Raw genomic sequence first — 57,671 nt, 5'->3', positions numbered from 1 at the left:
CAATATCGGAAATTTCAGTTAACGGATTGGACGGTGTTTCCAGAAAAAAAAGTTTGGTATTCGGCTGAACGGCCGAATACCATGCATCCATATCGGTTGCAGATACAAACGTAGTGTCAACATTAAATTTTTTCAGGATATTGTTAAACAGATTAACGGTAGCACCGAACAGACTCTGCGATGCAACAACATGATCGCCGGCTGATAACAAACCCATAACACATGCCAGAATTGCTGACATTCCGGTTGAAGTAGCAACACAGGTTTCCGCACCTTCCATAGCTGCAAGCCGTTCTTCCAGCGCGGTAACTGTTGGATTGGTAAAACGTGAATATATATTCCCGGGTTCTTCTCCCGAAAAACGCGCCGCAGCCTGCGCTGCACTATTAAAAACAAAACTGGACGTCAAATAAAGTGCTTCCGAATGTTCATTAAACTGGCTGCGATGTATTCCCGTTCGTAGCGCACGTGTTTCGGGTTTAAGTTGATCGTCAGACATTAAATGATTTACTCCTGGATAAACTTAACAAATGATAGGATATGTTGTCAGCTAGAGGGCGTTTACAATTAATCTGATACAGTCAGACTCAGATCAAGTTGTGTTTTCCATGAGGCCCGTCTGCCAGCTTGTTCGGAATTTCTTTTAGCTTCAAGCGCTTCCAAATACTCCAACGTAACATTACCTGCGACATAGTTACCATTAAAGCAGGACGTTTCAAAATGCGACAACTCTGGTTTTATTTTCGAAACTGCGTGCGTCAATGCATCCAGTTCCTGAAAAATCAGGTAATCTGCACCTATTTCATGACAGATTTTTTCTGTATCACGCTCAGTTGCAATCAGTTCTCGCCGTGTCGGCATATCGATTCCATACACATTTGGAAACCGCACTGGCGGTGACGCTGATGCAAAATAAATTTTCTTGGCACCCGCATCCCGCGCCATTTGTACGATTTCTCGACTTGTTGTACCACGTACGATTGAATCGTCAACGAGTAAAACATTTTTTCCTTTAAACTCGATACTCATTGCATTGAGCTTTTGACGCACGGATTTTTTGCGTAGCTGTTGTCCTGGCATTATAAATGTGCGTCCGACATAACGATTCTTGATAAAGCCTTCACGAAAATCGACACCTAACTGGTTGGACAGTTGCAACGCACTTGGACGGCTGGAATCAGGAATTGGAATGACTACATCAATATCAAGATGGTGCATGGACCGGGTAATTTTATCCGCCAACGACTCACCCATGTTCAGTCTCGTTTCATAAACTGAAACGCCATCTATGACAGAATCCGGGCGTGCCAGATACACATATTCAAAAATACATGGATTCTGGCTTGCATTGTCTGCGCACTGCTGACTATAAAAACCACCTGTTTCATCAATAAAAATCGCCTCTCCTGGCGCAATGTCACGCGCCAGCCGAAAATTTAACGTATCCATTGCTACACTTTCCGAAGCAACCAGATACTCAGTACCTTTTTCTGTTTCTGCTGTGCCATAAACAAGTGGACGGATACCGTGCGGATCACGAAATGCCAGCAGCCCATAGCCGGCAATCATCGCAACGACGGCATAAGCACCTGCGCAACGTTTATGCACGCCATTGACAGCGGCAAAAATGGTTTTCGGATCAAGATGACAATTACCTGCCCGTTCTTGCAGTTCATGCGCCAATACATTCAATAATACTTCCGAATCTGAATGCGTATTGACATGACGCAAATCAGTTCGAAACAGTTCCTGGTTCAGTTGCTCAGCATTGGTCAGGTTACCATTATGGCCTAGAACGATACCGAATGGAGAATTTACATAAAAAGGCTGTGCTTCAGCGGGTGACTTAGACGATCCAGCCGTTGGATAACGTACATGTCCAATGCCCATATTGCCTTGAAGTTCATACATGTTACGGGTGCGAAAAACACCGCTCACCAATCCCAGTCCTTTATGCATATGAAACGTATTGCCCTGTGCCGTTACGATGCCGCCAGCATCCTGTCCGCGATGTTGCAGCATCAGCAGACCGTCATAAAGCAATTGATTGACCGGTGATTTTGCAACAATACCTAATACTCCGCACATAGGCGTACTCCGTTTATACTGTACAGATAACAAAAACCGATAATGACCGCGCAATCACGGTAACAACCTTCTAATTTTTTATACCAGATCAGCTACTCTTTTTTTCATAGCTGATTCGTTTTGACAAATCATCCGGCAGCCAGGGCAAAACCTCCAGGGCGACAATCTCCAGTGCAGGACTTAACACAGCATGGCGCCACATTGGCTGCTGCGGTAATGCGGTCAAACCTGCTATCAAAACCATGACCAAAACAATAATAAAGGCCCGTGCAAATCCAAAAAAAGCACCCAAGGTTCTATCGATAAATCCTAAACCGATGTTCTTGATCAGCGCATTTAATAACATGGTGATCAAAACAGTAACAACCAATGTGACTATAAAAACAGCAATAAACGCCGCAATAACCCGCAGCGATTCTCCATCGATCTCAGAAGGAATATAGGGCTCAAAGTCGTATGCGTACGCACTTGCTGCAATAAAGGCGATAACCCAACCTGCTATAGAGAGAACCTCACGCACTAACCCACGAATGATACTCAAAATGATCGAAATAAAAAAAATCCCCAGAACGATATAATCAAAAACGGTCATTAGAAAGAAAACTGCAATCGATAAAATTACGGACCGGTTCTTTACAACCTAAATGAAATGATGCAGTGTCATTGTATTGCAATTCAGTATTATCTGGGGGTTACTACGCCATCCAATCCCTGCCGTCTCAATTTTTTCAATTCGTTTTCTGCAGTGTCACGGCTTGAAAACGGGCCGATACGCACACGCGTTACAACCTTTCCATTAACCGTGTGCGTTTCTGTAAACGCATTTAAACCATTCGTTTTAAGATTGTGCAGTTGTTGCTGTGCTTTCGACTGATCCGAAAACGCTCCCAGCTGTACAACAAACTGTCCGGAAGTTTGACCGGATTGAACAGAGCGCTCAGTTTGAACTGGAACCAATCGTGGTTTGATCCCCGGAATTGGGATGCGGCCAGTCTGCTTACGTTCATCATGAGCGTCATCCGCGCTTAATTGATCATTTGGCTCTAGTGTTTCGGAAAAGTCAGGTGTCAAATCCGATGACAGCTCCGACCGGCCATTATTTTGTTCAGTTTGTTCAAGGTTCTCTGATGAAAAATTTTCTGAAGGCAGGACTAAGGGTGGAATTTCACTGATATCATCCTGCGGAAACAGATGAATATCAATTTCATGTGTCTCCGTATCTGGCTTTGGTTCATCAAAAATCAAGGGCAGAATGACGATTGCCGCCACGACCAGTACAATCGCGCCAACCAGTCGGCGTCTTGCGCGTTTTCTGAGTAACAACTCTTCTTCAGTGATATTTTTATTCATACCAAATATCCCTGCTTGACAAACTATTTTCCATGATATTGCAAGACAGCACCAACTGTAAAAAAAGAACCGAACACACAAATTCTATCATTTTTGTCAGCCTGTTCACAGGCAAATGCATAAGCTGAAATAACGTTTTCAAATTCACGAATCGTATTATTCTCACTGGTAATGTCCGACTTGTAAAGAATTTGCAATAATTGACGGGCATGAGCGCCCCTTGCAGCATCAGTGGATGATATCAGCCAGATGTCGATATGATTTTTTAGCACCTCAACAACTCCTGCTATATCCTTATCCTGCAGCATTGCAAAAACTGCATAAGTCTTTCCTGCCGATGGGGTCATCTCCAGATTTTTTGCCAGAACAGCAGCGGCAGCGGGATTATGGGCAACATCCAGAATAATCATTGGCCGCATTGATACCAACTGGAACCTTCCTGGCAAGGTAACACACAACAGGCCTTCGCGTATCGCCTGTATGCTGATCTGAAGTTGCTCGCGCAATTGCTCCAACGCCATGAGGCAGGCACTTGCGTTATGCAACTGGTTGCTGCCGCGTAATGCCGGCAGCGGTAACATATACAGGCGGTTTTGACGGCTCCAGAACTGCCACTGGCGATTGCTTTCTTGAACAAACCCGAAATCCTGATGAATCACATTGATTTGTGCACCTGTTTTTTGCGCATGATGCAACACGCTCAACGGCAAATCCGCTTCTGCACAGACAACCGGCTTTTCTCGCCTGAAAATTCCGGCTTTTTCATATCCAATCGCTTCGCGGGAATCGCCGAGATATTCTTGATGATCAAGTTCAACATTGGTCAGAATGGCGCAATCGGCATCAAAAATGTTTACGGCATCAAGCCGCCCACCCAGCCCGACTTCAAGTATGGCGACATCAATCCGTTCAACCATAAACACATGCATGGCAGCCAGTGTTCCGAATTCGAAATAAGTCAGCGAGACATCACACTTTTTTCTGGCCTGCTCAACAGTGTTAAATGCCCTGAGCAGTTGCGCATCGGAGACTACCTGTTGCTTGACATGAATGCGTTCATTGTAACGAATCAAATGCGGCGAGGTGTAACAGCCGACACGATAATCTGCCGCAGTCAGGATGGATTCCATTATCGCGCAAACGGAACCTTTACCGTTGGTGCCGCCTACAACAATTACCGGGAAAAACGGCGTCAGCCTGAGTTCGTTGCGCACTCGATCAACGCGTTCGAGTCCCATATCAATTGATTTGGGATGAAGTTTTTCCAGATAATCAAGCCATTCGGTCAAATCGCCTGGCTTTCCGGCAATATGCATTGAGTCAGTTCTGGGTACACAGTCACGCAACAGGATATGAAAGCAAAAAACTCAGATCTGAGAACAATGAAACCCGACCCGAATTGAATTGACTCAAGCAGTTACTGGCATGGCGCCACGCATCAGCAATGTACACAAGTTCGCGATTTTTTCACGTATCTGTCGGCGATCAATTATCATATCAACGGCTCCATGCTCCAGTAAAAACTCGGCGCGTTGAAAACCTTCCGGTAATTTCTGACGCACTGTCTGCTCGATTACGCGTGGACCGGCAAAACCAATCAGCGCACCGGGCTCGGCAATAACAACATCACCAATAAACGCAAAACTGGCAGACACGCCCCCCATGGTTGGATCCGTCAGAACGGAAATAAATGGCAATTTTTCACGGCTCAGACGCGTCAATGCTGCTGTTGTTTTGGCCATTTGCATGAGTGAAAACAGACCTTCTTGCATGCGCGCACCGCCACTGGCACTAAAACATACAAACGGCAGTTGATTTGCAATGCAGGTGTTGACACCGCGTACAAAACGCTCTCCGACCACCGAGCCCATCGATCCCCCCATAAACCCAAATTCGAAAACGGCTGCGACAACGGGTACTGATAAAACGCTGCCACTCATGACTATGAGGGCATCACCCTCATCGATGCTGGATTTGGCTTGCGAAAGACGATCCACATAACGTTTACTGTCCTTGAACTTCAACGGATCTGTCGGCTGAATCTGCGCACCGATTTCCTGCCGGCTATGTTCATCCAGGAAGTAATCCAAACGTGTTCTGGCAGAAATACGATTATGAAAATCACAGCGTGGACAAACACTCATGTTCTTTACAAGATCGGTACAATAAAGGACGGCCTCACAGGAACTACATTTGCTCCACAGTCCTTCCGGAACTATTTTTTTTTCACCATTCTCTTTACGTTTGATTTTAGGTGGAATAATATTCTGAAACCAGCTCATAAATACGGCCTCTTATTCAAAACTGAATTTAACTACGTTGTGCATCAATGGCTTCGCGCATCCGTGCAACCAATTCAGCCACATTACTCAACAATTTGTTTTGTGGCGAATGTTCAATTTCTTCAATAATCCGGCTGCCAATAACCACCGCATCCGCAAGTTTGGCTACGGCGCCTGCTGTCTTACCGTCACGTATTCCAAAGCCAACCCCGATAGGTATGGAGATCACCGCGCGCAATTCTTCAAGTCTTAACGCCACGCTTTTTAAATCAAGATGCGAAGCGCCGGTAACCCCTTTTAATGAAACATAATAAATATAACCTTTCGCCAGTTTTGCAACTTGCGCTATACGGGATTGCGTTGACGTTGGCGATAACAAAAATATGGTATCCAACCCATGTTGCTCAAGACACCGGACCCATTCTTCGCATTCTTCCGGTGGATAATCCACAGTCAGCACACCATCAATACCTGCTTTTTCTGCCTGGGCAGCAAAGTATTTGTAACCCATTGCTTCTACAGGATTGGCATAGCCCATTAAAACAACAGGTGTCCGCATATTTTCTTTTCGGAATTCCGACACCATGCTCAACACGTCATGTAACCCTACACGGTGCTTTAATGCACGCTCCGAAGAGCGTTGTATTGTCGGCCCATCAGCCATAGGATCAGAAAATGGCACGCCCAGTTCAATAATATCCGACCCGGCGTTGACCAGGCTATGCATTAATTCAACGGTTAATGCGGGAGCAGGGTCTCCTGCGGTAATAAAGGGAATAAGCGCCTTCTTGTGATTTGACTGCAAAACAGAAAATGTTTGTGCTATGCGATTCATACTTATTGATAAAAATGTTTAAAATACGGGATGTCAGACCGGCAATCACGCATAATTGAAGTGATAGCAGTTTCATAATACACCGTTGACGGTGCCTGCCGATGCTAGAGCGCTATTCCGGACATTTGTGCAACGGTCGCCATATCTTTATCGCCCCGCCCGGAGAGATTGACGAGTATCAACTGGTTTTTTGCAAGTGTTGGCGCGAATTTAGCAGCATAGGCCAAGGCATGACTTGATTCGAGCGCCGGCATAATGCCTTCAAATCGGCATAGGGCATGAAATGCCGCTAGTGCCTCGTCGTCTGTAACCCCGACATACTCAGCCCGATGAATATCTTTAAGCCATGCATGCTCGGGCCCCACGCCAGGATAATCCAGCCCGGCCGATATGGAGTGTGTTTCAATAATCTGCCCGTTTTCATCTTGTATCAAATACGTGCGGTTTCCATGCAACACTCCGGGTTTTCCTTTGCTTAAGGTGGCTGCATGTTTATTTGTTTCCAATCCCTTACCGGCAGCTTCGACACCTATCATTCGCACGCTTTGGTCATCGATATAGGGATAAAACAGGCCGATTGCGTTTGACCCTCCCCCGACACACGCTATTAACACATCGGGTTGTTTGCCATAAGCTTCTTGCATTTGTATTTTAGCTTCGGTTCCAATAACTGTCTGAAAATCCCGTACCATCATTGGATATGGATGCGGCCCGGCGACTGTGCCGATAATATAAAACGTATTTTCAACTTGCGTCACCCAGTCGCGCATGGCCTCATTCAAAGCATCCTTCAAAGTTCGGGAGCCTGATTTAACCTGCACCACCTCAGCTCCCAGCAACTTCATCCGGTATACATTGGTCGCCTGTCGCCGAACATCTTCAGAACCCATATAAACAACACACTGCATCCCATAGCGCGCAGCCACTGTAGCGGTGGCCACACCATGTTGTCCCGCCCCTGTTTCCGCAATAACCCGGCTTTTACCCATACGCCGGGCCAGTAAAGCCTGACCGACCGTATTATTGACTTTATGCGCTCCGGTATGATTCAAGTCTTCGCGCTTTAACAGAATCTGTGCACCGCCAAGATGCTCCGACCAACGCCTGGCATGATAAATCGGGCTTGGCCGCCCGACATAATGTTTTAATTCGTTTGCAAACTCATTCTGGAACGCGGCATTATTTCGATAGTGATCATATTGTTCTCGCAATTCATCCAGTGCCGAAATCAGTGTTTCAGCGACGAACACGCCGCCGTAAGGGCCAAAATGACCTTGCTTGTCCGGCAGATCATATATATTCATTTTTCCCGAACTCCTCGCATAAAAGCAGAAATTTTCTGCGCATCTTTTATACCTTTATCAGCTTCAACACCACTGGAAACATCCACTGCCCAGGGGCGAACCTGTTTGATCGCCATCGATATATTTTCAACATTCAATCCACCCGACAAAATTACTGGTAACGGCAATTGCCGGGGAATTAAACTCCAATCGAATATACTTCCCGTTCCCCCCGGCATGTTTTTTGTGTAGGTATCCAACAACAATCCTTTTGCAGTGTTATAGCGACTGGCATATTGTAACAAATCCATGTCTTCCCTGACGCGAATTGCTTTGATGTAGGGTAAGAAAAACTGACCACAAAAATCCCGTTCTTCGTCACCGTGAAACTGCAGCAAACTCAATTTTGCAATTCTAGCGGTCTCATTAACCCAATCTGGATCAGGATCAACATAAACACCGACAGTATTGATAAAAGCAGGTATGTTAGCCGAAATTTCGGCAGCCTGACGCGGCGTCACATAACGCGAGCTATTTGGCCAGAATACAAAGCCGATAGCATCTGCACCCCAACTAGCCGCCGTCATTGCATCCTCAATACGGGTAATACCGCATATTTTTACGCGTACGACCATAAAACACATTTAATTTTGATTGAAATCTACCAATAGGAGGTTACGAAAACCGGTAATGATTAGTAATGTTAGTATGTCCTTCCATCCGCGGCAGATTCCACTCCGGATCGTATATAATATCCGCCAAATAAAGGCCGGACGCTGAAAATGTTGGTGCAGCCGCCGCTCTGTCACCGTTTTCCAATAACATTCGTAACCAATCTGGAGAATATCGCCCCTTGCCGACGTAAACCAGACACCCAACAATATTGCGCACCATGTGGTGCAAAAATGCATTGGCACACAGGTCAAACATAATCATGTTATCACGACGCGATATATCCAATTGTGTCAACATGCGCACTGGCGATTTCGCCTGACATTCGGCTGCACGAAAAGCAGAAAAATCATGTTTGCCGAGCAATATTCTGGCGGCCGTTTGCATTTTTTCAAGATCTAGCGGTTGATGGCACCATCCGGCCTTTTGGTAAAGAATGCCAGGACGAATCGGATGATTAAGCAATAAATACTGATAACGGCGCGCATTTGCGCTAAAACGTGCGTGAAACTGACCGGAAATTTCGCTTGCCCAAAGTACAGCAATATCTTTTGGCAAAAACGTATTAACACCACGTATCCAGGCTGTTTTCGGCCGTCTCACCGTGGTTTCGAAATGAACCACCTGATATAAAGCATGCACCCCTGCATCAGTTCTGCCGGCAGTGACCACACGAATCTTTTCGTTCGCGATACATGATAAAGCAAATTCCAGTTTATCCTGTATCGAACAGTTGCATGGTTGACTCTGCCATCCGCAATAATTGCTGCCATTGTATTCAAGTATGAGTACAATTCTCACAATCTAGTACCCTATCAATATGATATTGTCGTGTACAGTGAACTTGTCAGTGCTCATGGCAAGGCGTGTCTTGCAGGCAATAGCGTTCTATTACCAAAAGACACGAGCGCAGTCCATGGTCACTGACCAGCCCACCCACTGGGCGTTATCGTGGTGCTCTGCAGTCGCGTTACACTGCTTGAAAAGGGAATAACCCTTTCTTGCGCACTGTGCCTTACTGCAAAGCACTACGGTAACGCTGTACACGGCAATATCATATTGATAGAGTACTAGCTGCAATCAGCGAGTTGCGGTCATCGCGAATGAGATCCGCCGTACATGCTAAACCAATCCACTAAAGCTTTTCCAACAACTCTCTAGCCGTTTTTTGCTGATTTTCGTCACCTTCCTGCACGACTTCCTCGAGCATCTCTCGCGCACCTTCCATGTCTTCCATTTCCAGATAAGCTTTTGCTAGATCAATTTTGGTTTCAATTTCGTGCCATTGCTCACTTCTTGCTTCAGGTTCATCTGATGCAGACTCAACTGTCTCAATCTCTTCATCAGCTTTATTTTCAACAGATCCAGATGTGTTTTCTACATTCAGGTCGATATCTGAAAAATCAACTTCAGATATAAGCTTGTCTGAATCTGAAGAGAGCGTCTCATTGCCCTCAGATACGATTTCTGGCAATTCGGGCTCAGATGTAAAATCCAATCCAGGCGCATCAGAGGTATTATCCTCACTTTCCGGGGTAGTCACCCCATGTGCTGATTCATTTAGCAGATTACTCTCGTCAGAAAGATCAATTGTTGAAGAATCCACTGAAAAATCAAGCGCATTCTCAATATCGGATTTTGATTCCGACTCAGTCGATTCCATTGTCAGCTTGTCATCTGCAAGATCCATCTGCATCGCGTCGTTAATTTCTGAGTTTAGCTCATCATCAAAATCGATTTTCAGTTCGTAATCTGATTTGGCATCTTCTGTCGAACGCGATGTTTCGGCCGTAAAATCCATAATATGCGCTTCATCGATTTCACTGTTTTCAACAGAAGCTTCCTGATCCATCGCAACCATTGCCTCCGTTTCAGCATTAAAATCAAGTATCTGATCGGTATTTTCCTGTAGCGTATCATCTAAGCTTTTCGCTTCTGAAATACTTTCATCGAAAGCATTCATGCCTAAGGCAGCATCAGATTCATCTATCGAAGACTCAATTCCCGCATCAGCTTCTTCATTTTCCTTTGAAAAATCCAATTCAATCGGTTGATCAGCATCGTACAATTTATTTTTTGGAATTTCCGGGCTTTCATTTTCATCCGTTGACAAGTCAAATGCTGCTGAATCATCTTTTTCCTGTGATTCTTCTTGTGAGAAAAATTGATTCGTCTGTTCAAAATCATTCTGACCATCAGTTTTTTGATCGACAACATGGGCAGCAGCAACAGCAGCAGCCGTTTTATCGCGCAGCGCCGACGACAATTCTTCGTATCTGGACTCCTCTGCCTCAGCTTCAGCCGCAGCAGCTTGTCTGCGACGCCTGAGAATGAAGGCTAGCAAAGTAAGCAGCAATAAGGCAGAAACAGCGCCAATATACATCATATTACCCGTAACCCGATCAAACCAGGACGCTTCCTCTGACTCCGGAGCCAGAACTGAATTTGCTGCTAATTCAACCTGTGTAGCAGGCGACAAAGTAGCTAATGCTTCAGTTTCAGCACCATCCTGGACAGTTGCATCCTTGGCTGGCAATGAAAACGAATCATCTTCGCTAGCAACATCCAGCTCAAACGTAGATTCATTTTCGGAAAGCACGCCAAATTCATCATCGGGCGACGCAACAGATTTCTCCGGAATGATCTCCAGCGCCTCTGTTTCAGTTTGCGATGGTTGCGCCTGTGTTTCTGCATTTATCTGCGCCTGCGCCAACTCGGAATTTTGCAACGATAATAGTTTTTGCAGATTCTCAATGTTCTTTTCCAGCATCGCGACACGTTCATTCGCCTCTTTTAATGCAAGATTGCGCGCAATGGCATCTTCTTCCATCATGCGTATCCGTTCCTGCGCACTTAAGTCAGAGAATCCATCCTGAGAATCCGGAAGTTTTTCACCGCTTGACAGCCGTAATACCTCTACTGGCGATTCGCTGCGAGAAGCCGCGGCATTGTCTACCGCAGTTGTTATTTCTCCAGCAGCCGTTTGACTGAGTGCATCCATATCCTGCGGCTGCCCCGCAGACAAAGTCAGACTCTGGCGGTATTTATGCCAGTCGCTGACCTGTACTCTGACTTCAGCATTGGCTTCTTTTTCATTGATTTCAGTTACTCTTTGCAGATCAGGTATATTTAGAACCACACCGGTTCTCAGCAAATTCATGTTATCCGCAATAAACGCATCGCGATTTGCCCGGAATATCGCGACCAGCATCTGATTGAGATTGACCGACTCTGGTTTAAACTGCCTGGCAATCGATGAAAGCGTATCACCTTCCAGAATCGGTCCATATGTACCGGGTCTCGGTGATGTCGGCACTGGTTGGCGCATTTGCGTAACTGGTTCATCAGCGGCAGCTAAAGGTGTTGTTTGCGCAGCAGCCTGATCGACAGGCGCTGTCTCCGCCTCAACCACTGTTTCCGTTCTTTCCTGAAACATCGGCACGACCGGTGCTACTGGCTCCGAAGGTGTAACGTCTGCCGGATCGAGTAAAACGGTATACTCACGCAACAATCGCCCTGAGGCCCAGCTCAACTCCACCAGCATGTTGAGAAACGGTTCGTTTACGGATTGCGGAGAAATAATTTTTACGTAGGGTTCGCCATTGACACGGGATTCTATAGAAATCTTAAATGTAGAGAAGAAAGGTTCATAGCGTATACCGGCCTGTACAAATGCTTCGCGCGAGGCAATTTCAGCATTTAATGAAGAAACTTCATCTTCACTGACAGTGACAAGATCGATTTCAGCATTGAGCGGTTGCCCAAGAGAGGAGTTGATAGTCAGTTTGCCTAGTCCTGCAGCATGAGCAGTTAAGGAAAAAACAAAACCGATTAACAACAGGCATGCTCTAAAAAACGATGTATACACTGAAGACTCCTCTCTTGTTCTCAAAAGAAAATAGACCTAGCCTAGCACGAACACAACTAATGCAAGCGCTAAATATTCACGAAATTATATGTTAATTCCTTGAAAAAGAATTTGAGTCAATACATTAAGACAATACCATTTGTCTTAATAATCAGTCAATAATTGTTTAAATTTAATGCTGTACTAGAATCCGAAGCATCCTTCGCAACGGTTCTGCGGCGCCCCAAAGCAGTTGGTCACCAACTGTAAAAGCTGACAGATATTCGTCACCCATGGCCAGTTTGCGTATACGCCCGACCGGTATCGACAAAGTACCGGTAACGGCTGCCGGTGTTAGCTCTCTTGTTGTCGCTTCACGTTCGTTTGGAACAACCCGTACCCAGGCATTCGAATCAGCAATAATGCCCTCTACTTCGTCTAGCGGTATATTTTTTTTAAGCTTCATGGTCAGCGCCTGGCTGTGGCAGCGCATTGCGCCAATTCGAACGCAAGTGCCGTCAATAGGTAATGGTTGATCCTTTTTGCCAATAATTTTATTGGTTTCAGCCAAACCTTTCCATTCTTCACGGCTTTGGCCATTGGCTACAGCTTTATCAATCCAAGGAATGAGACTGCCGGCAAGTGGAACACCAAAATTGGCTACTGGAAAGTTTTTATCTCGCAAGGTACCAGCAACTTCACGATCGATATCCAGAATACTGGACGCCGGATCGTCCAGCAATTCTTTGACGACGCGATGCGCTTCACCCATCTGCTGCAACAGTTCACGCATGTTACGGGCACCGGCACCCGATGCTGCCTGATATGTCATGACATTAGCCCATTCAACCAGGCCTTTTTTAATCAACCCACTAACCGCCATTAACATCAGACTGACCGTACAATTGCCACCTATATAATTTTTTACGCCATCATGCATTGCCTGTTCGATGACAGGCATATTCACCGGGTCGAGAATAATGACAGCATCATCATCCATGCGCAATGCTGATGCGGCATCAATCCAATAACCCTGCCAGCCGGACTGTCTCAGATCCTTGACAACCTTGTTGGTATAATCGCCTCCCTGGCATGTCACAATGACATCCATTGCTGCAAGTTCAGTCAAATCGTAAGCATCCTTCAGCGATGGAACATCCTTGCCAACATCCGGGCCCTGTCTACCTTGTTGGGATGTGGAAAAAAACACAGGATCAATCAGGGAAAAGTCGTTCTCTTCACGCATACGCTGCATTAAAACAGAACCGACCATACCACGCCAACCGACAAAACCAACCTGCTTCATTGTTACCCCGCCACACTAAAAAACATCATTTGTTAAAAAAAATTCTCAATCAACCGCTTGCCATAAGGCATCATCATAACATCCCAACAGTCTCTTTTTCTTACTGCAAGCATTTGTCTGGGTGCTTAAAACGCGGATAGAACCGCATCACCCATTTCTCGCGTGCCAAGCACATGCATTCCCTGACTTGCAATATCGCTTGTTCGCAGCCCTTGTACCAATACTTTCTTTACTGCTTCTTCAATGTGTTGCGCAACATCTTCCTGGTTGAATGTATAACGCATCATCATCGCAACCGAGAGAATGGTGGCAAGCGGATTGGCAACATTTTTGCCGGCGATATCCGGAGCGGAACCATGAATCGGCTCATACAGCCCCTTATTATGACTGTCAAGTGAGGCAGATGGCAGCATACCAATCGAACCCGTTAACATCGACGCCTCGTCAGACAGTATATCGCCAAACATATTTCCGGTTACAATCACATCAAATTGTTTGGGATCGCGCACCAGCTGCATGGCCGCATTATCAACCAGCATATGCGACAATTTAACGTCCGGGTATGCTTTGCCGGTTTCTTCCACCACATCGCGCCATAATTGCGTGCATTCCAATACATTCATTTTATCTACCGAGCATAGCCTGCGATTTCTTTTCTGAGCAGTCCGGAAAGCGACATGCGCTATGCGCTGGATCTCGGCTTCGTTGTAAACCATGGTATTGACGCCGACACGCTGACCGTCACGCATTTCAATCCCACGCGGCTTACCGAAATAGATATCTCCAGTTAGTTCGCGCACAATCATAATATCCAATCCAGCCACGACATCAGGCTTCAAACTGGACGCTTTGGCCAGTTCGGGGTAGAGTATTGCAGGACGCAAATTAGCAAACAGATTTAGCGCCTTACGAATGGCGAGCAGGCCCCTCTCGGGCCGTTGTGGCCGCGGTAACACATCGTACTGCGGTCCTCCAACAGCTCCCAACAACACGGCATCAGCCCGGGAAACCAATTGGTGCGTCATTTCCGGATAAGGTTCACCGGTTGCGTCGACTGCGCTCCCACCTATTAACCCGTACTCCAGTTCGATATCGAATCCTTCTGCTTTTAAAACATCCAATAAGCGCACCGCCTGCGCGATAATTTCAGGCCCGATGCCGTCACCAGCCAAGACTGCTATATTCATAATCGTTATAAGTTATTGTTACACAAACAACCAAGGTTGTTGTTTACGCCGTTTTTGCTCAAATTCTCTGATTTTATCCGCGTGCTGTAACGTGAGGCCAATGTCATCCAGACCATTCAACAGACAATGTTTCCGAAATGTATCGACAGAAAATTCCACACGTTCTCCAGCAGGCGTGGTCAACACCTGTTCCTGCAAATCTACGGTTAACGTATAGCCCTCCGTTTCATTTACTTCACGAAACAATTGATCCAGAATGTTTCCATTCAGCACAATAGGCAACAATCCGATTTTGAAGCAGTTATTAAAAAAGATATCAGCAAAACTGGGAGCAATAATGACCTTGAATCCATAGTCCTGGAGCGCCCACGGTGCATGTTCACGACTTGATCCGCAACCGAAATTGTCTCTTGCCAATAGAATTCTGGCAGACTGGTAACGGGGTTGATTCAAGACAAAATCCGGGTTTAGCTGTCGCTGCGAAGCATCCATTCCCGGCTCGCCATGATCCAGGTACCGCCATTCATCAAATAGATTCTGTCCGAAACCCGTACGCTTGATTGATTTCAAGAACTGCTTTGGGATAATGGCGTCGGTATCGACATTAGCACGATCAAGCGGCACAACAATACCCGTAACTATTTGAAATTTATCCATAATTAAATACTTACTGTGCGGTACGCTCCAGTGCTTCACCCCCCTCCTGAATATCCTTACCAAGACCAGCCATTGTATTGCAAGCCGTTAAACCAAATAATGCAATGAAAGCGATGACTATCGCAAAAAGTCTCATCATGTTCTCCTTCAGAGGAATAAAAATTATGGTAGTCGCTGCAATAATCAAGTTTACGGCATTCGGGGCGCATCGAGCTCGTTTACATCAACGAAATGACCTGCAACAGCAGCAGCGGCCGCCATCACAGGACTAACCAGATGAGTACGGCCTCCGGGCCCCTGCCTGCCTTCAAAATTGCGGTTGGATGTTGACGCGCAGCGTTCGCCTTTTGACAGCCTATCATCATTCATGGCCAAACACATTGAACAGCCCGGTTCGCGCCATTCGAATCCGGCTGCCGTAAAAATTTTATCAAGCCCTTCCTGCTCGGCCTGCTGCTTAACCAGTCCGGAACCGGGTACTACCAGCGCTAACTTGATTGTTGAAGCGACGCGCCTGCCTTTTATCACTTTTGCTGCCGCGCGCAAATCCTCAATTCGCGAGTTTGTACATGAGCCGATAAAAATCTTGTCGAGTGCAATCGACTGAATCGGTGTATTGGGCTGCAGCCCCATATACTTTAGTGCTTGTTCGATATTCTGTCGTTTACCCTGATCAGTAACACCCGCCGGATCGGGTACACAACCGTCTATCGTTGTCACCATTTCAGGCGAAGTACCCCAGGTAACCTGTGGCCGGATACCGGCAGCTTCCAAGGAAACTGTCTTGTCAAACACAGCATCCGTATCGCTATGTAATGTACGCCAATAGGCGACTGCCTGCTCCCATAACCCACCTTGCGGCGCAAACGGTCTTCCCTTGATATATTCAATTGTGGTATCGTCAACGGCAATCATCCCGGCGCGCGCGCCGGCTTCGATGGCCATATTGCACAGCGTCATGCGGCCTTCCATGGACAGCGACCGGATCGCATCACCGGTAAATTCAATGGCATAGCCGGTACCTCCAGCCGTTCCTATTCTGCCGATTATCGCCAGTGCAATATCCTTGGCAGTCACGCCCAGTCCAAGTTTTCCTTCGACCGCGATACGCATGGTTTTGGATTTGCTAGTTAGCAGGCACTGCGTGGCCAGCACATGTTCGACTTCCGAGGTGCCGATACCAAACGCAAGACAGGCGAAGGCGCCATGCGTACTGGTGTGCGAATCCCCGCAAACCACAGTCATGCCCGGCAAGGTGGCTCCTTGTTCAGGTCCGATTACATGCACAATACCCTGACGCACGTCACGCATTTTAAACTCGGTAATACCCAGCTCGTCACAGTTTTTATCAAGCGTATCAACCTGAAGACGCGACACGGGATCATTAATTCCAAAATCACGGCCTGATGTCGGCACATTATGATCCGCCACAGCCAGTATCGAATTCACCCGCCATGGCTTGCGTCCAGCCAATTTCAGACTTTCGAACGCCTGCGGGCTGGTGACTTCATGAACCAGATGCCGATCAATATAAAGCAGCGCCATGCTGTCGGGGGCATTCGATTCAGTATGGACAAGATGTTGATCCCAGAGTTTGTCGTATAACGTTTGCATCGTGCACCCGTATTGAATTTTATAATCTCAACTGCAAATTATCACATAAAGTATAATCAAGAAACAGCCATCGGCCTTTACGGGCGCGAAAATTTTTTAATCTTCAAATTGATCAGGGTAAAATCGTGGCATTGCTCTCAAAGCTGCCGCATAAAAAGATGAAAGAAAAAGCCACTCCGCCAATTGTCCGCCTTTTCCGTTTAGTCCGTCTGCTACTACAGGTTGTATCGGGAATTCTGCAATCTATTGTTTATCCGTATTGTTCCCGTTCTATACAACAGCGTATGATGAAAAACTGGGCGAAAGGAACGCTAAAAACCCTGAATATCACAATAAATGTTATCGGTAGTTTTCCGAACCGGAACCATCAGCGCGCGCTTTTAATTGCCAATCATGTTTCCTGGCTGGACATCTGTGCAGTCATGGCGGTTTGTCCGACACAGTTTGTCGCCAAATCCGAAATCCGTAACTGGCCGGTTATCGGCTTTTTAAGTAAAAGGGTAGGCACCCATTTCATAGAACGTGCAAAACGAAGCGATACAGCGCGACTCAATCAAGAACTCGGTAATGTTTTAATTGCAGGCGAACGCGTATGCATTTTTCCCGAAGGCGGCACCAGCGACGGCACGCAGACACTGCATTTTCACGCATCGCTGCTGCAATCCGCAATTAATGCCCAGGCACTGCTGTATCCTGTTGCAATTCGCTATCTGGACACAGCCGGCAGCATATGCCACGATGCTGCCTATACCGATATCTCACTTGCAGCCTCACTGAGAAAAGTTTTATGCCAGCCTCGTATTGAAGCAGTATTAAACTGCAACGCGCCAATTTACAGCGCAGAAAAAAACCGGCGCGAACTGGCACGCATGTCGGAAGAAGCAATTAACCGCAATTTGTCACAGCCAGCCTATCACAGCGAATCTGAAAAACCCTCTTATCTTCCAAACGCATAGCGGACAGCCGTCCATTCCATACACAACCGCTGTCAAGCGCGGCCACCGAGCTTGTTACATGCAGCCCCAGGGCTGACCAGTGCCCGCAAACAATCGTATAGTCCCGATTCGCGCGCTGCGGTATCTCAAACCATGGTAAAAAACCGGCGGGGACATCCTTCGGCGCACCTTTGTGTGAAAAATTCATTCGTCCATCGACACTACAAATGCGCATACGCGTCATCGCGTTGATGATGACGCGCAAACGTTCGGCACCTGTCCAATCGTCGCGCCAATAATCAGGTGTATTACCGTATAGATGCGCAAAAACATACCGGTAATCATCACTGCGCAAAGCCGTTTCAACTTCCCGGGCCAATTGAGCTGCTTTTGGAATAGACCAGTCAGGCAGTAAACCAGCATGAACCAATGCATAATCGCTTTCAACGTAAAATAATCGTTGATGCCGCAACCAGTACAGCAATTCGTCACGGTCAGGCGCGTCTAAAATCGATTGAATGGTATCGCCGATATTGTAACGCGCAATGCCGGCGTCAACCATCAACAAATGCAGGTCATGATTACCTAACACTGTAACCACTGCATCACCTGACTGTTTGACAAAACGCAATGTTTCCAGCGACTGGGGACCACGATTGACAATATCGCCAACCAGCCACAACCGGTCGTGTCCGGCATCAAACTTAATCAAATCAAGCAGCTTTCTAAATGCCGAATAACATCCCTGAATATCGCCGATTGCGTAGGTAGCCATGTAGATTATTCAATTTGCTTAAAGCACAGTCAGTTTATTATTTTAATTTTTCCCAATTCAAATTCTGTCGTATAATTTTTGGCTATTCTCAAGAACACATAGTTACAAAAAACAACGACCAAAACAACGACCGAATTAACTGCTTCAAACCAGGTTACACTTAATTATGACGCGCTGTTATCAAATTAGGTAACGGAATGATGTTGAAAACCGGTTTACCACCAATAAATCACACACTATGGTTTCAAGTGATTGCTGATAAACGCGCTCAGGATTTCGATCCATTCATCTCGCATCGCAATAAAACCATCATTATGGCCGTCAGACAAAGTTAAAAACTGTTTAGGCTCAGCGGCGGCGCTGAACAATCGCTGTCCGTGTAAAAATGGCACGATTTCATCATCGGGACTGTGTGCCACAAACACCGGACAGCTGACAGATTTCAGGTATTCCAATGTATTGTAGTCGAAACGGCTAATCCAGCGCACCGGTAAAAAAGGATAAATCGTTTCAGCTAGTTCGGGTACGGACGTAAAAGTAGAGGCGAGCACCAATATCGCCGGGTTATTGTGCGCAGCCAAACGTGCCGCGACGGCTCCACCCAGAGATTCGCCATACAGCACAATCCTGTCTGATTCTATACTTCTAGTGCCGGTTAAATACAGCCATGCCGCATCAGCATCCGCATACGTGCCGTCTTCTGTAGGCACACCAGTACTCTGTCCATAACCCCGATAGTCGAAAATCATGGTATTCAGCCCAAGGGCGTGAAACATGGATAAATATTCGAGCCGGTGTGAAATGTTGCCTGCGTTACCGTGCAGAAACAACACGGTTCCCAGCGCATCCGGAACCGGCACAAACCAGCCGTCCAGGGTTTCACCATCGCCCGTATTAATTGCTACAGTCTCATAGTTCAATCCAATCTGACTGGGCGTAGCGACAATTTCCCGGCCCACATGCGGAAAATAAATCAGACGTGATTGCGTAAAAAAAATCAGCAGGACAATTACGCCATAGCCACATCCAAGCACGATAAGCAGGCTAAACATCGTTTTCATTAGCGATTTTCCTGAAATAAAACCGAATTATTGATTGCGGCTTTGGCTTAAATCAATCTCTCCTTGTATGCACTACAGGCAATAGCAGTCTATTGTCAAAAGGCGCAACGTCAGAAGCGCCAGACCTTGGGCGCTGACAAGCCCACCTACAGGGCGCTACCGTGGTGTTCTGCAACTGTGTTACAGTACTTGAAAAGGGAGCAACCCTTTCCAGCGTGCTGTACCTTGCTGCATAACACCATGGTAACGCAGTGCCTGGCAATATCATATTGATAAGTACTAGTAATATCATATTGATAAGTACTAGTAATATCATATGGATAGGGTCTAGAATCGGGGTTGACGCAGATCAATAGTGATGTCAGCACCCAACCCTTTCGTCTTAAACGCGGAATCGCTGAATTTTGGAAATCCCAAAACCGGTTCCGGATTGTTCGACAAACCAAAAGGCTCGCCCGGCAGCAGATTTTTTTGGCGTTTTAATTTACGGTCTGCATCCTTGTCATGATATGCCGCGACAGCATATGTGCCATGTTGATCCAGATTGATACACACAATATGCTCCTCGCCGGTTGCCGGTATCCGGACATGACGTTTACGTCCATGTTTCAGTAAAAAATGGTGGGGATTATCATACAAACCGACGGTCAGCATACCGCCAAAGCTGACGCCATTGACAGTCACCCTGATTTGAGAAATACCCGGGTTACATTCATCAGCAGTTTCATGCGGACGAATATCCAGCTGTTGCGCGGCTTTTGCCGCGGTTGCAATTGTCAATCCGAGAATCAGGATTGTCAGGAAAACGATATACGCTTGGTTTTTTAACGTTGTCATGCCGCATCTTCGAATAAGTAAAGCATAACCCGATCATATCAGATTCTTGCCAATCCGAAAAAACGACAATATAAGACCGCGACAACACAGGCCTACTTGATACAGACAAGCCTAACCTGATGGATATCGGTAATACCCTGCAGTACTTTCTCTATCCCGTCCTGTTTCAACGTCCGCATACCTTCACTCAATGCGGTAACCAGCATCTCCGCAACCCTTGCTCTTTCCTGAATATTTTTCTTCAGCGCATCCGAAGCAGTCAATAATTCGTGCAAACCTACACGCCCGCTGTAGCCCGTTCCCGCACACTGGTCGCAGCCCACTGATTTGTAAAGGATGATCTGACCTTGCTCGTCGCCATACTGTTTTTTCCAATCTGCCAGTATTTCGGTGTAGGCTTTGTCAATATCAGTCCTGAAATGATCGATATGCCTTAATTCTTCACAATATTCGGCCAGCAACGATTGTATTTCCCGCGCACTGGCTGTATAAGATTCTTTACAATTTTTGCACAAACGTTTGGCCAGACGCTGCGCCAAAACACCAAGCAGGGCATCGGCAAAATTAAACGGATCCATACCCATATCGAGCAAACGTATGACCGACTCCGGCGCACTGTTAGTATGCAGCGTTGCAAAGACCAGATGACCGGTCAATGAAGCCTCGATACCGATACTGGTGGTTTCCTTGTCGCGCATCTCACCAACCATAATAATATCGGGGTCTGCCCGTAAAAAGGATTTCATGACTACCGGGAATGTCAGGCCCGCTTTAACATTCATCTGCACCTGACGCAAGCCTTTCTGCGTAATTTCTACGGGATCCTCAGCCGTCCAGATTTTGGTTTCCGCCCGGTTAAGGTGTTTCAGGATGGAATGCAATGTAGTGGTTTTACCTGAACCAGTCGGGCCGCAAACAAAAAACAGCCCGTAAGGCTTACTGATAATATTTTTCAGTTCATTCAGATTGTGTAACGTAAAGCCCATTTTGTCGAGCGGAATCGGTTCTCCGGCAGCCAGAATACGCATTACAATATCTTCGAGCCCTCCAGCCGAGGGAATAGTCGCCACTCTGAGTTCAATATCTAACGGTGCAAATTTTTTGAATTTGATCTTTCCATCCTGCGGGCGGCGCTTCTCGGAAATATCCAGATCGCACATGATTTTGATACGGGTTACCAAAGGGTTGCGCAAACTGGCGGGAATTTCTATATATGGCATCAACGATCCATCTTTGCGGAAACGGATTTTGGTTTTCTCCTTGCCCGGATAGGGTTCAACATGTATATCTGAAACACCCATTTTATAGGCATCAATAATAATCTTATTGACCAGTTTAACCAGTTCGTTATCCGATGCGGCGGAGGTCTCGTCAGCTTCCTGGAATTCTTCATTTTCATCTTCCAGGCCGACCAGCATGTCGTTAATATCACCGACGTCGATTTCATCCGAGCTGCTACCGTAAAACAGATCAACTGTCTGCTTGAATTCGCGTTTGGTTGTGACTGTATGAATGACTTTGAACTTGGGAAAAATATTGTTAACGATACGAAGTGACTTGATCCGTTCAGGATCCAGTGTCATTACGACCAGCCCATCCTTGCTGTCATCAATAGGCAGCCATGCATTTGTATTCACATAATCTTTTTTCAAATTGCGCAGCAAGTCTATCGGTTTTACCCGATCGGCTTTAAAGGGCTCATACTTCACATCGAAAAATGACGCCAGCGCCTGGCCAATCAAAGGTACGGGTATTTGGAATTCATCAATTAACACATCTTCCAGATCACATCCTTTTTTCCGTGCCGATCGTGTTGCCAGCTCGAATTCCCCCGCTGAAATAACCGCATCCAGCACCAAATGATCATACTTTGATTTAAGCAGTTTGAAAGATTTCTGCCGCTGCTTGAGCGCGATAGCTAACGTTCGCGTAATTTCTTCGGCACCATCAACGAATATTGGTGAAAAGGGCTTGTCCTCTTTATTATTGATAACCTGCATGACACCGACCAATGCATTGTCATCTGCGCTCAATATTGGCACCACAAGCACTTGTTTGGTCCGGTAACCCGTACGCTTATCTACATCCTGTAAAAAGGTCAGTTTCTCATTTAATGACTTCAATTCGCGTTTATTGTACACATCTTCGATATTGACAGTTTTTTTTTGCAACCCGACAAATCCCGCGATGCTATGCTCGTTAACCGCCAGTTTCAAATCCTGAAACGAATCAAGTCCTGTTTTTACCCTGGAAGACAAATACGTTTTATCATCGCTGAGTGTATAAATCGTCAGCCGGTCAGCATTGAATAAACTACAAATATCCTTGCTGACTTCCAGCATAATTTCGTCAATATCGCTGGCTGCATGTATTTTATTGGTAACTGTTTGCAGTTTTTTAGAAAAACTTAAGCGATCACTGATGTCGGAAGACTCTCCATCAGCCGGCTTGATTGCAATCGTTGTATTCATTCAACACTTCTCCATGATACTTTAAAAATCGAATATCTGATTTTTCGCTAATCTGCGCGGATTGAATCTTCCGGCACATGCCAGTATTTCGCGCATCGTCAATTCATCTTCACCCTGTTTTAAATGCGTAACATAGATTTTTGCATCAAGTTTGAGTTTTTCCAACTCGGCGCATAATAAACTCGGACACAGGTGCTTTGATCTTATGGCAATATCCCGTTTTGCTTCACAAAAAGCGGCTTCAATAATAAGATATTTCAAATTTTCCATTGTATTTACGACAGACCAGAGCGCATCATTAGTAGTCGTGTCACCGGTAAAAACCAGGCTCGAGCGGCCCGAATCCAGCTGATAGCCAACCGCTGGCACGACATGATTGGCAGGCAATGCAGTTATCATCCTGCCATCCAAATCGATTGTTTCGCCAAGGGAAATAACTCCATACCGCATGTAGGGGTCTTCAGTATTTGGAATTTTTGTAAAATCAGGCCAAACCAGCCAGTTAAACATGTGATCCCGTAAAATGCTAATCGTCTCCCGAGTCGCATACACAGTAACCGGTTTTTTACGGAGGAATCCAACAGTATCAACCAGAAAAGGAATGAAAGCGATATGATCCAAATGAGAATGGGTAACAAAGATATGATCAATTTGAATCAGCTCATCCAGTTTTAAATTCCCAACGCCCGTTCCCGCATCGACCAAGATATCTGAGTCGATTAACAGGGACGTTGTATCTGAATCGCTGCCGATACCCCCGCTACACCCTAATACTTTGAGCTTCACTTAACCGCTCCACATGATTATACTATTTAATAAGTCGCACTGGTGTTGATGACAACTGCACCACCCTGCTCCCGCCGATTCCAGCAACAAGATCTTAAGATGCCGGCCGCGTGCGCTAATGGCCGCTCGATCACAGTTTAACTTCGTCGCAAATTGCTCGATTATCTCGGACTATTACCTGCAGTGATATGATAGCTGCACGCAATCTGTTCCTGGCCAAATAATTGCGATACTTTTCACAAGCATTTCAGCCTTCTCAGCAAATCCTGATGACACTGCTTGATCGCCCTGAGCCCAACAATTCAAGTCCATAACGCAGTACCAATAACAATTGCTAGATATACGCATGAACGCCACCTAAAATTAAGGACTATTAAATTCCATTCCATCATGCCCCGCTGTCAATACCGAATAACAGACGCAAAAAATCCGATTTACGCTGAAGAATCATTGACATTGAATAAACTCTAAAATTTCATCTTTTTGCTGTAAAGCATCATGATGCCCCAGTTCAATCAAAGCCTTGCAAAATGATGCTTCAAACAAAACGTAACTCAACAGTGTCGAACCATTTGGATTCATCGCACCAACAGCGCGATAAAGAGAACGCATTGTAAACGGCAGCGATTGTGCAAACTGCTGTGCAATTTCATTGATTTCAATGCTTGGCGAAATCATCATGGAATCAATCGGTCGCAGAGTAATTTTTTTTTCCCGATGTGCTTCCGGCGGCACCAGTTTCAGTGTTTGATTAATTCGGCGTAAACGTTCAAGATCCACATCAAGACCGTCAACAAAAATACTGTTCATGGCGTGGCCGGCGATTTGCGCCAGTGAAGGATAATCAGAAGTACTCACGCGCCCAGGCAGCTCTCTTGCCACCTTATGCACGCCCAGAATCATAATTTTGTCTGCGCCAAGGTGAAGTGCCGGACTAATGGGCGTCAATTGACGCATTGAGCCATCCCCAAAAAATTCACGATTTAATTTGATTGGTGGAAAAAAAAACGGAATTGCCGATGAGGCCATCAAATGCGAGACACGAATCTGCGTTGATACGCCGACCCGCTGTGCGCGTTTCCAGGGCTCAATTTCATGTGCTGCCTGATAAAAAGTAACAGACTGACCGGAAGTATATCCCCAGGCTGTTATGCCCAAGGCATGTAGCGAACCTGAACGGATGCAATGTTGAAGCATGCGCAAAGGTATCTTACGTGACAACAGCGACTTCAGCGGTGCATTATCCAGCAAAGAGATTGCCCGGTGGCGACCGTAGTCATCTGAAAACAAAGATACCAGGCAATGCATACTGTTTTTCAACACACCCAGAAAATCAGAACGGTACACTTGCCCCACATGAAAATTGGCCCATACATCCTCAAGTTGACGCACCCCCTCCTGAAATTCATTTGCAGCAACAGCCAAGCTAGCGGCGTTAATTGCGCCCGCCGATGTCCCGCAAATTACCGGAAAAGGATTACGTGCGCCGTCGGGTAACATCTCGGCAATTGCACGCAACACACCCACTTGATATGCCGCTCGTGCACCTCCCCCGGTCAGCACCAAGCCGACTTTTGATTTATCATCATTTGACTTTTGCCTGGTATTTATTGTCCGTAACAACAAACTATGCCTTTATTTTTCAAGTGCATCCTGCAAGGTATCCTCGCTTAACTGATTCAACGATTTAGCTAATTTATCAGCTGTTTCACAGGCTTCTTCAGGCAGCTTTTGGCTATCCAGACAAGCTATAAATCTCGCAGCCGCGCCAACTGCTTCCAGCAAGCCTTGACGCTCCGACATTAACATCTCGATTTCGGCACGCAACATTGATATTTCCTGTTCTCTTAAAATTGTATGATGCATGATATTACCTTTTAATTATAGATGCAGTTAAAATATATCAGTAAATATACCAGAACGTTAAATCACTCAAGCCTTAAATTCTGTGCTATTTATCACCTTTTTCGCATATATTTTCTGCACACCGACAGAATATTAAACACCATGCAAACCAACAGCACATTTCAATTATTTCCTGAGATCGAACCTTATCAACAGGGGATGTTGCCAGTGGATTCGATTCATACAATTTACTGGGAACAATCAGGAAATTCCGCAGGAACACCGGTTGTTTTCTTACACGGCGGACCGGGAGCGGGATCGACACCGTCTCACCGCCGATTTTTCGATCCATCGTACTACAGGATAGTTATACTCGATCAGCGCGGTTCCGGACGTTCAACGCCTTTAGGCGAATTGCGCAATAACACGACACCGCTGCTGATTAATGATCTCGAGCAACTAAGGCAACATCTCGGCATCGAAAAATGGCTGGTTTTTGGAGGGTCCTGGGGCAGCACCCTAGCACTTGCCTATGGCGAAACCCATCCAGATCGTTGCCTGGGGCTGATTTTGCGCGGTATTTTTTTATGCCGAAAACAAGAAATTGACTGGTTTTTGTATGGGCTGAAAATTTTTTTTCCGGAAGCCTGGCAAACATTTGTCGCTCAATTGGATACAGCCGAGCGCAACGATATTCTTTCTGCTTATTATCAGCGTATAAAAAACCCTGATCCGGCTGTTCATATGCCCGCTGCACGCAGCTGGAGCATTTACGAAGGATCATGTTCGACGTTGCTACCCAGTCCGGAAACGGTAAATTATTTCGCGCAAGATACGGTGGCACTGGGCCTGGCACGCATGGAAACGCACTATTTCAGCCACGACATTTTTCTACCGGAAAATTCGCTATTGAATAATGTACATAAGCTGCACAAAACTCCGGCAATCATCGTTCAAGGTCGTTATGATGCTGTATGTCCGATTATCAGCGCAAATGACTTACATGAGAAATGGCCCGAGGCAGAATACAAGATTATTGACGATGCCGGACATTCGGTATGGGAACCCAGTATACTTCACGCACTAATTCAAGCAACCGAGAAATTTAAACGGCTTTTCGCAACGAAATAAGCTGTCGGCAGAAGCGGTCCCGGTTGCTTGGGCGCTAGCTAAAACAGTGCAAAAAAGAGAAACAACTCCTGCCAAATCGTTCAGACAGCCGGGCAGTATGGCGTATACGCGAAGTAATCGTTGAGTAATTCATTGCCCCGTTCAACAATGCACCTAAAAATATTATTATTGGATTTTGATGCGATCAATGAATCCGCTCACGACAAATTGAAAAGCCGCTTCTTCCATGGACAGAAAGATCAATACCGCATCCTGCCATTGTGTATTTGTGCCGTTACAGGACACTGACAGAGTGCGGGGCCATCATGTAGATTAGACTAAGCACCCAGACGTATCAATACAATTGATAGCAATAAATTTTCTCAGAATTTACAAATAATTTACATTTTTATCACAAAATTTTTATGCCAGCTGGATTAGAATCTTTTCAAGTGATAAATGAGAAAATTTATTTTTTGGAGTTATTTATGGAGGTTTGCTTGCTTTTTGTGAACGTTATATTAGACCGCTCTAATCTATAAAACCGCCATAATGTAGTCTACCACAAATTTTCTCAATTCTCTTAACGGCCAAGAAATCTCGAGATGCCCTAAATGAGAATCTTTTTACACTTTTTACACTGCGCGAAATGGAGCGATCTTCTGTATCCAGTACTAAAGAACCGTATTAGCGGACCAGCAGACAGTAAAGACAAAAATGCTGCATGTTTATTTCTGGTGGTACACGTGCATAAAAAAGGTAGTTAAATAAATAAACATACATACATATACACAACCGCAAATAATAACCGCACAAAGGCAAATGACTAAATGGATAAGACTGAAAATTCACCTGTTATAACCGAACAATTTGTTGACCCGGTCAGCATTGACGGACCAGAGCAAGCTTGTAAACACTCGCTTGTCAATACTGATTTAAATGAGTTTTTACATATTTATGAGGAGCTTGTTCGCAGCCGCTTTTCAGCAATTAAAAACACTATAAAAACACTTTCCATTTATCAACACGATCTAGATTTTGTCACTCACGCACAGCGTATTGCAATGGATCAGTTGCACTATATGTTGCCTGTCAGTTTATTGGAAGACTCCTGGGTAGCTGGCCTAAACTTGCGTGCGCTGTATTCATACTGTGTTTTCCATAGTTTTAAGGAATGTGTCGCTAAGGCACGTTTTGATCAGGCATCCTGGCGCGACTGTTATGTATTAAATACAGACTTCATACATTCCTGCGGATACCACACGGTAAATATCAGCTCCTGTGCAGATGGTCGTCTGCAAGGATTGTTACCTTTCATACTCCGAATCGGGCCTAGCGAATCTGTTTATATCAAGTCATATGCCGGCACAATGTTTAATATCGAAGAAAACATTGTTGATTGGGCGCATCGTGAGCTCGAGCGGTTATCTGGCGGCCTCCCCGGCCATGAAAATAACAATTACTTGAAAATAGCGGTATATCACTACAGCAGTTCGAATCCTACCCACCAAGGTTGTGCCGCACATGGCAGTGACACCAGGAAAGCATGCGAATCCGCGCTGGCAAGGCTAAATGAATTGCGCGCCGCCATAAATAATACTTATGGCCGCGGAGCTGCACCAGATATTCTTTTAATTGGCGTTGATACAGATCTCGATTCCATTCGTGTTCACTTCCCAGATGCCAGCGGCAATATTCTTCCTGACCGTTATGTTGATAGCGGCGATGTATATAAAAAATCGCTAGGAATGGATCAAGAAGCTGCTCGGACATATATTGCAGAATCTGTGTCCAAAGCAGAATCGCAAAATGGGATCAATCAAAAAAAAGATAAGATGGCAACAGGCATGCGAAACCTGGTGCTTGGCCTGGTTGAAGCCAATCTATCGCAAATTGAATTTGTAATTCAATATCATGCCGGGCGTTATCGGGTGATTGGTCATAACGAGCGTTTCATCTGCGCCGGTGAATCCATGAAAGAATTATATTTGCGCAATAAATATTATTTCGCCCATCTGAACACAGTTGAAGAAGGTGCAGCCGACTTAGATGTGGGCATCAAGATTTTTACTGAACTTAATATCAAGCATGGTTTGGCAATTCCCATACTAGTGCATTATCACTACTCTTCGCATGTGCCAGGTGCGCGTAATCGCACAATAAGACGTTGCAGGCGTGTCAAAGCAGCAATAGAGGCACGTTATTCACAACTCCATGAAAAAGGCTTGCTTTATTGTCAAATTGCAATAAGTGATATAGCTGGCACTGAACGTTGCACGTTCGTTGAAGATCAGGTCAAAGAAGCCGGACATTAAGACGGCCGGTTTTGTCGAGGTAGTTTTTATAAAACAAATAGCGTCACAGAGATTCGAACAAATGATCGCCAGAAATAGAGAAGGCTTAGCCGGTTAATCTTAAACGGTGTTAAAAACAAACGAACTGACCACAGCAACTGTGACAGTTCGTCGAGTTTTAACAAATCTCAGTCATCATTGTTTATCGATAACGTTTTTATCGAATTTAACCCACTCGCCTGCAGGCAGGTAACGATAGAGAGTCCCTTCTTCCGGTTCTAGCACTACAAGATGCACCCACTCATTATGATAAAAATGCTGCAATAGTTCATGTTTAGCAATTAACTTTTCAATTTCGTTACGCGGCGCCTCAACAATTGAAACCAGGCGCATTGGTTCATGGAATGGCAGCTCTCCATCCATTACTGTCTGCCATGATAATCCAAGACGAAGATCGCTCCAGGGCCCTGCCATTACACCAAAATTTCCGGTCACATTATGATAAATTTTACTCCCGCTACCATACACATCATAATCAGTCGTTGAAAAATAGTGTTCCATATTGATCCATTGTGCGACCACCTGAGGCGCGGTCATCAGGACTTCAAGGAAATTGAATTCAGGATCAAAACGATAATCATACGAATGCAGGAAAACACGCCCGCGCAAATCCAGCGAATCAGTCAGTGCACGTCGTCCGATCACAAAAGCGGTATTGCTGGACAGCCCCCACTCAGGCCTTACCTGACTCCAGTCCGCGCTTCTCTGAATTACATGCGATTTAGCCTCGCTATGTGTCAAAGCGTTCTCAATATCCGCGAATCGACTGCAGCGCTCCTGGCTCGTTCTGCGCCCAGCTTCATCCAGGTATTCAATCAATCTTGCGATATCCTGACCATGTGATAAAGGAAAATCTTCCAGATCGAACAGCTCCACCTCATCCGTTGTCGTATTCACCTGACCGGCAACGAAATAGGTATCAGACGGGATTTCAATACCGCCTTTGGCCAATCGCTCTCTTACCAGAGGATTATTCGCCATCATGACAAAAACGCGCGCATTTGGTTTGCCTTCATTTCCGCCACAGGCACCGCAATCCAGCGCCGACTCATACGGATTATTATCCGATTCACTGCCATGTCCGCAAATCAGCACCAATCGCGCAAAATTGGTGGTAAGGCCCATGATGCGCAATGCGTTGCCGACTGTCTGCACCTGGTCCTCTAAAGAAAACCCGGTTTGCAGAATATGTTCTTTCTGACAAGAAATTTCTTTTTGTTCGACACCGTAGTGGAGCTGTAAGCGGCTGACTGCGTCAGATAGTCTCTCTTTTGAAATTCCGGCTTTATCGGCCATTTCGATCAATGCGCCATCCAATTCTATCTCGGAATTCAAGATATGTTGCCACAAGGCATTAACCAGATTATTCGGCACCTTCCATCTACTTAGGCCAGTAACATTCTGCAGCACTTTATAAATGACACCCTCATACTTAACCTTCAGCATTTCTTCGGTTTCAGCTTCACTCGGCTTGTCAACCGTGATCGTCGTCGAGATAGCCGGAATAAGCTTCTTCTGGAGCCAGTTACTCGCATTCAGATAGAGTCTTGGCAATATGGTTTTGCCGAACATCTGTATAGTGTAAAACAGGCCGACCGCTTCAACCATAACGTAAGTCGTAATCGCGTTATGCTTCAAATCATGAAGCAGTGTATGACTCGCATGAATCATGCTGGTACGATGTTCATACATCGGCAGCATATTTTCCAGATAGCTGCGCGGTATCTCATGCACTTCAGTTTTAGGGCCGACAATAACCGGGTATTGTTCGGTTTGATGTTCATGTTCCCAAAAACTGTGCGTAATCAACACGCCAAAGAAACCTGCAAACCCGTACGTCTCATTTGGTCCCAAAGCTTCCAGATGACGTCTGAAGGGTTCAGAGCGCACATCGATACAATAAACCGATTGTGTATGTGGGCGCACTTTGTCTTGCACCTTGTTACGCGCCGATTCGTCGCTTTTCGCTTTTGATTCAATAATTCTGCCGAGTAATTGCTCCTGATAGCCCGCCTCAAAAGCTCTGAGCCATACGGGGCCATGATCCGATTCCGGAAATGCGGCTATCCAGTCATTCAGCTTTTTCAGATCTGCCGGAGAACAATCCAGCAAACTGGACGGCTCTATCTTCAGCGCTGACGCCAGCAGGCACAAGCTTCTAGACAGCTTGTTCTGCGCCGCCCTGACGACTTTAGGATTACCGTTCTCCCAGTAATGATTGAACAGATCATCCCAGTTTGCACCTTTGCGATGCGACAGACGATCGACTTCCGCAGAGTAAGCTGCCGCTAAGCGGCCTGCATTGCGCTCTCTACGCAAAAAATATTCACGTGAGGAATTTTTCATGAAAGAAACGATTTCCGGATAACGCCCGTCAATACCAAGAAACTGATCACAGTATTTTTTGACTAATTCACGCTCATACCAAAGGCTAACCGCAAGATACTGAACCAGATCGATGGGATATGCGTTTTGCCATACATAATTATCCTGTTTGGCACGCCACTTGATATAGCCAACCCAGCCGGGCAGGATACTCATATGCAGCGTTAAATATTCCTTCCATGCGTTCTGCGGAATTCCGAGTGTTTGCAGGCAGTCTATTACGACATATTCCGCGTCATCGGGAAGTTGGGCAATTTTTTTCCCAAGATTATCAATTCCGCAGGTTGACCATTCATCCGACAAGGTGTTTTTCCATTTTACAAAAAAACCTTTTTCGCGACCGGTCATTTCCCAGGTGGTATACCCTTCATCAAGAAACGGCTCACATCGGCCGACCAGATCGCTCACCATCACATCGACAATCTGCGTATCCAGTACCTTGTCACACCACTGTGCGATGGTCATTGTCCGCACCAGCGCAGCTTCATCTTGTGTAGCCACATCCCGTAGTTTCTCGGCGGCATTCTGTGCTGGAATAGCGGATGCGAGTCGATCGGACAGTGCCTTGACGAGTTCATAATCCGAGTCGCTTGGTGTATTGACACCGGATAAATCTTCCTCAGCAGAAGAAATGCGTTCAGTCAGGCATGTGCGCAACACGTCCTTATGGCCTATTTGACGCGAACCGATCAGTATCTGCTCATTTTGTACTTGTTTTTCAAGTACTGAATCAACATGCCGAGGCAGAATTCTCCCTAATTTAAAATACTTACGGTACATATAATTCGGGAGGTAGCCCTTACCGTTCAGATACTGCTTACCGCGGTGCGCCGCTTCGTCAAATTTAAGGTATTCAAGGGAATGCAGCGGATTATGATGCACAAACGTACGCATTGGCCAGAATCCGGCGATCACTTCATTAGCCGATTTAACGTCGTCGCGCAGTTTTGTACGAAGACCATCGACATCGGCTCTCACCGCAATCTCGTCTTCCTTCTCATTTACTAATCCCACCCCCGCTAAGGTATTACTGGTAGTCAATTCTTTTAGTTTCATGATACAAATTCCATTAAAGTTACAATCATTGGGGACATTAGATTAGATGCCAGCAATATCGCTTGGCAGCACCCCCAACGCAACGCTAATCAATACTATTATCAGAAGAGATGCAAATTCCGACTGATGCAATCTAATCTGGCGAATCTCCAGCTGTTTTTGACCAAAGAGCATTTTCTGCACCATGCTCATAATGTACCAGGAGGCCGCTAGCCATGCAGCAAGGATAAATATCAACGGAATATACGTTGCATATGCAGTGGTCAGAAGCATACCCACAAAGCCGGCAAAAACGCCAAATGGCGGCATGCCCATTGCAGCCAGCGCCACCAGCGTCAACAGAACGGCAAACTGCGGCATTGACCAGACAAGACCATGAACGGCTCTCATATCCACATCATCGCCATATTTGCTGCAGATGACCTGCCAGGCAAGCATAAGACCGGTTGCCATCAGAGCTACCGCAACAAGATAGATGACATTCTGAGGCGTCACCGTTTGCGATGATGCCAGGAACCACCAAAGAATTGCAAAGAAAGCGGAACTGCTATAAGCCAGAACCAAGGGCACTCGGGATTGGAGCATTGCCTTGAGTGTTGCGAAAACGATACTGACCAGGGCCAATATTGATATTGAATACGCCATATCCTCCGGCACTTCCACTATCAGACCAGCCAGATTATTCAAACCGAGAACAGGTAACAAAAATATCATAAATGCCGGCAGACTACCCGGCAACCGCGTAACGGCCATTACGTAACCCGCTTGCAAAGGAAGAAGCGGCAACAGAACCGCGCTAACCAGTAATGAAACAATCAAAGCAGCTGAAGCATCAGCACCGGCAGAAAAGCCGGCACATACGGCAGCAAAACCGGAAACGCCAATACCCGTCCAGGATGACGACCACAACGGATTGCGGTACTTAAACAGCAGAAATGCTACCAGGCCCAGTATTACAGCCAGGAATATCTGGCTCGTGACGCCTTCGCTTGTCAAAGCACCTAACCCCAGCCCAAGAAGCACGACGGTCATCAGCGAGCTGAGTGGGTCGTCATGGTTGTTGAACTGCACGAGTAACGATACGCAAGCCGCCAGCGGCAGGAGATAAAGCAATAACGATCCACCCGCTGATGTTGTGACCTGTCCTGACAATACGATCACGCTCGCCAGACTGAGCAGCGTGACGAGAGTCAGTAACATCTTCAGCTTATTCGGCTGGGACCAGACCGCAAAACCCAGTAATCCGCCCAACAACGGCACCATTGTCAAAATTAAAGAATTTGCTTCAAATGTCATTTCGACCATCCTTTATCATGCCCAACGATTCGATTTAGAACGCGCGAAAATACCCGTCCTAACCCTTCATACATTTTTTCAATATAGAACCGATTCATAGATAACGTGTATAAACGCACCTTAAACGATTTTATCCAGCCAGGCACACGGATGGAACCGCCTTTTGCGCTAATATACATATACGACCAGGTTGTAATAATTACCAAAGAGACGGCAACCACAATGGTACTAAAAAGCCAGTCAGGAAGCGCTGCAGCCTGCAGATAAAATTCGACTTCCGCCGGATCCGGATACAGAAACGCCGTGAAAGTCTCAGCAAGAAACAAATAAATAAATATGATGAAGAACCAGACAGATATCATACTGGCCGACACTTTCCATGATGCCACGCCTTGAATGCGTGTAAGCGACAAAATCGCCTGCGTAGAAGTTATCCAAATAAAGAACAGGAAGATCATCAATCCCTGCGACTCAAGTAACGGCATATCAAGCACATCATGTATAGCGAGAAGAATAACCAGCGGAATCAACAAAGTCGTGAATAACCCTGTAAACCATGTCAGAAAGGAAAATTCTCTAGGCTTATCGGAATGGCCCACATGCGGCATGCCCGGATGTTTACGCGCATCATGAATCACATTACCGCAATACAGAAAGACCGAACCTTTGAAGAAACCATGCGCGATCAGATGGAACACGGCTAATGCAAAAGCGCCCAGTCCACACTCCATAATCATGTAGCCCATTTGGCCAATCGTCGAATAGCCCAGCTTTCTCTTGATATCGTTTTGCCTGAGCATCATGAGACCGCCGACAATAACGGTTATCAAACCTATCGCAAAAGCAAGATGCAGCACCGTTGGACTCATACCAAACAATGGCGCCAGACGATTGATCAAAAATCCACCCGCATTGATAATCCCCGCATGAAGCAAAGCATGCATAGGCGTCGGTGCAAAAAGGGAACTAGGCAGCCAGATATGGAAAGGAAAATTAGCGGACTTACACAATCCGCCGATCAAGAGGAATAGTGTAACAGCTGTCGCACCGCTAATCTCAATACCCGGAAGCGGTGCAAGCAAAACGGACGTTTCAGCTGCTCGTTCAAAAAGCGTGCCAAATTCGAGTGTGCCATACAGCTGATAGGCCAGCACAATACCCGTTAGAAACGCGACGTCCCCTACCCTTAGCAACGTGTACGTTCTAAATGCACCCGCAAGCGTTGGCCCATGAGAATGGTTATGCGCCAGGATATAAAGCAGATAACTCAATAACTGCCAGAATATGAATAGCATCATAATGTTCGCACTGGAAACCATGCAAAGCAATACGAAAACCGTAAACGCCATCAGTGATAGATATCTTCTGGCGTTATAATCCTGGAACATATTACCGACAGAGTAGGTATAAACGATCATGCCAACGCAGGAAATCAGCGTCATCATGACGGCACTCAACCGGTCAATATAAAAACCCATTGGAAACACCAGGGAAGCAAGGGATTCCGGATCATAAAAACGAATAGTGATCGGTCCCTCCGTTGCCACATGCCAAAGCGTCAAAGCAGAGCCAATGAATGCCGCGCCGAGGAAATAGACTGCAAGTTTGGCGCGTTTATGCAAGGAGTCACTGCCCCCTGCAACTACAATAAGCGCACCTATTAATGGAAGTAAGGGAACTAAAACAACGATAGACATACAAACCTCATAAACATATCCAGATTGAGTGGGTTATAAAAAACTGTGAATGCGCTTAAGCATGTTGCATAAAAACATATTTTATAATAAATGCTTTTTAAGTTTGCGTTAAGATTTCTCGTGTATTTTCTGCATTTAATTTATCTAACGATACGATAATTATTTCATTATATAAATAATGACTGCTTTAAATCCCAAGCCTGATGAAATTTTAAAGTAACAGAACAATGGGTTAGAATCGCAAACGATTTTGACTTAAGCCTTCGCCTTCAGAAACTTTTCCTTTCCTGGAATAACAGAAGAACAGCGACAGCACTTCGCCGCAAGGCAGCGAAGTGCTGATAACAATCGAATGCCTGTTATTTTCAAACAATAATCAGTAGGCTTCGGTAGATAGACGGCACAATCTAGCAGCGGAGATTTAATACGACTCAGCAGCTCCTTTTACCCAGTAACAATCTGAAATCAGACACATACCGCCAAGTTCCTCCATTTTAGGAGAAAGCATTGTAACCAGCTTTTCAGTTTGTGCAACTGTACAGGCAAGAATAATAACTACATTTTCTTCTCTAAGCCCAAAGGTATCGGGACTGCGCTCTCCGCGCGAACCATATCCCCCAGCATGTTTTATATATGTATATCCACGCGCACCTATTGTTTTTAGTATATTTTCCAACTCTCCCATGCCCTCTTCATCAAAAACAATTTCTACTCGTTTCAATGGTACTAAAGCATCGTGCTGCAAAGTCATAATTTTACCCCCTAAGTAATTAATGGTAATAGTTCCCAAGATACAAGAAAAAGATTAAACAACGACACGCCAAATATCGGAACATCTTCAATAATTTAATAATTTGAAATACAAAGAAAGCCCGTTGCTAATCATATGCTATCTTAAACAAGCTTTACACTAGAAAAGAACGGGGTTTCATTATTTTATACAGCACCGGCGAGATACTGTGCCGCCCAATAATACAGAGGTATGCCTACCAACACATTAAACGGGAAAGTAACGCCGAGTGACAAAGTTAAATAGAAGGACGGGTTCGCTTCGGGAACAGCCATACGCATAGCTGGAGGAACAGCAATATACGAGGCACTGGCTGCCAATACTGTTACCAGCGTGACGCCCCCAATAGAGTATTGAAGCCAGTAATGACCGATAACAAGCCCTGTCGCCGCACCGATGAGAGGCATCAGAATACCAAAAATTACCAAGAAAATACCAACATCTTTGAATTCAGCCATTCTTTTTCCTGCTTCAAGCCCCATGTCCAATAAAAACAAACACAAAGCGCCCATCAACAGAGTACCGAAGAACGGTTCGATTTTATCGTAGTTTGCTTCACTAACAATGGCGCCAATAAACATGGTGCCGAACAATATCAAAATACTGCCATTGGTAAAAGAATCTATAAGTAAATGTTTGAAGACGCCTTTTTGTTTGTCGTCAGTGGAGCCGCCTTCACGTTTTCTAACCACTGCGCGTGAATAGCCAGCCAGTATCAAGCCGACAATAATCGCAGGAGATTCCATAATTGCAAGCATAACAACAGGATAGGCCTCGAAAGTTACGCCGATACCGGTTAAAAAAGCAACTGCTGTCATGTATGTACCTGCACTGACAGAACCATAATGCGCAGCAATCGCGGCCGAATTCATCGGATCAACTTTCATACGCATAATCACGTATGCCACTATAGGAAGACCAAAACCCAATACCAATGCCGCCAATACAGCAGGAAGGGCTGCTCCTATTCCTGCGTGAGCCAATTCCATACCCCCATGCAGACCAATTCCTGACAAAAGATACACGACAATCATTTTATGCATGTCAGGTGGAAGTTTTAAATCGGATTTTATCAAGGTTGCAAACATGCCCAGCGCGAAAAAGAGCGCTACAGGTACTAAAACATCAGAAATCGACATAGACTATTACCCCTTTTGTATTTAATTATTTACTACTCAAAAAAAACAAAGCCACTCTTAATATAACTCTAATACTAACTTTTTATTTTCAAATCTATTTTGAATTTTCGAGCATAATAAGCTTTACTGATCTTCTAAAGATCGAACGTTTTTAATGCTCTTAATATGTCACTAGTTTTATTTCATAGGCATTGAAACAGCACCCGTTATTCATCCTGACTCAACAGGACCTGTAACAATTTTATTTCCGATTTATAGCAAGGAGAAGCGAGAAAGTAAGGATTTTTCACTGATTTCACATAAATGATCAATTTATGATAAATAAGATCTAAAATCATATAGTTATTATTTAAATTTCACGCAATATAAAAATCATCAACTTCGTCTAATAGAACAGTTCATTTTATTAGACGTGTAAATCTTAGCCAATCAAAGAGGAAAATTAAGGAAACCACTACGAGTGCGGATGTTGAGTTTTAAATATCAATTAAAACATGCTTAACATTTCAACTTTAAGCTCTTAAAAGATTTACGACATAACAAATATCCATATCCTTAGTTGGCCGTAATTTACCATACCGTTTGTAAAAAAATTGTGATGTTTTTTAAAGAAAATTGTAACCATCATTTTCCTGCCTTACCTGTGTTTATTTACGCCAGCACTTCATGCACTACCTTAGCTTATCTGCTCAGCTTATATCATGGCAATTTATGTTTTTTGCCTGTCAAGTACTTTCAAATTTTTCCTGGATAAGCTTGTGCGTTACCGGGGTAAGAAGCTGCCTCTAATCTGAACAATACCTTCAGAGTCACCTTACAAGAAATGATTTCAAGCCATTTTAGGCAGCTTTTGCAAAAAAATCTGGGTTATGAACTAATAGGAATGACCGATAGAAGCCATTGAAGAGAAGTTCACGAACGAGCTGCTTTACAAAAAACTGGATATGAAATTCCTCCGACTTACTCGATCTAATATTTAAGGTAATTAAGTATATGAATATAAATAATATTTTTTATATCACAATTATTTGTGATTTTTTTGTTATTTTTTTGTGATTTTTTTGTGATTTTTTTGTGAACTTTCTGTTAGAATACGCATCAGAATAAATAACAACGTTGGTTAATTTATTTTTTATTTTTTATTTTTTATTTTTTATTTTTTATAGGAGGCATCATCAATGAAACCCGGAACTTATTATGCGATAACCCTTGTTATGCTTATGTTGCTGGTACTGGAAACACTCTTTGTATAAAACAAAAGTGAATACCCCACCGGCTGAAGCCGGTGGGTTCAGGCTACGACTGTAAGCCAGATTAATTGGTCGCTCGGCTGACCGTTCCGCTCGAAGGAGAAGGCTGGACCGAGTATACAACTATCACATCAGTTCTTGCAGCCTCACCGCTTCCCATCGTCTAAATCCTCACTTCAAAAGAAAGGAGACTTTCGCTAATTTCTAACGCTAACTCACGCAGCAGGGTAATGAAATTCAGTGTCTATATACAAAAGGCAAGAACATTTATGCGCTTACATTTAAACAGTAAATCGCACTATATTTGGCTTTGAGATAATTGAGAAAGTGCTGCGGATTTAAGGGCTCGCCAGCTATTCGTAGCACAAGTTCCTGAGGTGTATAAAGCCTGCCTTGCCTGTGGACATTTTCGTTTAACCATTTTTTTATCGGTGCAAAATTTCCTGTCTCAATATTTTTCTCTGTGTCCGGCAAAGCCTGCTGCATGGCGTCATAAAACTGACAAGCATAAATTGCACCCAGCGTGTAAGACGGAAAATAACCGAATGCACCGCCACTCCAATGCGAATCCTGAAGCACACCCAGCGTATCGCTTGGTGGCCGGATACCCAGATACGCAATCATTTTTTCATTCCATACTTCCGGCAAATCATCGACTGCAATATTGCCCTCGAATAAATCCTTTTCAATCTCATAGCGTAAAATGACATGCAACGGGTAGGTCAGTTCATCTGCTTCCACCCTGATCAATGCAGGCTGGCACATATTGACAGCCTGATAAAACGAATCGACCGTTACATTTTTCAAATTGTCCGGAAAGGTATCACAAAACAGTTTGAAATAATGTGTGCAGAATGCTTTGCTCTGACCAATCATACGCTCCCAGAACAGCGATTGCGATTCATGAATACCCATCGTTAGCGACTCAGAAACCGGCAGATCCTCGAGCCCCGGCATGCGTCCCTGTTCATACAACGCGTGTCCGGTCTCATGAATGACGGCATACAGTGATTCAATAAAATCATGCTCTGCATAGCGTGTGGTAATGCGGACATCAGTGGGATGACCACCACCGCAAAACGGATGAACTGAAACATCGATGCGCCCTTTTGTAAAATCAAAGCCGATATCTTTACTGATTTTCTGTGTCAATTTTACCTGTTGATTTATGCCAAAGCGGCCTTTTAAGAAACTGGTATCCGGCTGATACCCATTGTGTCTGATTGCATCAATCAACGGTACCAGAGAAGCTTTCAACTGATCAAAAACTGTGGAAATCTGCGCCACCGTTGTACCGCGTTCAAACAAATCAAGATTGGCATCATAGAGAGATAGCTCAGGAAAAGCACACTCAGCCCATTCTTTCTTCAGCATCAGAAACTCTTGAATTACTGGCGCAAAATCATTAAATCTATTTTCCTGACGCGCTTGCACCCAGATTTCGTGTCCCCTGGAGCTAAGCTCTGCAAGCGCTTGAGTCAGCCGTTTCGGAACTCTGGTCATTAAAACGTACTGCCGCTTTGCTTCCTGGATATTGCATTGCTCAACCGAGCTCACATGATGGTTGTGTTGTTCTAATGCGTCAAGGCACTCGCCCAAGGCCGGATGCGTCATACGTTCATGAATCACGCCAGCAAGTGCCGCAACCTGTCTGGCGCGTGCTGGTGCCGCTCCGCTTGGCATCATTACTTCTTGATCCCACCCAAGTGTATTCATTACACCATTTAAATGCGAAATTTCTTCTAACTTCTGAACCAGATTTTGATAATGTTTATTCATAATTACAATATTCACTTTAATACAGACGGTTATATTTTTAACATCACAGACTGTCAAATGAATGTGCAATTTTGTCACACCCACGTCATTATTTACCTTATGCTAAACCTTTTAAGTCTCTTTTAAACCTGAAAAAATTTTTCTGTGATTGACAGTCAAAATAACAGAACTCTGCGAAAGAAGAAGTTTATTTTGAAAATACCGCCGTGTACAACGTATAATTAGAATTGTATGCTTCAGCGTTAGAAATCATTATGAGTTATTATCAATATCATGTTTTTTTCTGCGTCAATCAGCGTGAAGGCTCTGCTACCTGCTGCAACAACATGAATGCGCAGGAAATGCGCGATTATGCCAAAAGCCGTATTAAAACGCTTAAGTTAAATGGTGAAAACAAGATACGCATCAACAACGCAGGCTGCCTCGACCGCTGTGAGGAAGGACCTGTTATTGTGGTTTATCCCGAAGATATCTGGTATACCTATATTGACAAAGACGATGTTGATGAAATCATCGATGAACATCTGATCAATGGCCGGATCGTTGAGCGCTTGAGAATTTAGCCGGTCAGCGAGACCAGTATTGTTTTGCAAAAATTCTTTATCGACGGCCCGGCTGGCAAAATAGAAACGGTTCTGGCTGAACCACGTGACTTACCCAAAGGCATCGCAGTCATTGCGCACCCTCACCCGTTGCATGGCGGAACAATGGATAACAAGGTCGTTTATACACTGTTTAACAGTATGCTTGAACTTGGACTTGTCGCGGTCAAATTCAATTTTCGCGGTGTGGGCAAAAGCGATGGCTCCTTTGACAACGGTATCGGCGAAACCGAAGATATCGTCGCCGTCACACAAACCATTCAGCATCAGTTTAGTCATCAGTTGCGTGACAAACGATTATTGCTCGCCGGTTTCTCATTTGGCGGCGGCGTGCAATTACGTGCTGCTGAACGGCTAAACCCGCAGTCACTTGTCCTGGTCGCACCATCCATCCAACAAACTGCTGATGCAGCTGTTTCATGCAGTAACGTCGAACAGGTTTTAATCATCCAGGGAGACCAGGACGAAATAATCCGATTAACCACCATTCTTAACTGGGCAACACCACATACTTTACCGATTGTCGTCATCCCAGGTGCTGAGCATTTCTTTCACGGCAAGTTGGCCGTTCTCAAACGCACCATTCACAGCTTTCTGAAAGCCTAGCTTCACCGTTGTATCAAGGCCCAAACCCATAAAGTAATCTGGCCAATGAGGAATCCGGATACTACCCATGCAACACTCAAACCAACAAAATGACAACATAACATTGAAAGAAAATTATGTTTTTTATTAAAACGATTGCACTTTTTTTCGTTACTGCCATCATGGAAATTCTCGGTTGCTACCTGGCTTATCTGTGGCTGACCCAGGGGAAAAGCGCATGGCTGCTCATTCCCGCCGGATTAAGTCTGGCCGTATTCGCATGGCTGCTGACAATGCATCCGACCGCAGCAGGACGAGTTTATGCGGCCTATGGCGGCGTTTATATTTTTTGCGCCATTTTCTGGCTATGGACTGTCGACGGTATCAAACCAACCGTCTGGGATCTGATTGGCGCATCCGTTGCGTTAACTGGCATGGCAATTATCATGTTTGCACCCAGAGCAACTTGATGCATTACATTATGCAAATACCCCAATGCATAAACGTTTACACGTCGTTCTCAATATTTCTCCGCAACAGCTTATTCACTATTACGAAGGAAATATCAGCACAGTTGTCGCCAGAACGACAGACGGGCGCACCATCCGTTTCCCCGCCAGCATTCTGCGCTCCGTGGTGCAGGCAAACGGCATACAGGGTTTGTTTGAATTGATTATCGACCAAAACCGTAAATTCGTATCGATTAAACAAGTCAGTAACAGCTAATCACCGCATAGACATGCCTGCGCGCTTTCATTGCTGAAAAAGCTGCGTTAAACTTTGTCCCTGTAGACATCCTTATTTTCCAAATTTCAATTAATCAGATCAAAACAATGGCCCAATATGTCATGTCAATGCTGCGTGTGAGCAAAATCGTTCCACCAAAACGTCAAATCATCAAGGATATCTCATTGAGCTTCTTTCCCGGCGCCAAAATCGGCCTGCTGGGTTTGAACGGTTCGGGAAAATCCACCGTGCTGCGCATTATGGCCGGTGTGGACAGCGAATTTGACGGCGAAGTACAACGGTTGCCTGATATTCGTATCGGCTACCTGCCGCAGGAACCGCAACTCGACCCCGATCATACCGTGCGCCAGGAAGTCGAGGCGGGCATGGGTGAAATCATTGAAGCACAGCAAAAGCTCGATGCTGTTTACGCTGCATATGCCGAAGAAGGCGCTGATTTCGAGGCATTGGCCGAAGAACAGGCACGCCTGGAAGCAATCCTTGCTAACGCGGGCAGTGACACCGAAAATCAGATGGAAATTGCCGCAGACGCGTTGCGCCTGCCCTCTTGGGACGCAGTCGTGAAAAACCTGTCCGGCGGTGAAAAACGCCGCGTTGCTCTGTGCAGGCTGCTGCTCGAAAAACCTGACATGCTGCTGCTGGACGAGCCGACCAATCACCTTGATGCAGAGTCAGTCGAATGGCTTGAACAGTTTCTGGTACGATTTTCGGGCACGGTCGTCGCCGTCACCCACGACCGTTATTTTCTCGACAACGCCGCAGAATGGATACTCGAACTCGACCGTGGACACGGCATTCCATGGAAGGGCAATTACTCCAGCTGGCTCGAGCAGAAAGAAGCACGTCTGGAGCAGGAAGGCAAACAGATCGACGCGCATATGAAAGCGATGAAGAAAGAACTCGAATGGGTGCGGCAAAATCCCAAAGGCCGTCAGGCCAAATCCAAAGCACGTCTGTCCCGCTTCGAGGAACTGAACTCGCAGGAATACCAGAAGCGCAACGAAACGCAGGAAATCTTCATCCCCGTTGGCGACCGGATCGGCAACGAAGTCATTGAGTTTAAGAACGTATCCAAAGCCTACGGCGACCGGCTGCTGATCGACAACCTGAGTTTCCAGATTTCACCTGGCGCGATTGTTGGCATTATCGGCCCGAACGGCGCAGGCAAATCGACGCTGTTCAAACTTATCACCGGCAAGGAACAACCAGATTCGGGTGAAGTCAAAACCGGCCCCACCGTCAATATCGCGCATGTCGACCAGGCGCGCGATGCCCTTGAGAATGACAAAACCGTATTTGAAGCCATATCCGGCGGCAACGACCTGCTCACCGTCGGTAAATACACCACCCCTGCCCGTGCATATCTCGGCCGCTTCAACTTCAAGGGCGGGGATCAGCAGAAAATTGTCGGCCAGCTTTCCGGTGGCGAGCGCGGGCGCCTGCACCTTGGGCAAACTTTGATTGCGGGCGGCAATGTGCTGCTGCTGGATGAGCCGTCTAACGATCTCGACGTTGAAACGCTGCGCGCGCTCGAAGACGCGCTGCTCGAATTCGCCGGTTGCGTGCTCGTCATCTCGCACGATCGCTGGTTCCTCGACCGCATCGCCACACATATTCTCGCCGCAGAAGGCGAATCGCAATGGATGTTCTTTAATGGCAACTATCATGAATACGAGGCCGACAAAATTAAACGCTTAGGTGAAGAAGGCGCGAAACCGAAGCGGATACGGTATAAGCCAATCAGCCGATAAAAAGGAATAATTTAAAAAATGCTTGTCCTTTTGAATACAGCAAGAAATCTGTATGAAGATAAGTCAACTGTAGAACACAGCGATAAACCTCGCACTAACGGCGGTTTTGTTTACACTTTACAACTTATTAACAATAAGTTATTAGCAAAAAATCAGGCCATCGGCCTTACCGGTGGCCTATTGTTGCGTTCTACAATAAGGAAATGCTTTTAGCCTGAGTCATAGTAGTTTCCTCCTAATGATCAATTAACTTGTGTTCAATTGCATCGACTCGATATCTACTTCAAATAGCAACATATAAAACAATAGCTTATTATTTAAAAGTAGATATCTTATCTTTGCAATCAAACACAAATTTACTTTAAACACCAGCAAAATGCTTTAAAGTTCAGTTCCTTACTATTTTGAAAACCTGAAATCACTTAATGTTGACTAGGGCCATATTCCGGAAAGCGTTCGGTACCGCTTTCCGCTTTTTCATACTCAAATGCAGGCGCATTCTTTAATTCATCTCCTGTCACATTATTGAGCGAAACATTTCCTTCTTCTTTATTCATTTGCAGGTTTTTAACCGGAACAGCGACTAATTTGTCGCCGATACCGAGAAAACCGCCAACCGAAATGATGGCATATTGAATATTTTCAGGATTGGAAATTAAAAAGTTTTCAACCGTCCCCAGGGCGTCACCTTTATTATTGACAACATCCTTTCCTATCAATTTATGAACATCTTTATCAACCCTGTAAGTAATACCCGATTTGCCGTACTCGATTTTTTCAGCACTATGCACTTCGCTACCAGCGTGTGCATTGGTGAAAGCAAACAACAGGATTGCCGCCATCAATAAGACTAATTTATTATCTTTCATAATAAAACCTCTCCTTAGTTTGGTTTAAATAAGTACTTCAGACAACAATATCTATCGCGTATTCAATCTTTGCGCTTTAGATATTTTTTTATTGGATATTGAGTTTATTGATTACTGAAATAGCTCCGCCCTCCAATGCATTTTCCCGTGCGGCATTGTATTCCATCCAGGAATCGACGGTTCCTGTCAGAATAGCAACGCCAGCATTAACATCTATGTCGATATCTTTAAGATCGACAAAAGGACTCCAGAACATTTCATTCTCAATGTCCAATTTAATTTCCCGGTCACTTTTATTGGTCGCCATTTTGGCGCCGCCGTACCAGGAAAAATCGTAAACGGCCCAGTCGTATACATAAGGGTTATAGGTCACGGTACCGGGATTGCTGACACCCAGAAAATTGCGCACAGATGTAGCCCCTGAAGCTCGTTGCGCTACAATTTCTGCCACGCCTTTTTCAAAAACAGTGTCTACGGTTCCGTTTAACTGTGCCGCGCCATTTTTCACACGTACGTTAATCTCGTAACTTTCGGTGAAAGGATGGCGCAACAATGCAGAACGTATATTTGCAGCAATTTCATCATCGTCCAGATCCACACCAGAACGTACTTTGATAAGATTGTTTACGCGCACAACACCCACCGTATTGCGCGCATCACTGATAGCGGCTTTTTTAGCCTGGATATTGTCGACCACACCCCGCAACGTGACATATCCATTTGAAACTTTAATTTCCATATCAAAGAGATGCACGCGTGGATCATGCCGCATAGAGTCCTGTATCGCTGCAAGAATTTCCACATCAGAACGCGCTACGTATTTTTTTTCGCGTAAATCATTGTCACGCGCCCATTTCTTAACCTGCAAATCAGATGTATCAATAGTCCTGACTCCGTGAACCCACGCATCCAATTCGGCCAGACGTTTTTCTGCCGCGCTACCGACGGCTCCGGATAAAGACACCTTGCCTTCTGTGACGCTTACATCGACCAACCCGTTATCGATTAGCGCATTCCAGTACAATCTTTTTTCCACCTCCCGCTTGATTTCATTGTCCGGCCGTTTTGATTGCAATTGAATATCTATGTTATTGCGGACACTTACAACGCCACTGACACCCTTGGCAACAGTTTCTGCCAAATCCCGCTCTGCCCAGGAGTCCACTGTGCCGCTTAAAGAAATCTGACCGTTATCATCCGCCTGGACTTCAATCTCATAGGAATCCGTTGCGGCGTCATACAGCAGGGCTTTTCTTACGGCATCCTGAAGCACACTGGCTGCATAATTCGAAATAGGTTTTACTTCCGTCCGATTAATGACTGATCGTACGCCGCGCACAGTCTGAGCAAGATGAACCGCCCGTTCTTTGGCCAGCAAATTTGTGACACTGCCAGTAAGTGTGACAACGCCCTGATTTGTATTTACATCTATGGTGTTGAATGGAATAACCGGATCAGATTGGAATTCTTTTTCTATATGATGGGTGATGTCTATGTCCTCAATAAACAATGCGCCCCGTACCGAAAAAGATGAAAGTGTCAACACCAGCAGCAATAGCAGCAATATAAGTAAGCCTGAAAATTGCGTACTATTCTTTGCGATATTAATTGTTGTGATCATATGCTTTGAATTCATATGTTGCACTCCTTTTTCTAACAAAATAGTCAAGGCACAAAAATATTTCTATAAAAACCCATTTTTAACAAGCGGCGTAAACTGGCAACAGTTTTTTCCTGCTATTTTGACTGCGCGCGCCGCGTGTAGCGTGTATTTAGCACACTGCAGATCCGCAACCAGCGTGATTGCGGCAAATAGATGAGTACCACCAGATGTCGTTTTTAGCCATCGTAGAACCCAGCCTGCCAAAAAATAAGACTGAACGAACCGCTTACGGAACCACACAATAAAATTTCTCAAATACAAGTAATCAACGTGCATTTTTACGATATAGGATTTTTGCAATAATCGTTATTAACTATGTTAATAGCTGCTAACTTGTTAAAACTCAAGCCAAAACATTTCTATTGGGAACCCGCGTTCAACATGCTATTCAAATATTCTGCTTATCAACAATCGCGCCAGAAAAAATTCAGCGGTCATGTACGTCAAAGGGATTGCTGCCTGGCCGTCGTTGTCGATGCCGATGTTAATAGCCCGCTCACCGGTATACTACCCGTCCGCCACATCAAGATGTAACTTGGCCTGTCCAGCTCTCTTTGTAACCCTTGTTGCTTTCCTGCTACCAATCTCACAAGCCGTTGGCAGGTCCGCGATCATACCGGTAATGCCATGCCGCCCATCTGTCTTTCAATGCGCGTCTGTTGCTTAACCCGTACTTTGCCTTAATGGCCGAGCGATCCTGTACCGGGTGCCTTGGATAACCGTGATAAGTAATGATGAATTTTTCTATGCGAACCAATTCCGGCGTGGTTACCAGTTCCTGTTGTTTTTTCGTTAATGGACCTGATTCTTCTGATAACCGGGGAAATAACGAACTTTGTATGTTCCGTCAGGTTTGTGATAAAGCCTTATGCAGTCTTTTCATTTGTTGATCTTTTTCGAGTTTTTAACAATTCAGCTTAATTCTTGAGTTTTTCAAGCTACTCTATTTACTGAATTTTTTCAGATAATACTTTTTCAGGATCGACTATTTAGCATCCGGGTTCATCCTAGCCTTCCTCGAGACCATAATTACACGTATAATCCAAAGTCGAATTTCCCATGTACTGTTGATTTAATGAGCCTACAGGGATACCTCAAGGATTGAAAACATGAAATCGCCAATTCGAATTTCTGTCACTGGTGCAACAGGCCAGATTTGCTATAGTCTGCTGTTCCGTATTGCAGCGGGTGATATGTTAGGTAAAGATCAACCGATAATTTTACAGTTACTTGACATTCCGAATGCACGCCCGTTATTTGACGGGCTAGTCATGGAATTACAAGACTGCGCTTTTCCACTTCTGACAGAACTCATCACAACAGATGATCCATATACAGCATTCAAGGATGCTGATATCGCTCTACTGGTTGGCGCACGGCCCCGCGGTGAGAATATGGAACGCAAAGACTTGCTTGAAGCAAATGGACCGATATTTATTGAACAGGGAAAAGCACTGAATTCTGTTGCCAATAGAGATGTCAAGGTACTAGTTGTCGGCAACCCCGCAAATACGAATGCTTATATCACGCTTCAAAATTCCCCCGATCTCAGTCCTGAGAATTTTTCCGCAATGCTCAGACTTGATCATAATCGGGCTTTATCACAGGTCGCCAAGAAGCTGTCAAAACCCGTTACCAGCATAAAAAAAATGATTGTTTGGGGTAATCATTCCAATACACAATACCCAGATCTGAGCCACGCTGTAATTGACAATGTTCCTGTCAGATCACTCATTAGCGATGATGACTGGATTGCCAACAGCTTTGTCCCAACTGTGCAAAGACGCGGCATGGCGATTATTGAAGCCCGGCATGGCCGGTCCAGTGCAGCTAGCGCCGCTAATGCCATCATAAATCATATGCAGGACTGGATATTTGGAACTCGCGATAATGACTGGACGTCAATGGGAATTTTGTCCGATGGAAGTTATGGCATTCCTAAAGGAATCATATACAGCTTCCCGGTAATTTGCGATAGTGGTAACTATCAGATAGTTCAAGGGTTGGAGTTAAGTGATTTTGACAAGAACAAAATGCAGAAAAGTTACGAAGAATTAATCACAGAACAAAGTGCTATCATGCATTTGTTAGCTTGAAACCATTAAATACAAAACATCATCGTCCATCGTCGAGATTTCTGTTCAACAGCAAAACTCGTTAAAGCGTTTTAACAAAAGCAAGCACTGTTTCTATATGCCCCGGCACTTTGACACCGCGCCATTCCTTTCTCAAGATACCTTCAGCATCAATAACAAAAGTACTGCGCTCAATACCACGCACTTGTTTTCCATACATGTTTTTCATTTTGATGACATCAAACATTTTACATATCTGTTCATCAGAATCACTTAAAAGCTCAAATGGAAAATTCATTTTTTCTTTGAAATTTTTATGCGATTTTATACTGTCACGTGAAACACCAAAAATTTCACAATTTAGATCTGTAAACGCTGTGTAGTTATCTCTGAAATTCTGACCTTCTGTCGTACATCCGGGCGTATTATCCTTTGGATAAAAATAAATAACAAGATGTTTTCCAAGTGCTTCTGACAATGTAAATGTCTTACCATCAGTACTGGGTAGTTGGAAATCGTCAACAGGTTGATTAATCGTCAACATTGGATTTTATAAAATTGAAAAATTAATTGCCCAAGAACACAAATAAACTATGAAAATACGATGCTAGAAATAATTATCAGGGTATAACCGAATCTATCACAATTGATACATCATTATCGCCAACCGTGATAGGTTCACTCATTCCCTGTAAGTCTCCACTGGAAGGAACCGCCTGGCCCGATTTTGAAATACGCGCTTCGATAATAACATTTTGGAAACTTGACAGTTTCATGGCAGGTGTCATCGCCATTGCATCTGTGAGTGTAAATGTTGCAGGCAGATCTTTGGCACTCAATCTTAGAATTGCCAACGGCATTTTAGGACCGGTTTCAGCACGCGCATAAATAAATAGTGTGTCGTTCGGATTGGCTTTGGCAGCGACCGCATCACTGATAGACACATCACCAGAAATTGACAGTGAGGCTGGTTCATCTGGCTTATTTGACGAAACTGAAACTTGTTCAGGTTCCGATACACTGGGTTGCGCCGCAGTTTCTGATGACTCTGAAGCAGCCAATTGTGTCTGAGGCACAGATGTTCCTTCACCTGACAAAGATCTGGCTTCTGCAATGCTTTCACTCACTGATTTGGCAAGCTGAGAATCAGCCGGAATAACCGCCAATAATCTTTCCCAATACATTGCGGCCTGATCAAAATGATTCTGCTCGAACTCAACTGTTCCCGCCAATGCCAGCGCTTTGGGATATTCCGGGTCAATATTCAAAGCTTTTTGAATCAGTTCATTAGGTCTGCCAACAAGGCTCCCGTCGTTCGTCATTGCTAAAACATCAGCATAATCACTGAGAATCTGGGGATTGTTTGGGATAAATTCGTTCAGTTTGGCATAAGTTGCAGCGGCTTCATCATACTGATTCATGATTGCATATGTGCGCGCCAACATAAACCAGCCTTCTATATCATCAGGATTATTATCTAATCTTGCAATCAAATTCTCCAGAACAGAATTAAAGTTATCATGCCCTTCAGGCATGGCATTGTTACTGCCATCACTGCCTTGAGGCATCTGCACCGCATTTGCCAGTTGCGCCTGCGGCAATAGTCCACGCGTATCGCCAATCTCCAAATATAAATAAATGGCTGCCACCGGCAGTGTCAGCGCAAATATCGTTGAAACGGCGATATTCATTATTTTATTTGGTTTTTTACGATTAATCACTTCGCCTTCTTGAACATCCTGCAACATGCGTTGCTGCAATTCTTGTTTACTTTGCGTATATTGTTCTTGCGTCAAGATATCATTTTCGAGATCTCTGTCTAATTCTTTTAGTTGATCACGATAAACTGTAACATTCACCGCGTCACGCTCAATAAGTTCCTCCTGGAGATTTTTATTTTTTAATAAAGTGGGAATAATAAAAAGGAGCGTAACTACAATAAGAATACCTGAAATGATCCAGAAAGCCGTCATACATTGTTACCTTTATTTTCACGCACAGAAACATCCGTCTTTTGGTGCTGTTTCCGAGTTGAAGAATTATCTCGTTCGTTTAAGTTATCGTTTTCTTTGTGTTGGTTCCCGGATACTTTGGCATGACTTTCATCCAGCAACACAGCTGCTTTTTTCAGTTCCGCTTCACTCAGAGTGACTTCTTTAATCTCCTGGCGGCGTCCTTTAAGGAATTTAACCAAAAACCATGTGCTTAAGATAAAGAAAACCAGCGGTCCAAACCACAACAAAACCGTCGTGGCTTTCATGGGCGGATTATACAATACAAAATCTCCGTAGCGATCAACTAGGAAATCAATAATTTCATCGTCGGTTTTATTGGCTTTGATCTGCTCACGGATTATCCGACGCATATCATTGGAAAAATCAGCCCGGGACTCTGCTATTGATTCATTCTGACATACCAAGCAACGAAGATCTTCTGTTAAGGCCAGCATTCTTTTTTCTATTTCCGGATTTTCCGCTACTGGAACCGCCTCTTTATATTCTGTTTCAGCCAGGCTTTGTGACGGCATCACAAATAGGATTACCAGCATTACAGCCGTGCTGCTGAAAAAAACGTCACTAAACCTTTTCAGTGTAATCCCATCAGCGCATACACGAACCGAATTATATAAAAATGAAACTAAGAATTTTTTCATGTCTGCTTTTGCAATTCGACAATCAATGGAATAATCTTGTTTTGTAATGAATCTACAGTAACCGGACCTATTTGCTTGTGTCTAATAATTCCCTGTTTGTCAATAACATATGTTTCCGGCACCCCATATACTCCATAATCAATCCCAACCGCACCATCTGGATCAACCACACTTGCAATATACGGATCCCCAAAGTGTTTTAACCATTGTTTAGCCGTTGTGTTCTCATCCTTATAATTAAGGCCATATATAGGCACAATGCCTGAATTCGCAAGTTGTACTAATAAAGGGTGTTCATCCCGACATGCAACACACCAGGAAGCCCATACGTTCAGTAACCAAACTTTACCTATGTTTTCTTTCGAAGAAAAAATCCTGTCCGGCTCATGCAGACTGTAAAGTTGAAATTCAGGTGCTGGTTTATCTATTAAGGGCGACGGAACCTGGCGCGGGTTTAATGACAAGCCGACAAATAAGAAAACCGCTAACACTAAAAAAGCAAATAGAGGCAACAGATATCGCATTAAACTTTCCTTGTATCTGAAGCCAATGCTGTGCCACCTTCCGTGGCAACTGGTTTAGCAGCCTCATCTGTTGCAGGAGTTTCCTGGTTAAATTTTTTGCCCAGGATCTGTTGGCTTTTCTCTTTGATTCTCAAGCGATAGCGTTTATCACTTACAGCTAAAATACCACCGATTGACATCAATAAACAACCAAGCCAAATCCAGTCTACAAAAGGCTTGTGATAAGCACGAACAACCCAGGCCTCATTAGCCAGAGGTTCACCCAAAGCAACATAAAGATCACGGAAAAATCCCGTATCAATCGCAGCTTCTGTCATTACCATGCCTGATGCATTGTAAGTACGCTTTTCTGGGTACAGTTTTCGTACAAACTCACCGTCTTTTAATACATCAATGTCTCCACGCACTGACATATAATTAGGCCCTACGACATCAGATACGCCATTAAACTGAAATGCATATTCTTTTATGGTAACGCGGCTGCCTATATCCATACGCACGTCTTTTTCAGTTTCGTAACCGTTGACTAGTGTGACACCAATAATAAATACCGCCACGCCAAAATGTGCGCAATGCATTCCATAAAAGCTTCTGGATTGTTTGGCAAGCTTGACAAAAACATTACCCTGCCCGCTGTTACTTAAACGGTGCTTCATACTAACCAATATGCTCATAACAATCCAGAATGCCAGCAATAAACCGAAGCTGACAAGCGGTTTCCATTCACCCATGTAGAATGGCACGATAATCGCACTTACAATGCTAACGCCAATTGCCCAGCGAATTCGAACGGCCAACGATGGCAAGCTCATCTGTTTCCAGCGGGAGATCGGCCCCAGTCCGATTAAAAATATCGCTGGCGTCATAATCGGCACAAAAACAGCTTCAAAATAAGGCGGGCCGACTGAAATTTTTCCAAGATTAAGCGCATCAATTATTAACGGATACAAAGTGCCCAGCATAACGCTGGCAGCAGCGACCAGTAATAATAGATTGTTTGCCAACAACATTGATTCACGTGACAGCAAGTCAAACTTACCTCCCAAACCAACTTTTGGTGCCCGCCATGCAAATAATAACAGTGATAAAGTAACGGCCACAAACAAGAACCCTAATATGAATACGCCTCTTTCCGGATCAGTCGCAAAAGCATGCACAGAAGTAAGTACTCCCGAGCGCACCAGGAATGTGCCCAACAGACATAGCGCAAACGTACAGATTGCTAATAAAACTGTCCAACTTTTGAAACTGCCGCGTTTTTCAGTTACTGCCAGCGAATGCATTAGTGCCGTGCCAACAAGCCAAGGCATAAAAGAGGCATTCTCAACGGGATCCCAGAACCACCAACCTCCCCATCCCAGCTCATAGTAAGCCCACCAGCTGCCAAGCATAATACCAAAGGTTAAAAATACCCAGGCAACGGTTGTCCACGGACGTGACCAACGCGCCCATGTTGCATCCAGTTTGCCACTGAGCAAAGCAGCAATTGCAAATGCAAATGCTACTGAAAATCCTACATAGCCCATGTACAGCATGGGCGGATGAATAACCATACCGGGGTCTTGCAACAGCGGATTAAGATCACTGCCTTCCATGGCAGCGGGTAACAGACGATCAAACGGATTGGATGTCAATAACATAAACGACAGGAATCCAACGCTGATCAGACCCAGAACACCTAAAACCCGCGCGGTCATGTCTTCAGGCAACTGTTTGCTGAAAACACTGACAGCAATCGACCAACCTGCCAGCATCAATACCCAAAGCAGCAGTGAGCCCTCATGAGACCCCCAGGTTGCCGCGATACGATATTGCAGCGGGAGTTCTGTATTGGAATTTCGTGCCACATTTAAAACAGAAAAATCACTTGTAACAAACGAATAACCAAGACACAAAAAAGCGATCAAGACAAAAACAAACTGACCCTGTACAACCGGTTTTGCTAATGCCATCCAAGAAGTTATACCACGAGCTGCGCCAATTAACGGCAAGGTTCCTTGTGTAATTGCCAGTAACAACGCAAGAATGAGCGCAAAATTGCCAATTTCTGGAATCATGATGTCTAAAATTTATATGTAAGGTCTTTGTTCAAACACAAAGACAATTGGAAACAACCTAAAACACGCATACATGTTTTAGAATCTTTATTTATTGTGTCAGAGAAGCTTTCTGAGCTTTTGCGGCTTCTTCCAAAGCTAGCGCAGCTTCTGGCGGCATATAATTTTCATCATGCTTTGCCAGAACTTCATCAGCAACGAAAATACCGTTTTCGTTTAATTTACCCTGCGCGACAACACCTTTACCTTCTCTGAATAAATCGGGAAGTATCCCCGTATAGACGACCTGAATCGCCTCGGACGTATCTGTTACCGCAAATTTGACTGTTGTTCCTTCTTCACGATTAACACTGCCTTCCTCTACCAAACCGCCAATTCGAAAGCTTTTACCTATGGGCGCTTCATTAGCTGTTACTTGTGTCGGACTAAAGAAGAAAACCAAATTACTTTGAAATGCATTTAATACTAAAACAGCCGCGAACCCCAATGCTGTAACACCAGCAGTGATTACTGCAAGTTTTTTATGACGTGGTTTCATTTTTTATCTCTTCTTTATTTGAAATCTCATTTGGGTCTGAGATTTTTTGTTCATTTGTGGCTCTTTGTTCAGTTATTCAATTCTTCATCCCGGACTGAGTACGTTTCTTTATTTGACTTGTGTGTCAGACCATCCCTTTTAATCAAAGTTCTTTTGCGTCTGGAAACAAGAAGTACTTCACCGATCACACATGCAAACGTTACAAAATAGGACCCCCATACATAAACACCGTATCCGCCCATCGAAAAAAATTCAGACCAGCTTGACCAATTCATCACAGCACTCCTTTTTGTCTAAGCTCGGCGACCCATGCGGTATGACTTTCCCGTTCAAGAATAATGACACGCACGCGTTTTAAAATAACCGCTATCGAATACATCCAGCTCGCAAAAACCATGACCATCATTCCGGTCAGCATTGTCGAAGCCATAGTGGGTGCTTGTGTCACACTAACCGAAGCCCCCTGGTGCAAAGTATTCCACCATTGTACAGAAAAATAGATAATCGGAATATTAATTACGCCGACCAGCGCAATAATTGCGCCCGCTTTGTCGGCTCTTCGGGAATCATCAATTGCAGCCTGCAGGGACATAAAGCCGATATAAAGAAACAGCAAAATCAACTCGGATGTCAGTCTCGCATCCCATACCCACCATGTTCCCCACATTGGTTTTCCCCAGAGTGAACCTGTCCACAGAGCCAGAAATGTGAACAACGCCCCCGTAGGCGCTATGGCAGTCGCCATCATTGAAGAAAGACGAGTATTAAATGCGAGGCCGATACCAGCCCAAAATGCCATCACAACGTAGAGAAACATTGACATCCATGCGGCAGGAACGTGAATGAAAATAATTCGATATGCTTCACCTTGCTGAAAATCTGTTGGTGCAACGAAAAATCCAATATACAGCCCGACAACCAGCAGACCAAAAGCAACTACTGCGAAGAAAGGGATCATTTTGCCTGCAAGAGAATAAAAGCTTGCAGGAGACGCGTATTTATACCAATTAATAGCCATATGCAATATTCTTTGAAAGACGTGTTGTTATTTTTTAAGTTTCTGATTACTTCAGCAGAATGTGGTTGTTTTGACCCTGGCTCATTACAAATAATTCTATACTAAAATCGGTGAATCAGAAAATTGCATTGATTCAAATAAAATAGCATTTAATTCTAATAAGATGAGGTTAATTATTTTAATTTTTCCACCATTATTCCATAGACACCCGCAAGGAAGCCGCTGCGGCCCAGGGTGCGAATACAACTGACACCAATAAAAATGCACCTAACAGTGACAAGTGCGCATCATAATCAATACCGGCCATGATGGCTTCTACCGCACCTGCTCCGAAAATCAATACCGGAATATAAAGCGGTAATACCAGTAAAGATACCAGAACCCCTCCGCCACGTAATCCCAGGGTTAAGGCTGCGCCAATTGCGCCAATCAGACTCAATACGGGGGTTCCAAGCAGCAGCGATAGTGTCAGAACAAACAACGCATCTGTCGGTAAATCATATTGAATGCCTAAAACCGGCGCCATCATGACCAGAGGCACGCCGGTTGCCAGCCAGTGTGCCAACGCTTTCCCCAATACAAGAACAGACAATGATTGAGGAGAAAGCAGCATTTGTTCCAAAGTACCGTCAAGATAATCATTAGCAAACAGTCTGCCCAGTGACAACATTGAGGCCAGCAAAGCGGCAACCCAGACTATACCGGGCGCCATCATGCGCAACATATTCATTTCCGGACCAACACTCAGTGGAAATAAGCTGACAACTATTATAAAGAAAAACAAGGTGGTCAAAACATCGGAACGGCGTCGAACGGCCAGCAACAAGTCACGTTGAACAATCCAAAGAAACATATTACGCCAGTTGCAGCTGCACGGTTGAGGCGGCAGTGACATCAATTTTCTGATGCGTTGTCATAACAATCATGCCACCTAGCTTCAAATGCTGTTCAAGCAATTTCTGGATAAGCTTGACGGCGCTGACATCCAATGCCGCTAGAGGTTCGTCAAGAACCCATAACTTGGTTCTGCAAACCAGTAACCGGGCAAGCGCAACGCGTCTGCGTTGACCTTGCGATAAAATCTTTGCCGGAAGAAATTCCCGACCGCCCATTCCCATATTCTCAAGTGCATCGCGAGCCTGCATATCGGTTATTTTTGTGCCACAGAGCGCACTGGAAATACGTAGATTTTCCAATGCGGTCAAGTCATCTTTTGTTCCACTCAAATGACCGATATACGTTAAATCGAGATAATACTCGCTACCAAGCGACCCGATGGCTATACCATTCCAGATAATTTTACCCATGGCAGGACTTGATAATCCGCACAGTATCCGCAATAAACTGGTTTTCCCACTTCCATTGGGCCCGTTTACCAGCATTAATCCGCCCGCTTCTAATGTAAAACTGATTGATTCAAAAAGTTTGCGGTCACCGCGCACACAGGCAAGATTGGTTCCTTGCAACATAATTATTTTGTAAAGTTGAACATAAAATCATAACGCTTCGGATTAAATCCGTAACACTGTACAGGTTTTCAAGCCGTATTCAAATCAGCAAATTCGGCTAAGCAAGTTATGATCTTGCTTGGCAAAATAGCTATCAGATAACAATCGTTTAGGCTTTATCGACTGACACATTGAAACTTCTCCCAGCCCCAGAAAAAACTGTTGATAATATAAGCGTACAATATTCTTTTGTTGAGTATGGTCCATCGGATTTTTCGTGTTATTCCTGGGGACCGTACGTCCGCACAAAATAGCCTGTGCTTCAGCTTTATCCAGCGAGACCGAAGGAAATTCATGTAAAATGCTATCAATCGGCAACAAGCAACGATCACGTTCCATTAGATTCATTTCTTCCAGCATTCCAAGCGTTTTCACCTGATTCAAATGAAAGCAA

The 57,671-nt window shown here is 44.8% G+C and carries 51 protein-coding genes (2 of these 51 cut by a window edge); 9 read left to right on the top strand and 42 right to left on the bottom strand.

Annotation, left to right across the window (positions count from 1 at the left end; genetic code table 11):
* From BMY60_RS00510 to leuC, 16 genes are all read right to left on the bottom strand, one after another.
* Positions 1-499: the start of an O-succinylhomoserine sulfhydrylase gene (locus BMY60_RS00510; protein ID WP_090330359.1), read on the bottom strand. It extends 680 nt beyond the left edge of the window; only the first 499 of its 1,179 coding nucleotides appear in the window; it begins with the start codon at positions 497-499; its stop codon lies beyond the left edge, outside the window.
* A gap of 68 nt (positions 500-567) precedes the next feature.
* Positions 568-2,088, bottom strand: a complete 1,521-nt coding sequence (gene purF, locus BMY60_RS00505) for an amidophosphoribosyltransferase (protein WP_090330358.1) — start codon at positions 2,086-2,088, stop codon at positions 568-570.
* Between the two features lie 88 nt (positions 2,089-2,176).
* Positions 2,177-2,680, bottom strand: coding sequence for a CvpA family protein (locus tag BMY60_RS00500; RefSeq protein WP_090330357.1), 504 nt, complete (start codon positions 2,678-2,680; stop codon positions 2,177-2,179).
* A gap of 89 nt (positions 2,681-2,769) precedes the next feature.
* Complete coding sequence (locus BMY60_RS00495) at positions 2,770-3,438, bottom strand: SPOR domain-containing protein (RefSeq protein ID WP_090330355.1); 669 nt, start codon at positions 3,436-3,438, stop codon at positions 2,770-2,772.
* A gap of 23 nt (positions 3,439-3,461) precedes the next feature.
* Positions 3,462-4,754 carry a bifunctional tetrahydrofolate synthase/dihydrofolate synthase gene (gene folC / locus BMY60_RS00490; protein WP_090330354.1) on the bottom strand — a complete coding sequence of 431 codons (1,293 nt, stop codon included), beginning with the start codon at positions 4,752-4,754 and terminating at the stop codon, positions 3,462-3,464.
* Between the two features lie 93 nt (positions 4,755-4,847).
* The gene (gene accD, locus BMY60_RS00485; RefSeq protein ID WP_090330353.1) at positions 4,848-5,720 is read right to left on the bottom strand and encodes an acetyl-CoA carboxylase, carboxyltransferase subunit beta; all 873 of its coding nucleotides are present in this window, start codon (positions 5,718-5,720) and stop codon (positions 4,848-4,850) included.
* Between the two features lie 28 nt (positions 5,721-5,748).
* Positions 5,749-6,555, bottom strand: coding sequence for a tryptophan synthase subunit alpha (gene trpA, locus BMY60_RS00480; protein ID WP_090330351.1), 807 nt, complete (start codon positions 6,553-6,555; stop codon positions 5,749-5,751).
* A gap of 104 nt (positions 6,556-6,659) precedes the next feature.
* Positions 6,660-7,859: a tryptophan synthase subunit beta gene (gene trpB, locus BMY60_RS00475; protein WP_090330350.1), complete on the bottom strand. Its 1,200-nt coding sequence runs from the start codon at positions 7,857-7,859 to the stop codon at positions 6,660-6,662.
* On the bottom strand, positions 7,856-8,473 hold the full coding sequence (locus tag BMY60_RS00470) for a phosphoribosylanthranilate isomerase (RefSeq protein WP_090330513.1): 618 nt from the start codon (positions 8,471-8,473) through the stop codon (positions 7,856-7,858). Before BMY60_RS00470 ends, trpB begins: the two co-directional genes overlap by 4 nt.
* 40 nt (positions 8,474-8,513) lie before the next feature.
* A complete protein-coding gene (truA, locus tag BMY60_RS00465; protein WP_090330349.1) occupies positions 8,514-9,311 on the bottom strand; it encodes a tRNA pseudouridine(38-40) synthase TruA in 798 nt (265 codons plus the stop codon).
* Between the two features lie 334 nt (positions 9,312-9,645).
* A complete protein-coding gene (locus tag BMY60_RS00460; RefSeq protein WP_090330348.1) occupies positions 9,646-12,378 on the bottom strand; it encodes a FimV/HubP family polar landmark protein in 2,733 nt (910 codons plus the stop codon).
* Positions 12,379-12,550: 172 nt separating this feature from the next.
* Positions 12,551-13,663 carry an aspartate-semialdehyde dehydrogenase gene (gene asd / locus BMY60_RS00455; RefSeq protein WP_090330345.1) on the bottom strand — a complete coding sequence of 371 codons (1,113 nt, stop codon included), beginning with the start codon at positions 13,661-13,663 and terminating at the stop codon, positions 12,551-12,553.
* Positions 13,664-13,788: 125 nt separating this feature from the next.
* Entirely contained in the window at positions 13,789-14,850 is a 1,062-nt protein-coding gene (leuB, locus tag BMY60_RS00450; RefSeq protein ID WP_090330344.1) for a 3-isopropylmalate dehydrogenase, read from the bottom strand.
* Between the two features lie 18 nt (positions 14,851-14,868).
* Entirely contained in the window at positions 14,869-15,507 is a 639-nt protein-coding gene (gene leuD, locus BMY60_RS00445; protein ID WP_090330342.1) for a 3-isopropylmalate dehydratase small subunit, read from the bottom strand.
* A 10-nt stretch (positions 15,508-15,517) separates the two neighbouring features.
* A complete protein-coding gene (locus BMY60_RS00440; protein WP_143057313.1) occupies positions 15,518-15,646 on the bottom strand; it encodes an entericidin A/B family lipoprotein in 129 nt (42 codons plus the stop codon).
* A 50-nt stretch (positions 15,647-15,696) separates the two neighbouring features.
* Positions 15,697-17,121: a 3-isopropylmalate dehydratase large subunit gene (leuC, locus tag BMY60_RS00435; protein WP_090330341.1), complete on the bottom strand. Its 1,425-nt coding sequence runs from the start codon at positions 17,119-17,121 to the stop codon at positions 15,697-15,699.
* Between the two features lie 125 nt (positions 17,122-17,246).
* Between leuC and BMY60_RS00430 the strand changes: the two genes are divergently transcribed.
* Positions 17,247-18,077, top strand: a complete 831-nt coding sequence (locus BMY60_RS00430) for a lysophospholipid acyltransferase family protein (protein WP_256250594.1) — start codon at positions 17,247-17,249, stop codon at positions 18,075-18,077.
* Here BMY60_RS00430 and BMY60_RS00425 read toward each other — a convergent pair.
* The 7 genes from BMY60_RS00425 to BMY60_RS00395 all read right to left on the bottom strand — a co-directional run bounded on the left by BMY60_RS00425 (position 18,007) and on the right by BMY60_RS00395 (position 25,816).
* The gene (locus tag BMY60_RS00425) at positions 18,007-18,831 is read right to left on the bottom strand and encodes a symmetrical bis(5'-nucleosyl)-tetraphosphatase (protein WP_090330339.1); all 825 of its coding nucleotides are present in this window, start codon (positions 18,829-18,831) and stop codon (positions 18,007-18,009) included. The genes BMY60_RS00430 and BMY60_RS00425 overlap by 71 nt on opposite strands.
* Before the next feature lie 236 nt (positions 18,832-19,067).
* A complete protein-coding gene (locus BMY60_RS00420) occupies positions 19,068-19,892 on the bottom strand; it encodes an alpha/beta hydrolase (protein WP_090330337.1) in 825 nt (274 codons plus the stop codon).
* A gap of 327 nt (positions 19,893-20,219) precedes the next feature.
* Positions 20,220-20,729, bottom strand: coding sequence for a DUF2141 domain-containing protein (locus tag BMY60_RS00415; RefSeq protein WP_090330335.1), 510 nt, complete (start codon positions 20,727-20,729; stop codon positions 20,220-20,222).
* A gap of 92 nt (positions 20,730-20,821) precedes the next feature.
* Positions 20,822-23,200, bottom strand: a complete 2,379-nt coding sequence (locus BMY60_RS00410; RefSeq protein ID WP_090330334.1) for a GspE/PulE family protein — start codon at positions 23,198-23,200, stop codon at positions 20,822-20,824.
* A gap of 21 nt (positions 23,201-23,221) precedes the next feature.
* A complete protein-coding gene (locus tag BMY60_RS00405) occupies positions 23,222-23,986 on the bottom strand; it encodes a 3',5'-cyclic-nucleotide phosphodiesterase (protein ID WP_090330333.1) in 765 nt (254 codons plus the stop codon).
* A 447-nt stretch (positions 23,987-24,433) separates the two neighbouring features.
* Positions 24,434-25,609, bottom strand: coding sequence for a patatin-like phospholipase family protein (locus BMY60_RS00400; protein ID WP_256250593.1), 1,176 nt, complete (start codon positions 25,607-25,609; stop codon positions 24,434-24,436).
* A gap of 12 nt (positions 25,610-25,621) precedes the next feature.
* Positions 25,622-25,816: a hypothetical protein gene (locus BMY60_RS00395; protein ID WP_371264171.1), complete on the bottom strand. Its 195-nt coding sequence runs from the start codon at positions 25,814-25,816 to the stop codon at positions 25,622-25,624.
* 177 nt (positions 25,817-25,993) lie between these two features.
* Here BMY60_RS00395 and pip point away from each other — a divergent pair, with 177 nt between their 5' ends.
* Together pip and BMY60_RS00385 are read left to right on the top strand one after the other, a co-directional pair.
* Entirely contained in the window at positions 25,994-26,962 is a 969-nt protein-coding gene (pip, locus tag BMY60_RS00390) for a prolyl aminopeptidase (RefSeq protein ID WP_090330507.1), read from the top strand.
* A gap of 809 nt (positions 26,963-27,771) precedes the next feature.
* The gene (locus BMY60_RS00385; protein ID WP_090330330.1) at positions 27,772-29,256 is read left to right on the top strand and encodes a carboxysome shell carbonic anhydrase; all 1,485 of its coding nucleotides are present in this window, start codon (positions 27,772-27,774) and stop codon (positions 29,254-29,256) included.
* A gap of 174 nt (positions 29,257-29,430) precedes the next feature.
* Here BMY60_RS00385 and BMY60_RS00380 read toward each other — a convergent pair whose 3' ends face one another.
* The 6 genes from BMY60_RS00380 to BMY60_RS00355 form a co-directional block, all read right to left on the bottom strand.
* A complete protein-coding gene (locus BMY60_RS00380) occupies positions 29,431-32,736 on the bottom strand; it encodes a DUF2309 domain-containing protein (RefSeq protein ID WP_090330329.1) in 3,306 nt (1,101 codons plus the stop codon).
* 42 nt (positions 32,737-32,778) lie between these two features.
* Positions 32,779-34,032, bottom strand: a complete 1,254-nt coding sequence (locus BMY60_RS00375; protein WP_177166518.1) for a proton-conducting transporter transmembrane domain-containing protein — start codon at positions 34,030-34,032, stop codon at positions 32,779-32,781.
* Complete coding sequence (locus tag BMY60_RS00370) at positions 34,029-35,729, bottom strand: NADH-quinone oxidoreductase subunit 5 family protein (protein ID WP_090330326.1); 1,701 nt, start codon at positions 35,727-35,729, stop codon at positions 34,029-34,031. Before BMY60_RS00370 ends, BMY60_RS00375 begins: the two co-directional genes overlap by 4 nt.
* A 421-nt stretch (positions 35,730-36,150) precedes the next feature.
* The gene (locus BMY60_RS00365) at positions 36,151-36,519 is read right to left on the bottom strand and encodes a P-II family nitrogen regulator (RefSeq protein ID WP_256250592.1); all 369 of its coding nucleotides are present in this window, start codon (positions 36,517-36,519) and stop codon (positions 36,151-36,153) included.
* Between the two features lie 146 nt (positions 36,520-36,665).
* Positions 36,666-37,658: a sodium-dependent bicarbonate transport family permease gene (locus BMY60_RS00360; protein WP_090330325.1), complete on the bottom strand. Its 993-nt coding sequence runs from the start codon at positions 37,656-37,658 to the stop codon at positions 36,666-36,668.
* 1,517 nt (positions 37,659-39,175) lie between these two features.
* Positions 39,176-40,687, bottom strand: a complete 1,512-nt coding sequence (locus BMY60_RS00355) for a carboxypeptidase M32 (RefSeq protein ID WP_090330505.1) — start codon at positions 40,685-40,687, stop codon at positions 39,176-39,178.
* 254 nt (positions 40,688-40,941) lie between these two features.
* Here BMY60_RS00355 and BMY60_RS00350 point away from each other — a divergent pair, with 254 nt between their 5' ends.
* The 5 genes from BMY60_RS00350 to ettA all read left to right on the top strand — a co-directional run bounded on the left by BMY60_RS00350 (position 40,942) and on the right by ettA (position 44,372).
* Positions 40,942-41,250 (top strand): (2Fe-2S) ferredoxin domain-containing protein, encoded by a 309-nt coding sequence (locus BMY60_RS00350; protein WP_090330324.1) that lies wholly within the window; start codon positions 40,942-40,944, stop codon positions 41,248-41,250.
* Positions 41,251-41,274: 24 nt separating this feature from the next.
* A complete protein-coding gene (locus tag BMY60_RS00345; RefSeq protein ID WP_371264170.1) occupies positions 41,275-41,895 on the top strand; it encodes an alpha/beta hydrolase in 621 nt (206 codons plus the stop codon).
* Between the two features lie 116 nt (positions 41,896-42,011).
* Entirely contained in the window at positions 42,012-42,344 is a 333-nt protein-coding gene (locus BMY60_RS00340; RefSeq protein WP_090330321.1) for a YnfA family protein, read from the top strand.
* Between the two features lie 25 nt (positions 42,345-42,369).
* Positions 42,370-42,600, top strand: coding sequence for a DUF2835 domain-containing protein (locus BMY60_RS00335; protein ID WP_090330320.1), 231 nt, complete (start codon positions 42,370-42,372; stop codon positions 42,598-42,600).
* A gap of 107 nt (positions 42,601-42,707) precedes the next feature.
* Entirely contained in the window at positions 42,708-44,372 is a 1,665-nt protein-coding gene (gene ettA / locus BMY60_RS00330) for an energy-dependent translational throttle protein EttA (protein WP_090330319.1), read from the top strand.
* Between the two features lie 422 nt (positions 44,373-44,794).
* On the opposite strand, the gene BMY60_RS00325 is transcribed toward ettA, so the two are convergent.
* Together BMY60_RS00325 and BMY60_RS00320 are read right to left on the bottom strand one after the other, a co-directional pair.
* Positions 44,795-45,241 (bottom strand): PRC-barrel domain-containing protein, encoded by a 447-nt coding sequence (locus tag BMY60_RS00325; protein ID WP_090330317.1) that lies wholly within the window; start codon positions 45,239-45,241, stop codon positions 44,795-44,797.
* An 88-nt stretch (positions 45,242-45,329) separates the two neighbouring features.
* Positions 45,330-46,877: a BON domain-containing protein gene (locus BMY60_RS00320; RefSeq protein WP_090330315.1), complete on the bottom strand. Its 1,548-nt coding sequence runs from the start codon at positions 46,875-46,877 to the stop codon at positions 45,330-45,332.
* 1,136 nt (positions 46,878-48,013) lie between these two features.
* On the opposite strand from BMY60_RS00320, the gene BMY60_RS00305 reads away from it, so the two are divergent.
* Positions 48,014-49,000 carry a malate dehydrogenase gene (locus BMY60_RS00305; protein ID WP_090330312.1) on the top strand — a complete coding sequence of 329 codons (987 nt, stop codon included), beginning with the start codon at positions 48,014-48,016 and terminating at the stop codon, positions 48,998-49,000.
* Between the two features lie 61 nt (positions 49,001-49,061).
* Here BMY60_RS00305 and BMY60_RS00300 read toward each other — a convergent pair whose 3' ends face one another.
* The 11 genes from BMY60_RS00300 to truB form a co-directional block, all read right to left on the bottom strand.
* Complete coding sequence (locus tag BMY60_RS00300) at positions 49,062-49,523, bottom strand: peroxiredoxin (protein ID WP_090330310.1); 462 nt, start codon at positions 49,521-49,523, stop codon at positions 49,062-49,064.
* A gap of 76 nt (positions 49,524-49,599) precedes the next feature.
* Positions 49,600-50,952, bottom strand: coding sequence for a c-type cytochrome biogenesis protein CcmI (ccmI, locus tag BMY60_RS00295; RefSeq protein WP_090330308.1), 1,353 nt, complete (start codon positions 50,950-50,952; stop codon positions 49,600-49,602).
* The gene (locus BMY60_RS00290; RefSeq protein ID WP_090330307.1) at positions 50,949-51,632 is read right to left on the bottom strand and encodes a cytochrome c-type biogenesis protein; all 684 of its coding nucleotides are present in this window, start codon (positions 51,630-51,632) and stop codon (positions 50,949-50,951) included. Before BMY60_RS00290 ends, ccmI begins: the two co-directional genes overlap by 4 nt.
* The gene (locus BMY60_RS00285; RefSeq protein ID WP_090330306.1) at positions 51,629-52,156 is read right to left on the bottom strand and encodes a DsbE family thiol:disulfide interchange protein; all 528 of its coding nucleotides are present in this window, start codon (positions 52,154-52,156) and stop codon (positions 51,629-51,631) included. Before BMY60_RS00285 ends, BMY60_RS00290 begins: the two co-directional genes overlap by 4 nt.
* Positions 52,156-54,213, bottom strand: coding sequence for a heme lyase CcmF/NrfE family subunit (locus BMY60_RS00280; protein WP_090330305.1), 2,058 nt, complete (start codon positions 54,211-54,213; stop codon positions 52,156-52,158). Before BMY60_RS00280 ends, BMY60_RS00285 begins: the two co-directional genes overlap by 1 nt.
* Before the next feature lie 91 nt (positions 54,214-54,304).
* Positions 54,305-54,751: a cytochrome c maturation protein CcmE gene (ccmE, locus tag BMY60_RS00275; protein WP_090330304.1), complete on the bottom strand. Its 447-nt coding sequence runs from the start codon at positions 54,749-54,751 to the stop codon at positions 54,305-54,307.
* Between the two features lie 68 nt (positions 54,752-54,819).
* Positions 54,820-55,026 carry a heme exporter protein CcmD gene (ccmD, locus tag BMY60_RS00270; protein ID WP_090330303.1) on the bottom strand — a complete coding sequence of 69 codons (207 nt, stop codon included), beginning with the start codon at positions 55,024-55,026 and terminating at the stop codon, positions 54,820-54,822.
* The gene (ccmC, locus tag BMY60_RS00265) at positions 55,026-55,769 is read right to left on the bottom strand and encodes a heme ABC transporter permease CcmC (protein ID WP_090330301.1); all 744 of its coding nucleotides are present in this window, start codon (positions 55,767-55,769) and stop codon (positions 55,026-55,028) included. Before ccmC ends, ccmD begins: the two co-directional genes overlap by 1 nt.
* A gap of 193 nt (positions 55,770-55,962) precedes the next feature.
* Positions 55,963-56,622: a heme exporter protein CcmB gene (gene ccmB, locus BMY60_RS00260; protein ID WP_090330300.1), complete on the bottom strand. Its 660-nt coding sequence runs from the start codon at positions 56,620-56,622 to the stop codon at positions 55,963-55,965.
* A gap of 1 nt (position 56,623) precedes the next feature.
* Positions 56,624-57,238 (bottom strand): cytochrome c biogenesis heme-transporting ATPase CcmA, encoded by a 615-nt coding sequence (gene ccmA / locus BMY60_RS00255; RefSeq protein WP_090330298.1) that lies wholly within the window; start codon positions 57,236-57,238, stop codon positions 56,624-56,626.
* An 84-nt stretch (positions 57,239-57,322) separates the two neighbouring features.
* Positions 57,323-57,671: the 3' end of a tRNA pseudouridine(55) synthase TruB gene (truB, locus tag BMY60_RS00250; RefSeq protein WP_256250607.1), read on the bottom strand. It continues 587 nt past the right edge of the window; 349 of the gene's 936 nt are visible here — the last part of the coding sequence; the start codon falls outside the window, past its right edge; its stop codon occupies positions 57,323-57,325.

This window comes from Nitrosomonas sp. Nm51, from assembly GCF_900111165.1.
Taxonomy (GTDB): domain Bacteria; phylum Pseudomonadota; class Gammaproteobacteria; order Burkholderiales; family Nitrosomonadaceae; genus Nitrosomonas.
This window is presented reverse-complemented; position numbering and strand designations above follow the sequence as displayed.

Coding starts and splice junctions, on each gene's coding strand:
- purF (WP_090330358.1), bottom strand. CDS start 2,088: ATGTGCGGAGTATTAGGTATTGTTGCAAAATCACCGGTCAATCAATTG.
- BMY60_RS00500 (WP_090330357.1), bottom strand. CDS start 2,680: ATGACCGTTTTTGATTATATCGTTCTGGGGATTTTTTTTATTTCGATC.
- BMY60_RS00495 (WP_090330355.1), bottom strand. CDS start 3,438: ATGAATAAAAATATCACTGAAGAAGAGTTGTTACTCAGAAAACGCGCA.
- folC (WP_090330354.1), bottom strand. CDS start 4,754: ATGCATATTGCCGGAAAGCCAGGCGATTTGACCGAATGGCTTGATTAT.
- accD (WP_090330353.1), bottom strand. CDS start 5,720: ATGAGCTGGTTTCAGAATATTATTCCACCTAAAATCAAACGTAAAGAG.
- trpA (WP_090330351.1), bottom strand. CDS start 6,555: ATGAATCGCATAGCACAAACATTTTCTGTTTTGCAGTCAAATCACAAG.
- trpB (WP_090330350.1), bottom strand. CDS start 7,859: ATGAATATATATGATCTGCCGGACAAGCAAGGTCATTTTGGCCCTTAC.
- BMY60_RS00470 (WP_090330513.1), bottom strand. CDS start 8,473: ATGGTCGTACGCGTAAAAATATGCGGTATTACCCGTATTGAGGATGCA.
- asd (WP_090330345.1), bottom strand. CDS start 13,663: ATGAAGCAGGTTGGTTTTGTCGGTTGGCGTGGTATGGTCGGTTCTGTT.
- leuB (WP_090330344.1), bottom strand. CDS start 14,850: ATGAATATAGCAGTCTTGGCTGGTGACGGCATCGGGCCTGAAATTATC.
- leuD (WP_090330342.1), bottom strand. CDS start 15,507: ATGGATAAATTTCAAATAGTTACGGGTATTGTTGTGCCGCTTGATCGT.
- BMY60_RS00440 (WP_143057313.1), bottom strand. CDS start 15,646: ATGATGAGACTTTTTGCGATAGTCATCGCTTTCATTGCATTATTTGGT.
- leuC (WP_090330341.1), bottom strand. CDS start 17,121: ATGCAAACGTTATACGACAAACTCTGGGATCAACATCTTGTCCATACT.
- BMY60_RS00425 (WP_090330339.1), bottom strand. CDS start 18,831: ATGGCTACCTACGCAATCGGCGATATTCAGGGATGTTATTCGGCATTT.
- BMY60_RS00420 (WP_090330337.1), bottom strand. CDS start 19,892: ATGAAAACGATGTTTAGCCTGCTTATCGTGCTTGGATGTGGCTATGGC.
- BMY60_RS00415 (WP_090330335.1), bottom strand. CDS start 20,729: ATGACAACGTTAAAAAACCAAGCGTATATCGTTTTCCTGACAATCCTG.
- BMY60_RS00410 (WP_090330334.1), bottom strand. CDS start 23,200: ATGAATACAACGATTGCAATCAAGCCGGCTGATGGAGAGTCTTCCGAC.
- BMY60_RS00395 (WP_371264171.1), bottom strand. CDS start 25,816: ATGTTGCGTGCCGAAATCGAGATGTTAATGTCGGAGCGTCAAGGCTTG.
- pip (WP_090330507.1), top strand. CDS start 25,994: ATGCAAACCAACAGCACATTTCAATTATTTCCTGAGATCGAACCTTAT.
- BMY60_RS00385 (WP_090330330.1), top strand. CDS start 27,772: ATGGATAAGACTGAAAATTCACCTGTTATAACCGAACAATTTGTTGAC.
- BMY60_RS00380 (WP_090330329.1), bottom strand. CDS start 32,736: ATGAAACTAAAAGAATTGACTACCAGTAATACCTTAGCGGGGGTGGGA.
- BMY60_RS00375 (WP_177166518.1), bottom strand. CDS start 34,032: ATGACATTTGAAGCAAATTCTTTAATTTTGACAATGGTGCCGTTGTTG.
- BMY60_RS00370 (WP_090330326.1), bottom strand. CDS start 35,729: ATGTCTATCGTTGTTTTAGTTCCCTTACTTCCATTAATAGGTGCGCTT.
- BMY60_RS00360 (WP_090330325.1), bottom strand. CDS start 37,658: ATGTCGATTTCTGATGTTTTAGTACCTGTAGCGCTCTTTTTCGCGCTG.
- BMY60_RS00355 (WP_090330505.1), bottom strand. CDS start 40,687: ATGAATAAACATTATCAAAATCTGGTTCAGAAGTTAGAAGAAATTTCG.
- BMY60_RS00350 (WP_090330324.1), top strand. CDS start 40,942: ATGAGTTATTATCAATATCATGTTTTTTTCTGCGTCAATCAGCGTGAA.
- BMY60_RS00340 (WP_090330321.1), top strand. CDS start 42,012: ATGTTTTTTATTAAAACGATTGCACTTTTTTTCGTTACTGCCATCATG.
- BMY60_RS00335 (WP_090330320.1), top strand. CDS start 42,370: ATGCATAAACGTTTACACGTCGTTCTCAATATTTCTCCGCAACAGCTT.
- ettA (WP_090330319.1), top strand. CDS start 42,708: ATGGCCCAATATGTCATGTCAATGCTGCGTGTGAGCAAAATCGTTCCA.
- BMY60_RS00325 (WP_090330317.1), bottom strand. CDS start 45,241: ATGAAAGATAATAAATTAGTCTTATTGATGGCGGCAATCCTGTTGTTT.
- BMY60_RS00320 (WP_090330315.1), bottom strand. CDS start 46,877: ATGAATTCAAAGCATATGATCACAACAATTAATATCGCAAAGAATAGT.
- BMY60_RS00305 (WP_090330312.1), top strand. CDS start 48,014: ATGAAATCGCCAATTCGAATTTCTGTCACTGGTGCAACAGGCCAGATT.
- BMY60_RS00300 (WP_090330310.1), bottom strand. CDS start 49,523: ATGTTGACGATTAATCAACCTGTTGACGATTTCCAACTACCCAGTACT.
- ccmI (WP_090330308.1), bottom strand. CDS start 50,952: ATGACGGCTTTCTGGATCATTTCAGGTATTCTTATTGTAGTTACGCTC.
- BMY60_RS00290 (WP_090330307.1), bottom strand. CDS start 51,632: ATGAAAAAATTCTTAGTTTCATTTTTATATAATTCGGTTCGTGTATGC.
- BMY60_RS00285 (WP_090330306.1), bottom strand. CDS start 52,156: ATGCGATATCTGTTGCCTCTATTTGCTTTTTTAGTGTTAGCGGTTTTC.
- BMY60_RS00280 (WP_090330305.1), bottom strand. CDS start 54,213: ATGATTCCAGAAATTGGCAATTTTGCGCTCATTCTTGCGTTGTTACTG.
- ccmE (WP_090330304.1), bottom strand. CDS start 54,751: ATGAAACCACGTCATAAAAAACTTGCAGTAATCACTGCTGGTGTTACA.
- ccmD (WP_090330303.1), bottom strand. CDS start 55,026: ATGAATTGGTCAAGCTGGTCTGAATTTTTTTCGATGGGCGGATACGGT.
- ccmC (WP_090330301.1), bottom strand. CDS start 55,769: ATGGCTATTAATTGGTATAAATACGCGTCTCCTGCAAGCTTTTATTCT.
- ccmB (WP_090330300.1), bottom strand. CDS start 56,622: ATGTTTCTTTGGATTGTTCAACGTGACTTGTTGCTGGCCGTTCGACGC.
- ccmA (WP_090330298.1), bottom strand. CDS start 57,238: ATGTTGCAAGGAACCAATCTTGCCTGTGTGCGCGGTGACCGCAAACTT.